Genomic DNA, 50,597 nt, shown 5'->3' on the forward strand with positions numbered 1-50,597 from the left:
ACCCGGCACCGCCTCAACCGGGGCGGTGACCGGCAAGCCAACCGGGCACTGCACGTGATCGTGCTCTCCAGACTCAAGTACGACGACCGCACCCGCGCCTACCGGGACAAACGACTCGCCCAAAGCAAAAGCAAACGCGACATCATCCGCTGCCTCAAACGAGCCGTCGCCCGAGAAATCTTCGCCCTCCTCAACCCCGCAAACCCGGGTTGACACTCATAGGAGCATCACATGCGTCACAGGTGCGGGCCGAGCCGGGTGGTGAGGCTGCCGCCGCGGGCGAGGGGCAGACGCGTCCGCGCCGACCGGATGTCACCCGTGACTTCAGCCGGCCGGTCGTCCGGGTACCGCAGTTCACTGGTGACGGCCGCCGGACCGTCCAGCACGTCGTGCGAGACGGTGCCGACACCGAGTTCCAGCTGGTGCCGGAGCAGTGGCAGGTCGCCGAGATCGGCGTCGGTGACCCCGACCCAGCGTCCCGCGCTCTCCCCCGCCCGCCCGATCTGCACCCGTTCACGCAGCAGCACCGTCGCCGACTCGGCGAGGGTCACCGTCGTCTCGACGCGATGCTCCGCGCCGCCCGCGATCACGGTGGGTTCCAGTGCGCAGTCGAGGACCGCGTCGTCCCCGACCTCCACCGACCACCGCGCCGTGGACAGCACCCGACCGCGGCCGGGCAGCGCCAGGGACGCCGCGACGCTGCGCAGCGTCAGCCGGGCACCCGGCAGCACCCGGACGGTGATGTCCCAGTGGTCGCCGCCTAGCGGGGTCGCGGCGGTGCCGATCACGTGGACCGTGTCGCGGCCGGTGATCCGGGCCGCCAGTCCCCCGGCCGCGGAGATCCGCGGACTGCGGTCGGGGGACGCGACGATCGTCAGTTCGGTGCGCACTACGGGTGCACGGCGGCGAGCGTGCGCACCTGCTCCCGCACCCATGCCAGCGCCGGTCCGGACGACGGGTCCTCCGTCAGCGAGATCAGCACGGTGGGCCTGCCCTCGCGAACCTGCTCGGCATCGCGGCGCATCACCCCGAGATCGGCTCCGACCATCGGAGCGAGGTCGGTCTTGTTGATCACGAGCAGATCCGAGAACGTCACACCGGGGCCACCCTTGCGGGGAACCTTGTCGCCACCGGCGACGTCGACGACGAAGATCTGCACGTCGATCAGGCCCGAGGAGAACGTCGCGGTGAGGTTGTCGCCGCCGGACTCCACCAGGATCAGATCGAGCGGCGGGTTGGCCGCGATCAGGTCGTCGATCGCGTCGAGGTTGGCGGTGATGTCGTCGCGGATGGCCGTGTGGGGGCAGCCACCGGTCTGCACGGCGGCGATCCGCTCGTCCGGCAGCACGGCGTGGCGGCGCAGGAAGTCCGCGTCCTCGGTGGTGTAGATGTCGTTGGTCAGCACGGCCAGCGACAACTCCTCGCGCAGTTGCCTGCAGAGCGCGGCGACGAGCGCCGTCTTGCCCGATCCGACGGGCCCGCCGATCCCGATCCGGACCGGTTCCCCCGCCACCCGGACCCGCCGGGGACGGTCGTGCTGATGGTCGTGCGGTTCACCGTCGATGAAATGTGGTGGCATGGTTGATTTCTCCTTACTGGGTACAGCGGTGTCACGACACGAACAGGGGGCGGTCCCGCAGAACGTGCCGTTCGGCGACGACGTCCAGGAACGGGTCGGACACGCTCGCCAGCCCGGTGCCGCACCGGTCTGCGATGTCGTCGCACAGGTCGGCCAGCGCGAACGTGCACGCGGCGACCTGCGCGGGGTCGAGAGCGAGTAGACGCTGCGCGGCGATCGCGCACCCGGTCATGGTGGTGTACACGAAGACCAGCGCCGCCTCCCGTGGTTCGACCGCGGTGACGGATCCGACCACTCCGGACACCACGGGCAGGTGCGGACGCGTCCCGACCGGCGACCAGTCGTGCTCCGGCCACGTGGTGCGGGCCAGCCGCAGCAGACCTCTCCCCTGCGCCCGCGACGACGACCGCGCCGCCGGGGACGGGGTTCGCGCATCCATCTCGGCGTCGGCGTGTCCGGCGGTGAGCCGGCCGGCGCACACCGCCGCGGTGATCGATCCCCCGACGAGCCCGGCGGTCCGGATCCGGCGACGCAGGAACGCCTCCATCGTGGCGACGTCGCGGACGACACCGCTGGCGACGGCCTCCTCGATGCCACCCGAATGCACGTGACCGCCCGTGGGCAGCCGCGAGTCGGCGAGCGACATCAGGTGAGCGAGGCGCATCAGAACAGAAAGTATCGCTGGGCCATCGGCAGTTCCGCCGCCGGCTGTTCTTCCCACACCTCGCCGTCGATGCGGACGGTGAACGTGTCGGGGTCCACCTCGATCCGCGGCTGTGCGTCGTTGCGCGGCATGTCGGCCTTGCCCCGCGACCGCACGTTCGCGACCGGCACCAGTCGCCGGTTCAGGTCCAGCCGATCCGCCAGTCCGTCCTCGAGGGCGTGCGGTGCGACGAAGTGCACGGATGTGGCGGCCGCCACCTTGGGGGCCGCCCCGAACATCGGACGGGGCAGCACCGGTTGCGGAGTCGGTATGGACGCGTTGGCATCTCCCATCGCGGCCCAGGCGATCATCCCGCCCTTGATCACCGCGTGCGGCCGGACCCCGAAGAACGCCGGATCCCACAGCACCAGATCGGCGAGTTTGCCCACCTCGACCGACCCGATCTCGTCCTCCAGCCCGTGTGCGACGGCGGGGCAGATCGTGTACTTGGCGACGTAGCGCTGGACGCGCTGATTGTCGGCGCCGTTGTCGCCGGACAGGAAACCCCGCCTGCGTTTCATCACGTGCGCGGTCTGCCAGGTGCGCAGCACCACCTCGCCGATCCGTCCCATCGCCTGCGAGTCGCTGCCGATCATGGAGATGGCGCCCAGGTCGTGCAGCAGGTCCTCCGCGGCAATGGTGGACGGCCGGATGCGGCTCTCCGCGAACGCCAGGTCCTCCGGGATCTTCGGGCTCAGGTGATGGCACACCATGAGCATGTCGAGGTGCTCGTCGAGGGTGTTCACGGTGTGCGGCCGGGTCGGATTGGTCGAACTGGGCAGGACGTTCGGGTGCGCGGCCACCGTGATGATGTCTGGTGCGTGGCCGCCGCCGGCGCCCTCCGTGTGATAGGCGTGGATCGCACGTCCGGCGATCGCCGCGATCGTGTCCTCGACGAAACCGGCCTCGTTCAACGTGTCCGAGTGCAGCGCGACCTGCACCCCCGCGGCGTCCGCGACGGTGAGGCACGCGTCGATCGCCGCCGGTGTCGAACCCCAGTCCTCGTGCAGCTTGAACCCGGAGACACCGCCGCGCAACTGCTCCCACATCGACTCGGAGTTGACCGTGTTGCCCTTGCCGAGCAGGGCGATGTTCATCGGCCAGCCGTCGAGTGCCTCCAGCATCCGGGCGGTGTGCCACGAACCGGGGGTCACGGTGGTGGCCTTGCTGCCCTCGGCGGGTCCGGTGCCGCCGCCGATCATCGTCGTGATGCCGCCGCCCAGCGCCTCGTCCATGATCTGCGGGCAGATGAAGTGCACGTGGCAGTCGATACCGCCTGCGGTGAGGATCTTGCCGTTCCCGGCGATGATCTCGGTGGACGGGCCCACCACGAGATCGGGGTGCACGCCCGACATCGTGTCGGGGTTGCCCGCCTTGCCGAGCGCGACGATGCGTCCGTCCCGAATGCCGACGTCCGCCTTGATGATTCCCCAGTGGTCGACGACCACCACGCCGGTGATCACCGTGTCGGGCGCGCCCTCGGCGCGGGTGGCGCGACCCTGGCCCATGGACTCGCGCAACACTTTTCCGCCACCGAACACCGCTTCGTCACCGGCCAGCCCCGGTCCGCCGCTGCGGTCCTCGGTGATCTCGATCAGAAGGTCGGTGTCGGCGAGCCGGATGCGGTCGCCGGTCGTGGGACCGAACAGCTCCGCGTACCGTGCGCGGCTGAGATCGGTCATGACGCGTCCAGCTTTCCGGGAGGAGTGAGGCTCAGCCCGTGCACTTCTCGGGTCCCACGCAGCGGCACGAGTGAAACCGTCTGCGCGATACCAGGTTCGAAACGCACCGCGGTGCCCGCGGGAATGTCCAGCCGCAGCCCGTGGGCGGCGGAACGGTCGAACTGCAGCGCGTGGTTGGCCTGCGGAAAGTGAACGTGGCTACCGACCTGCACCGGCCGGTCACCGGTGTTGACCACCGCGAGTTCCGTGCGGGGAGAACCCTCGTTGAGCTCGATCACGCCCTCGGCGCAGAAGACTTCACCTGGAATCACGGTCACCCCTACGCGATCGGATCATGGACGGTGACGAGCTTCGTGCCGTCCGGAAACGTGGCCTCCACCTGCACGTCGTGCAGCATCTCCGGGACGCCCTCCATCACGTCGGCGCGGGTGAGCACCTCCCGGCCGGACACCATCAGCTCCGCCACCGACCGGCCGTCGCGGGCCCCTTCGAGGATGTGATCCGTGATGAGGGCCACGGCCTCCGGGTGGTTCAGCACGAGTCCGCGTTGCCGGCGCCTACGCGCGAGTTCCGCGGCGTAGCTCAGGAGCAGACGCTCCTGCTCGTGGGGCGACAAGCGCATGTGTCCTCCTGCGGTCGGTGCGTCGCAATACTGCCACGAACTGCACCCCGCCACCGCCCACCCCCGGAACTGCCGCCGTCCTTACCCCGCCGTTCTCACCCCGGAAACACTCGTGACACGAACCCGTCACAGCGCCGCCCTGACCGTCTCCCCATGACCGCCTCACCCGCCGCCCGACAGCGACGCGCAGTCGCGTCAATAGCTGGCGGGGATGCCGAACACCCTGATCGCGTCGCGGTACATGCCCAGTTGCTGGTCCTTGGTCAGGGGCATGAATTCGGCGATCAGCTGACCCGCGCTGGTGATCGCGCTCATCGCCCCGACCACCGGCAGTCCGGCGACGTTGAAATCGACCGTTGCCCTGCGGATGTGGTTGGCCGACGTCACGAGGATCGCGCCGCCCGCACCGAGCGAGCGGGCGAGCGGAACCGAGTTGAGCGCGTTACCGACCGTCGATCCGGCACGATGCTCGGGGTGGATGCGCTGTGCAGGCACACCGTGCGCCTGCAACCAACCCTGCATGGCGGCCGCCTCCGTCACGCCGTTCTGCGGGTTGCCGCCGGTGACGATGATCGGCGACATCGGCGAGACCCACGACTGGACCATCGCGGCCTGCAGGCGGTTGACCAATTCCGGCCGCATCGTGCCGTCTGGGAGCAGACCGAACCCGAGGACGATGATCGCGGTGGACGGACCCTGGATTGCCGGAAGTGGGTTGGGGGGTGTGAACGAGGCGATTCTGATCGCGTTCAGCATCCCGTCGACGCCGGCGCGCATACCGCCGTCCGCCGCGCCCAGCCGGGCGAGCGCGGCCTCACGGGTAATCAGATCGCCCGCGGCGTCGGCGTAGATGGCCTGCAACGCCAGCGCGTTCGTGTCGCCGGGCTCTCCGGCGACGGCGCCGCCGATGTCCGCGAGGGCACCGCGGGTGTCCCCCGCGGCGAATCTGCCCTGCGCGCTGTTGAAGAGGTCCGCCGCCGAGGCGGACGCGGTGGCGGTGGTCGAGACCGCCAGCGCCACGCAGAAGGCGGTGGTCATGACTGCGGCGAGCAGCGCCCTGACCGCCGAAGTGATGGGTCGAGCACGGAAGTGCGTCACGCTAAGACCTTTCCGTCGGATTTTTCACGAAGTACTCATGCGATGGTCCGTGGAGCGTCGGCGCCAGTGTAGTGACACTCGTGGGGCTGGTGGGAAAATCGTTACTTACCGTTATCTCCCGCCGATAGAGGACAGAAGATGTCCTCTATCGATGGCATCCTGAGGTGCATGCGGGAAACTTCGGCACGACTCCTCCGGCTGCTCTCCCTGCTCCAGACCCGAAAGGACTGGTCCGGGGCAGAACTCGCCGACCGGCTCGGCATCACTCCGCGCACCGTCCGGCGAGATGTGGAGAAACTCCGCGACCTCGGCTACCCGGTCGACGCGACGGTCGGGGTCGGCGGCGGGTACCAACTCGGCGCCGGCGCGGAAATGCCGCCCCTGCTGCTCGACGACGAGGAAGTACTGGCCGTCGCGCTCGGCCTCCAATCCGGCGCCACCGGCTCCGTGGTCGGCATCGGCGAGGCGTCGATGCGAGCACTCACCAAACTCCGGCAGGTGATGCCGTCCCGCCTGCGGCACCGCCTCGCGGCGCTGCAGGTCGACGTCGTCCACCGCGAGCCCGCGAAGAGCGCCGTCGACGCGGAGGTCCTGTCGGCCGTCGCGTCGGTCTGCCACAACCACGAGCGACTCCGGTTCGACTACCGCACCCACGACGGCACCGAGAGCCGCCGCGAAGTGGAGCCGTACCGGCTCGTGCGCTCCGGACTGCGCTGGTACCTCGTCGCCTGGGACCTCACCCGCGCCGACTGGCGGTCGTTCCGGGTGGACCGCCTGACACCCAAGATCCCGACGGGACCGCGGTTCACGCCCCGCGAACTGCCGCCCGGCGGCGCTGCCGAGTTCGTCGCACGCGGAATCAACCGCGCCGTCACCCGGATCCGCGCACGAGTGCTGCTGCACGCGTCGATCGACGAGATGGCGGTCCTCGTGCACGAAGACTGGGGAACTCTCGAAGAGATGCCCGACGGCCAGTGCGCGGTCGCGCTCGGCGGCGATTCGGTGCCGTCGATAGCCAACTGGCTCAGCGCATTCGGCGTCGACTTCACCGTCCTCGACCCACCTGAGCTGCGCGAAGAGTGCCGACGGGTGGGTGAGCGTCACCGCCTCTTCGCCGACCGCTACGGTAACGCCTGACCGAGACGCCGTTCAGCCGTCACCGCGGACCGAAAATCCCGTGGAACCGAACGGTCCTGCGCGGCGTCCATCCAGGTGACGACAACGAAAGGCCGGGGTAGTCGGGGATGCAGCACACGATTGTCGAGGAGGGTCGCGCGCGGGCGCCTGCGGGGGCGGGAACAGTCGGGAAGGTGCTGGTCGGGGGCCACCTGGCGCTCGGGGGCGCCACCGTGGTGATCATGACGTTCTCGTTGGCGTTCGTCTGCACACTGGACAACGGAGCGCAGCCGTGGACGTGGCCGGGCAGGTATTCGGCGGCCTGGTTCGTCGCCGCCGCCATCGTCTCCACCACGCTGTGGGCGCTCTTCGTGACGGGAACGGTGATCTTCTCGTCGAGGCCCCGGCGGGCACTCGGAACGGCCACGTTCTTCGTCGCCGCGGCCCTCGGAGCCGCTGCGGTGATCGGACTGTTCGGGCCGTCGGAGAGTTCGGCGCTGCAACTCTGGCTGGTCTGCGCCATGAATCTCGGGTACCAGGCCGCGCACCTCAGATCGGCCTAGCAGCGACGGCGTGTGGAGACGAGACAAGGCCCCACTCCGTGACGAGTGGGGCCTTGCTCGAACGTCATGTCCCGGCGAACCGGGAAGTCATGGCCGTTCTCAGATCAGGGTGACGCCGGTGGCCTGCGGGCCCTTGTTGCCCTGGCCGATCTCGAACGAAACACGCTGATTCTCCTCGAGCGTGCGGAAGCCGCCGCTCTGGATCTCCGAGTAATGGACGAACACGTCAGCGCTGCCGTCCTCGGGGGCGATGAAGCCGAACCCCTTCTCGGAGTTGAACCACTTCACGATGCCCTCTGCCATGTAAATCTCCTCTAACACAGTAACTTCTTCAGGCAACCGGCTCGGTTACCTGGGTCATTGAACACGACCGTCTATGACAATTCCTGTGGAGGACGTCCAAACGCTCGCAACCATCGATTTGCGAGCGTGGGAAACACAAACACAAAACTTACGACCTCCAATAGTGAACCACACATCCGGTCGGTTGTCTCCCCCAGGGTGCGGCTCCCGCCCGTGAGTACTTGTCAACCGCCCGCGGTTGACAAGTACTCACGGGCGGGTGGCGGCAAGACGCACGAAGGCCGCGGCGTCGAGAGTCTCGCCGCGGGCGGACGGTGGGATGCCTGCCTCGAGCAGTCGTCGCTCGGCCTCGACGGGTGATCCCGCCCAACCACCGAGAGCGGCTCGTAAAGTCTTGCGGCGCTGAGCGAAAGCCGCATCGATGACGGCGAACACGCGGCGGCGGTGTTCGTCGTCGACGGGCCACGGCGGTTCGGCGTACCGGTCGATGCGGACGAGACCCGACTCGACCTTCGGGACGGGCCAGAACACCGCCCGGCCGACCGCGCCAGCACGTCGAACGGCGCCGAAGAAATTAGCCTTCACACTGGGCACGCCGTAGATCTTGCTGCCCGGGGACGCCGCCAGGCGGTCGGCCACCTCGGCCTGCACCATCACCAGTGCGGTTCGCAGGCTGGGCAGTTCGGAGAACAGGTGCAGCAGCACGGGCACCGCGACGTTGTACGGCAGATTCGCGACGAGAGCCGTGGGCTGACCGGGGATCTCGGACGGCTTGACCCGCATCGCGTCCGCGCCGACCACGGTCAGCCGGTCCGCGAGTTCCGGGGCACGGTCGGCGACCGTGACCGGGAGTCGTGCGGCGAGGTTGGGGTCGATCTCGACGGCGATCACCTTGTCGACGACGTCGAGCAGCGCCAGCGTCAGCGAACCGAGCCCCGGGCCGACCTCGAGGACGGTGTCGTCACGTCCCACTCCGGCGGTCGCGACGATGCGCCGGACCGTGTTGGCGTCGTGCACGAAGTTCTGCCCCAGCTGCTTGGTGGGGCGCACACCGAACTCCTCGGCTAACGCACGCACCTCGGCGGGGCCGAGCAGTGCGGCCTGACCTCGAGCGACGGGGGGTACTTCGGCTTCGGACACCAGCCGAACTTTAACGCACGCCGAGCCTGCCCGAGCACGACGGCCACGCTCCCCAGCCCTGCGTCTTCTGCGTCTGCGACGCGACGGCGATCTGCTCCTCGCGGGTGGCGAGGTCGGCGCGCGGTGCGTACTTGAGGCCGCCCTGACGTTCCCATGTGTTCTGGTCGAACTGGACGCCGCCGAAGAATCCGTTGCCGGTGTTGATGGCCCAGTTGCCGGTGGCCTCGCATTGCGCGAGGGCGTCCCAGACTGAACCGTTCTCGACGGGCGGCACCTCGGTGCCCGGCTTCGCGCCGACGCGGATCACCTTCGGCTGAGCCGGCGTCGTGACCGTCGCGGACACCTGGTTGCGTCCGACTTCCTCGCCGTTGACGGTGTTGACCGCGAACGTGACGTCCTGGACGCCGGGCAGTCCCGGACTCTCGACGACGGTGCGACTCTTGTTCATCGTCGGGTCCTCGATCCGCTGCTCCGCCGGAGCCAGCGGCACCGTCTCGACCTTCGTCTCGGTGCGGTCGCGAGTGACGGTGACGTCCATCCCCTCGGTCAGCGGAGTGCCCGCGGCCGGGACGACGGTGTCGGCCTGCTCGAGCGGCGCACCGTGCGCGGCAAGGAAGTCCCCGACCGTCGGCGCGGCCATGCGCACGTCGGCGACCGGAAGCGCACCATCGGCGAGCTTGACGACGAGCGGGTTGAGCACGTCGAGTGCGGCGCCGTCGAGCGGAAGTCGCTGCGAACGGGACGCGGACACGTGCACGTCCTCGCCGAGATCGAACTGCTTCAGCGCATCCTCGACGGTGAGCGCGGTCGTCCACACCGTCTTGGGCTGCCCGTCCACCGTCAGCGACACCTCACGCGCGCGGCGCAGAACCACGGTGTCCCCGTCGGACAGGGTCGCGTCGCGTTCCGGCGCCACCGCGTCGCGGTCGGTGACCGAATACCCCGCGTCGGCCAGGGCGGCGTCGACGCTCGTGGTCATGGTGCTCAGCGAGATCGTCTCGCCGTCCACGTCGAGGGTGACGTTCTTGTGCCGGACCACGGCCATCACTCCGCCGGCGATCAGCGTGGCGAGAAGCAGGGCCACCACGGTGTACAGCAGCGGCGAGCGAGCCGAGTTGATCTTCGCGAAGGGTGACATCGGGTTCCTTTACTTCAGATCGTCAGCGGAGTCCGAGCTTGCTGGTGCAGGCGGGCCATGCGCCCCAGCCCTGCGCCGCCTGGACCTTCTCGGCGACGGAGATCTGCTGTTCGCGGGAGGCGAGGTCGGCGCGGGCGGCGTACTGGCTTCCGCCGAACGCCTCCCAGGTGCTCTGGGTGAACTGCAGTCCGCCGAAGAATCCGTTGCCGGTGTTGATGGCCCAGTTGCCGGTGGCCTCGCAGTGCGCGATCGAATCCCAGGTGGAGGCGTTGGAGATGGCGAGTTCCTTCACACCGACCTTGACGAGCGCGGGTGCGGGCTCGCGGAGCACCTGCGAGCTGAGTTCCTGGCGTCCGGCCTCGACACCGTTGACCGTCTTCACGGAGGCAGTGACGGTGCGCTCGCCGGGAACTCCGGGGTTCTCGACGACGGTCTTGCCCTTGTCGAGCGAGGGATCGTCGACGCGGTTCTCGGGCGGCGCGATGGGCAGCGTCTCGGTGCGGGTCTCGGTGCGGTCGCGGGTCACGTGGATCTCGGCACCTTCGACGACGGGGGCGTCGGCCGGGGGGACGACGGTGTCAGCCTGCTCGAGCGGGGCGCCGTTGGCGGCGAGGAGTTCGCCGACGGTGGGGGCGGCGAGGCGGACGTCGGTGAGCGGGGCGCCGCCGTCGGCGACCTTGACGAGCTTGGCGTTGACGACCTCGAGCGAGGTGCCCTCGAGCGGCAGACGCTCGGAGCGGGACGCCGAGACGTGGACGTCGTCGGCGAGTTCGAACTGCTTCAGCGCGTCGTCGACGGTGAGCGCGGTGGTCCACACGGTCTTGGGCTGCCCGTCGACGGTGAGGTCGATCTCGCGCGCCCGCCGCAACACCACCGTGTCGCCGTCGGAGATCGACGCGTCGGCCGCGGGAGCGACCGCGTCACGCTCACTGACGGTGTATCCGGCGTCGTCGAGCGCGCCGCTGACGTCGGACGCCATCGTGCCGAGCGAGATGGTCTCGCCGTCGACGTCGAGCGTGACGGTCTTGTGCCGTGCCACTGCCAACGCACCGCCCAGGACGAGCGTCGCGAGCAGTGCCGCGACAACTACGTAGAGAAGGGGCGATTTGGCGTTGTTGATTCTGGCTAGAGGCGACACATGAATTCCCAAGGCTGGCGGACGTTTGATCACGGTACGGTAACGAATCGGCGATGGTCTGGCAACTTTGCCGCTACGACCTGCGTCCTAGATCACGAAAAGGTTGAGATCGGGGACAGTATTCGCTTTACCGGGATCAATCGCTTCTGGTCCGGACCACCCTCGAAACGCAGTATCTTGCGACTTGCACCAAGAAGCCCGGAAGCGACCGGGCATTACTGACAAGAAAGCTGGGGTTCCGTGCGCAGCAGATCCGATCGACTTCTGAGACTCGTCAGACGTCCGAGAGTGCCCGCGGTGATCGCCGCGCTGACGCTGCTCGTCACACTCGTCGCGCCCGGCATCGCCGTCGCGCAGCAGCCCGCTCCGGGCAACGACTACACCATCGCCACCGACATCACGTTCGCCCCGTTCGAGTTCCAGGACGAGAGCGGCAAACTCGTCGGCATCGACATGGACCTTCTCGCCGCCATCGCCGAGGACCAGGGATTCACCTACCGGGTCAACGCCGTCGGATTCGACGCCGCACTGCAGGCGGTCACGGGCGGTCAGGCCAACGGCATGATCGCCGGCATGTCGATCACCGACGCCCGCAAGGCGACGTTCGACTTCTCCGACCCGTACTTCGAGTCGGGTGTGCAGATGGGCGTGCTCGAGTCCAACGACTCGATCACGTCGTACGAGGACCTGCGCGGCAAGTCCGTCGCCGTCAAGAACGGCACCGAAGGCGCCACGTACGCGGAGTCCATCAAGGACCAGTACGGGTTCACCACCAAGTACTTCGCCGACTCGTCGAGCATGTTCGACGAGGTCCGCACGGGTAACTCGGTCGCCGTGTTCGAGGACTACCCCGTCCTCGCCTACGGCATCAAGCAGGGCAACGGGTTCAAGACCGTCACCGACAAGGTCCCCGGCGCCAGCTACGGGTTCGCCGTCGCGAAGGGCCAGAACGCGCAGCTCCTCCAGGAGTTCAACACCGGTCTCGCCAACGTGAAGGCGAGCGGCAAGTACGACGAGATCCTCGACACCTACCTCAACGCCGACGCCTCCGACGACGACAACTCGATCCTCGGCCTGATCAAGAGCACCTACCCGCTGCTACTCGAGGGTCTGTGGCTGACGATCGTCCTGACCGTGGTCTCGATCGCCATCGCGCTCGTGCTCGGCGCGATCTTCGGCCTGTTCCGGGTATCGACCAACATCGTCCTGCGCGGCATCGGCACCACCTACGTGGACGTGTTCCGCGGCACTCCGCTGCTGGTGCAGGCCTTCTTCATCTACTTCGGCATCCCGGCGGCGCTGGACTTCCAGATGTCGGCGTTCACCGCGGGCATCATCACACTGAGCCTCAACGCAGGCGCCTACATGGCCGAGATCGTGCGCGGCGGCATCCTGTCCGTCGACAAGGGCCAGATGGAAGCGTCCCGGAGCCTCGGCATCAGCTACCTGAAGTCGATGCGGAAAGTCGTGATGCCGCAGGCCGTGCGGACGATGATCCCGTCCTACATCAACCAGTTCGTGATCACGCTGAAGGACACGTCGATCCTGTCCGTGATCGGACTCGCCGAGCTCACTCAGACCGGGCGGATCATCATCGCCCGCAACTTCCAGTCCTTCAACATGTGGCTGATCATCGGCGCGATGTATTTCATCATCATCATGGCGCTGACGAAGCTGTCGAACCGGCTCGAGAAGAGGATCAACAGATGACCGAGACACCGGTGACGGACAACAAGGCCGAGGCCGCCGACCCGAAGATCCGGGTGAAGGGCCTGAAGAAGTCGTTCGGCGACAACGAGGTGCTCAAGGGCATCGACGTCRACATCGCGAGCGGCGAGGTGGTGTGCGTGATCGGGCCGTCGGGATCCGGCAAGAGCACGTTCCTGCGCTGCCTCAACCGGCTCGAGGACATCACCGGCGGCAACGTCGTCGTCGACGGCTTCGACGTGAGCAATCCCAAGATCGACATCGACCGGGTGCGCCAACACATCGGGATGGTGTTCCAGCACTTCAACCTGTTCCCGCACATGACGGCGATCGAGAACGTGATGCTCGCGCCCGTGCAGACCAAGCGGGCCTCCAAGGAGGAGGCGCGGGCGACGGCCGTGCGGTTGCTCGAGCAGGTCGGGCTGGCGGAGAAGGCGGACGCGAAGCCGGCGAACCTGTCCGGCGGGCAGAAGCAGCGCGTCGCGATCGCACGGGCCCTGGCGATGAGCCCGGACATCATGCTGTTCGACGAGGCCACCAGCGCGCTGGACCCCGAGATGGTGGGCGAGGTGCTGCAGGTTCTGCGCGACCTCGCGAAGGGCGGCATGACGATGGTCGTGGTCACCCACGAGATGGGCTTCGCCCGCGAGGTGTCCGACCGGGTGATCTTCATGGCCGACGGGTACGTGATGGAGGAGGGAACTCCGGAGCAGATCTTCGGCGACCCGCAGCAGTCCCGTACCCAGGACTTCCTGAACAAGGTCCTCTGACATGTGAGTGGCGAAGCGTGCCGGGGCACACTTCGCCACTCACATGGGGGTCAGACGGTGGCGGGTTCCTTCGCAGCCCACGGCAGCTTGTCGCCGAGCAGTCCGTCGACACCGAAGCGGCCCGATCCGACGACGGCGAGTAGCAGCGACCCGACGCCGAGCGCCAGGACCAGTTCGTAGCCGCCCTCGCTCGCGAAGATGCCCTTGTCGATGTGCACGAGGAAGAACGCGCCGACCATGTCGAGGAACAGCAGGATCCCGAAGACCGGGACTGCGGCGCCGACGATGAGCGCGATTCCGCCGATCAGCTCGATCCACGTCGCGAGGAACGCCGAGATGCCCGGAAGCGGAACTCCCATGGCCTCGAAGCCGGCGGTCTGGGCGTCGAGGCCGTTGGTGAACGCCTTCTGCCAGCCGTGAGCGAGGAAGATGACGCCGATGCCCAGGCGGGCGACGAGAATTCCCAGGTTCCGAACTGCGGGGTTGTTCATGGATGCGCCTTTCATCGAGGTGTCCCCGCGCGACCGGGACGACCATTGGTTGAACAGGCAACGATCCTAAGTTCTCTAGGTTGAAACTTCAACTTAAGGCCTGCGGCCCTGTGCGCGCCCGACGAGTCCAGGGACTCGCTACCCACTCACGGGCCGGAGGCCGTACACGCGCTCGGCGGTCGCGGTGGACGCCTTCGCGAGGTCGTCCGGGTCCTCGCCGCGGATCTCGGCGAGCGCCCGGACCGTGTACGGCAGGCAGTACGGCTCGTTGGGAGCGCCCCGGAACGGGTGCGGGGTGAGGAACGGCGCATCCGTCTCGACGATCAGCTGATCCGACGGCACCAGCGGTGCCGCCTCCCGCAGGGCCTTCGCGTTCTTGAAGCTGACGGTGCCGGAGAAGCTGAGGACGTAACCGGCGTCGACGCACTCGCGCGCCATCTCGGCGTCCGAGGAGAAGCAGTGGAAGATCACCGTCTCCGGGGCTCCCTCCTCGCGCAGCACCTGCAGCAGCGCCTGGTCGGCCTCCCGGTTGTGGATCATCAGCGTCTTGCCGAGCCGCTTCGCGAGGTCGATGTGCCAGCGGAAGCCGTCGGTCTGCTCGGGGACGGTGGCGCAGCCGTCGAGTTTCCCCGGCCAGTAGAAGTCGAGCCCCGTCTCCCCCACCGCGACCACCCGGGGATCACCGGCGAGCCGCTCGATCTCCGCCCTGGTCGCGTCGTCGAGCACGTTCGCCCGGGTCGGGTGGATGGCGACGGCCGCGTAGACGCGGGGATCCCAGTGGGCCGCGTCGACGGCGAACTGCGCGGCCGCCAGGTCGTCGGCCACCGTGACCACCCGTTCGACCCCCACCGCGGCCGCCCGGTCGACGATCGCCGTGACACTCGCCGCGTCCGACGCTCCGCACGCGTCGAGGTGCGTGTGCGAGTCGACGAGCGGGAACAGCGGCGCAGGGGCTTCCGGGGCGGGACGGTCTTTGCTCATGCGGACATTGTCGACGCCGCCGCCGCACGTGTCACATGCGGTACTTTCACCCCGACGGGGAGGGAGCCGTGTCCATGACTGCGAGTTCGATGAACGGCCGCGTGATCGCGGTGACCGGTGGTGCGAGGGGAATCGGGAGGGAGATCGCCCGACAGCTGGCGGTCGCAGGCGCGCGGGTCGCGATCGGCGACGTCGACGGTGCCGCGGCCCGGCGCACGGCGGACGAACTCGGCCGGGCGGGCGGGACGGTCGAGGGCCTCGAACTGGACGTGACCGACACCGGGTCGTTCACGGCGTTCCTCGCCGCCGTCGAGGATCACTGGGGCCCGCTCGACGTGCTCGTCAACAATGCGGGCGTCATGTGGGTCGGGAGCTTCGACGAGGAACCCGAGTCCGCGACGGAACGGCAGCTCGCGGTGAACCTGCACGGGGTCATCCGGGGAGTGCGTCTGGCAGCCCCGGCGATGCGTGAGCGGGGCCGCGGCAAGATCATCACGGTGGCGTCGGCGGCGTCCAAGGTCGCACCGCCCGGCGAGTCGACGTACGCCGCCACCAAGCACGGGGTTCTCGGCTACCTGACCGGGGTCCGCGAGGAACTGCGCGGTTCGGGTGTGCAGATCTCGGTGATCATGCCCGGGGTCGTGGACACCGAACTCGCGGCCGGGACGGCGACGGGTGCGGCCAAACTGCTGAAGCCGGCCGACGTCGCGAAGGCGGTGGTCGCGGCGATCCGGCGTCCCCGGTTCGAAGTGACCATCCCCTGGTACGTCGGGCCGCTGGCCCGGCTGGTCACCGTGTTTCCCCAGTTCGCCCGCGACTTCGCGGTCCGGCGGATGGTTCCCGACCAGGTGCGGTCCACGGACAAGTCGGCTCGCGCGGCGTACGAGTCGCGCACCGTCACCGGCGAGGACGGCGCCGGCCCGGGCTAGAACCCGAATCTGCGCGTCACGAAACGGCGGCGCGCAGATAGAGTGGTCGCACCATGAATGCTGCTGATTCCACCGCCTCGCGGCCACCTTTCTATCTGACGACGGCGATCGCGTACCCGAACGGCGTCCCGCACATCGGCCACGCCTACGAGTACATCTCCTCCGACGCCCTCGCACGGTTCAAGCGTCTGGACGGGTTCGACGTCTTCTTCATGACGGGAACCGACGAGCACGGTCTGAAGATGCAGCAGACCGCGGCCAAGGAAGGCATCGACGTCCGCGAACTCGCCGCGCGGAACTCCGATGTGTTCGAGGCCATGGACAAGACGCTCAACATCTCCTTCGACCGGTTCATCCGCACGACGGATGCCGACCACGAAGAAGCCAGCAAGGCGATCTGGCAGAAGATGCTCGACAACGGCGACATCTACCTCGACACGTACTCGGGCTGGTACTCGGTCCGCGACGAGGCGTTCTACACCGAGGCCGAGACCACGCTGCAGGAGGACGGTTCGCGCTTGTCCACCGAGACGGGTACCCCGGTCGAGTGGACGGAGGAGTCCACGTATTTCTTCAAGCTGTCCGAGTACCAGGACAAGCTGCTGGCCCTCTACGACGAGAATCCCGACTTCATCGCGCCCGCGACGCGGCGCAACGAGATCGTCAGCTTCGTCAAGGGTGGTCTCAAGGACCTGTCGATCTCGCGGACGACGTTCGACTGGGGCGTTCCGGTGCCCGATCACCCCGAGCACGTGATGTACGTGTGGGTGGACGCCCTCACCAACTACCTCACCGGCGCCGGATACCCGGACACGGATTCCGAGCAGTTCGGCAAGTTCTGGCCGGCGAACCTGCACATCATCGGCAAGGACATCACCCGGTTCCACACCGTGTACTGGCCGGCATTCCTGATGTCGGCGGGAATCGAGTTGCCGAAGCGGGTCTTCGTGCACGGGTTCCTCTACAACAAGGGCGAGAAGATGTCGAAGTCGGTCGGCAACGTCGTCGACCCCGTCGCCATGGTGGAGCAGTACGGCCTCGACGCCGTGCGCTTCTTCCTGCTCCGCGAGATCTCCTACGGCCAGGACGGCAGCTACAGCCACGAGGCCATCGTCACCCGGATCAACGCCGACCTGGCGAACGAACTCGGCAACCTCGCCCAGCGTTCGCTGTCGATGGTCGCGAAGAACTGCGATGCGCAGGTTCCGACGCCCGGCGAGCTGACCGAGGACGACGCGGCGATGCTCGCGCAGGCGGATGCGCTGCTGGAGCGGGTGCGCGCCGAATACGACGTCCAGGCACTGCATCTCGCGCTGGAGGCGATCTGGTCGGTTCTCGGCGAGACCAACCGGTACTTCTCCAAGCAGGAGCCCTGGGTGCTGCGGAAGACGGATCCGGAGCGGATGGCGACGGTGCTGTACGTGACGCTCGAGGTGGTCCGGATCGTGGGCGTCCTCGTGCAGCCGGTGATGCCGGACGCCGCGGAGAAGATCCTGGACCTGCTGGGTCAGAAGAGCGACGCGCGGCAGTTCAGCGACCTTCCGACGCGCGTCGTGGCGGGCACCCCGCTGCCTGCACCGTCGGGCGTGTTCCCCCGCTACGTGGAGGACTGATCAGCGCGGGTCCGTTCTTGTCGGACCCCGCAGGCACACTCTCCCCATGACGCCGAATAGAACATACATTCGATCTCATCACCGTGGATTCGGGAACGGAGCGCGCGTGTTCGACGACGAAGTGAGCCCACAGGCCGCCGCGGCAGTCCACACCCTGATGGGTGAGTTGTCGGGCGCGTACGAGCGTGGGTGGCAGCCCGCCGACGTCGTGCATCTGGCGCGGAGATCGAAGGAGCCGTCCGACGCGGCGCTGGCGGCGGCCCTGGTGCTGCACGAGGCGGAGCGCACCCGCGCCGCGCACCGGGCGCCGCGGGACTGGGTGGAGCAACTCCGCACCATCGGCGAGCAGTACCCGGGCGCGTCCCACCTGGCGGCGCGGGTTCCGGTCGACGGTCCCGACGTTCGGGCCCTGGCCGCCGGGCTGCTGTTCGAGGACCCGTACCACTCCGTCTACCAGCTGACCGACCTGTCGCTGTCGTGGACGAATCTGCCCGGCTGGACGGTGCTCACTCCTCCGCCGTCGACGTGGCCGGTCGTGCGGGTCGCCGACCCGTCCGCGGCGATGCCGGGCGAGGCCGAGGCCGACGCGAAGGTGCTCAACAGGATTCGCGGGCTGCTCGCGAAGGCCGAGGCCACCGATTTCGCGGAGGAGGCGGAGATCTTCACCGCGAAGGCGCAGGAGTTGATGACGCGCTACGCGATCAACGCGGCCCTCCTCCACACCCAGCACGGGGTGGGCAACACCGCGGTGCACAGTCGCCGGATCCACCTGGAGAATCCGTACGTCAAGGAGAAGGTGCACCTTCTCACGGAGATCGGCGACTCCAACCGGGTGCGCACCGTGTGGTTCAGCTCGCTCGCCATCGCGACCGTGGTCGGAACCCCCCTCGACCTCCAGCAGGTCGACATGCTCTTCACCTCCCTGCTGGTGCAGGCCACGCGCGCAATGCAATTCGCGGACGCCGACAGTCGCAGCGGTTCGCGCACGACGTCGTTCCGGAAGGGTTTCCTGGCGGGCTTCGCCAGCCGCATCGGGCAGCGGTTGCGCGACGCCGACAGCCGGGCCACGGCCGACGCCGCCGACGCGGCGTCGATTCCCGTCGCCGATCTGCTGCCGATCCTGGCCACCAAGTCGGAGGCCGTGGACGCCGAGTTCGACCGCCTGTTTCCGCGGACCAAGAAGGCGCGCGGCCGGGCCGTCGACGCCAACGGCTGGTACGCCGGACAGGCGGCCGCCGACGACGCGTCGCTGGCGCCCGGGGAGCGTGCCCTCCGGCGGTAGCGCCCGCCTGCCGCCTAGTCCTTCCGGGACGCCAGCACCGTTTCGTAGAGTTCCCGCTTCGACACGCCGGTGGTGGCGACGAGCGCGCACGCGTCCTTGAGCCGGGTGCCGTCGGCGACCAGTCGCTCCACCTCGTCGACGAGGTCGGCGGGGTCGGACGCGACGAGGGTGGCACCCTCCACCACGACTGTGATCTCGCCGCGGACGCCCTCGGCGGCCCACTCGGCGAGTTCGGCGAGGGTGCCGCGGCGCACCTCCTCGTAGGTCTTGGTCAGCTCCCGGCAGACGGCGGCGCGGCGGGTGCCGCCGAGCACGTCGGCGGCGTCCGCGAGGCAGTCGGCGAGCCGGTGCGGCGCCTCGAAGAACACGCAGGCGCGTTGCTCGGTGACCAGGGCCTGCAACCACGTCTTGCGCTGACCCTGCTTGCGGGGCGGGAAGCCGTCGAAGCAGAACCGTTCGACGGGCAGCCCGGACARCGCGAGTGCCGTCGTCACCGCCGACGGTCCGGGCAGGCACGTCACCGCCAGATCCTCGGCCACGCACGCCGACACCAGCCGGTACCCGGGGTCGCTGACGGAGGGCATGCCGGCGTCGGTGACGAGGAGAACGGTCTTGCCGGACGCGACGTCGGCGACGAGGGCGGGCAGCCGGGCCGTCTCGACCTGGTCGTAGAAGCTGACGACCTTGCCGGTGATTGTCACCTCGAGCGCGGAGGCGAGGGCTTTGGTGCGGCGGGTGTCCTCGGCGGCGACGACATCTGCCGTCCCGAGCGCCGTACGCAGCCTCGGCGAGGCGTCACCCACGTCCCCCATCGGTGTTGCGGCGAGCACTAGGCGACCAGTCATGACCCACAGCCTACGATTGCGGCGTGACGATGCTGACGGACGAGCGACCGACGCCCTCCGCACGACAGCCGTCCATGGTCGGACCGGCGCCGCTCGTGCCGCCCCCCGACTTCGGTCCCGTCGACCGTGCCCGCGGCTGGGTGGTGACGCTGTTCGTCACGGCGATCGCGGCGATCACCCGGTTCACGATGCTCGGGTACCCGACCGACGCGGGCACTCCCGTGTTCGACGAGAAGCACTACGCGCCGCAGGGCTGGCAGGTGCTCACCGGCGGCTGGCTCGAGGACAACCCCGGCTACGGGCTGGTGGTGCATCCGCCGATCGGGAAACAGCTGATCGCGATGGGCGAGGCGATCTTCGGCTACAACGGCTGGGGCTGGCGGTTCGCCTCCGCCGTGGCGGGCACGATCATGGTTCTGCTGGTGATCCGGATCGTCCGCCGGCTCACGCGGTCCACTCTGATCGGCGGTCTCGCCGGGATACTGCTGGTCGCGGACGGGGTGACGTTCGTCTCGTCCCGGCTCGGCATGCTCGACATCTTCCTTGCCCTGTTCGGGGTGGCGGCGCTCGGCTGCCTGATCGTGGACCGCGACCAGGTCCGCGAGCGGATGGCCCGGGTGTACGCCGAGGGCCGGATCGGCGACAGCGAGTGGGGTCCGCGGCTCGGTGTGCGCTGGTGGCGGTTCGGCGCCGGGATCATGCTGGGTCTGGCGTGCGGCACCAAGTGGTCGGGCGTCTACTTCATCGTGTTCTTCGGGCTGCTCAGCATCGCCTTCGATGTGGCGGCCCGGCGCGCCTACGGGGTGCGCCGCCCGTGGTTCGGGGCCGGCGTCCGCGACATCGGCCCCGCGCTGTACGCGCTCGTCGTCGTCCCGCTGTTCGTGTATCTGGCCAGTTACTGGGCGTGGTTCGCCAGCGAGACCGGTGTGGACCGGCATGCCGTGGGCAACGAGATCGGGACGGGCGGCACCTGGTCGTTCGTGCCGGCAGCGCTGCGGTCGCTGTGGTACTACAGCGGCAACGTCCTCCAGTTCCACGCGGGCCTCACCAATTCGGCGGGCAATCATCACCCGTGGGAGTCGAAGCCGTGGACGTGGCCGATGGGTCTGCGCCCGATGCTGTACTACTTCGCCGAGGGCGATCACGTCACCGGTTGCGGGGCGTCGAGTTGCGTCAAGGCGGTCATGCTCATCGGGACGCCCGCCATGTGGTGGCTGGCACTGCCGATGCTCGCGTGGGCCCTGTGGCAGTCCGTGGTGCGGAAGGACTGGCGGTACGCCACCGTCCTCACCGGCTACGGGGCCGCGTTCCTGCCGTGGCTGACCACCCTGGACCGCCAGATGTACTACTTCTACGCGGTGGCGCTGGCGCCGTTCATGGTGATGGGAATCGCGCTGGTGCTGGGCGACGTCCTCGGCAGCGCGCGGGCGTCGTTCGAGCGCCGCACCACCGGCCTGCTCGCCGTCTGCCTCTATGTGGGGCTCGTGGTCGCCAACTTCATCTGGTTGTGGCCGATCCTCACGGCCGTCCCGATCACCCCGGAGACGTGGCAGCACCAACTATGGCTGCCCAGCTGGCGCTGACACCGTGAACGAGTCGAGCCGCCCGGGTCCCGTGGTGTTTCTCTAGCGGGACGAGATCCGGTCGCGACGACGCTTCGCCGCCACTCTCCGCATCTCCCTCCGCATTTCCCGGCCGTCGACGATCATCTGGTCACGGGACAGATCCTTGTACAGCGAGAAGCACAACCCGATCATCACGATGACGAACGGCGCCGCAGCGATGATCGTCATCGTCTGCAGTCCGTCGAGTGCGGTGTCGCCACCGGTCCACAGGATGAGCGCGGCCACACCACCGGTGAGCACACCCCAGAAGACGACCACCCATCGCTGCGGTTCCAGCGACCCGCGCTGCGACAGGGTGCCCATCACCATCGAGGCGGCGTCGGCGCCGGAGACGAAGAAGATCGCCACGAGGATCATCACCAGGATGGTGGTGATGCCGGTGAGCGGCAGGTGGTTGAGCATGCCGAACAGCTGACCCTCCTGGGTGTCCTGCCCGGCGAGGTCGATTCCGTCACGCTGCTCGCTGATTCCCGCACCGCCGAAGATCGCGAACCACACGAGGCTCACAGCGCTCGGCACCACGATCACGCCGACCACGAACTGCCGGATGGTGCGGCCTCGGCTGATGYGGGCCAGGAACATGCCCACGAAGGGGGTCCAGGAGATCCACCATGCCCAGTAGAAGATGGTCCACGACGACAACCATTCGCCGGTCGCCGGATCGGAGGACGCGCCGGTGCGGGCCGACATCTGCGCGAGCTGCGCGGCGTAGGCGCCGATCGTGGTGGGCAGCAGGTTGAGGATCAGGACCGTCGGTCCGACGACGAACACGAACAGCGCCAGGATGATGGCGAGCACCATGTTGGTGTTGGAGAGCCACTGGATTCCCTTGGCGACACCCGACACCGCCGAGGCCACGAACGCGAGGGTCAGCAGGGCGACGATGGCGACCAGCAGGAACGTGCTGACCTGCGACATCCACCCGACGACCTGGAAGCCGGACCCGATCTGCAGTGCGCCGAGACCCAGCGAGGCGGCGGTCCCGAACAGCGTCGCGAAGATCGCGAGGACGTCGATGAACTTGCCGATCGGCCCCTCGGCGCGGCGGCCGAGCAGCGGGATGAATGCGGAGCTGAACAGCTGCTTGCGACCCTTGCGGTACGAGCCGTACGCGATCGACAGTCCGACCACCGCGTACATCGCCCAGGGGTGCAGGCTCCAGTGGAACATGGTGGTGGCCATCGCAGTTCCGATGCCACCGCTGGAACCCGGAGGGGGTGTCACGTAGTGCGCGAGCGGTTCGGCGACACCGAAGAACATCAGTCCGATGCCCATTCCGGCGCTGAACATCATCGCGATCCAGCTGACGGTCCGGAACTCGGGCTTCTCGCCGTCCTTGCCGAGCGGAATCTGCCCGAACTTGCTGAACGCGAGCCACAGTGAGAAGAGGACGAACCCGGACGCCGACAGGACGAACAACCAGCCCATGTCGGTGACCAGCCAGTCGAGCGCCTTACCGGTCGTGGTGTCGAGATTGTCGGGGGCCACGAGCCCCCAGACGACGATTGCCGAGACCGCGGCGGCGGCGGCCGAGAACACGACGTGATCGGTGCGAACACCGACCCGTTTGAGCCCTCCGCCGACGGCCGCGTCAGCGGTGTCGGAACCTTGATCAGGCAGATCAGTATTCATTGCCATGAACAACTACGTTGGTCATTTTCGATGGTAAAAGCAAGCTAGCCCACCGCTTCACACCGAATCGAGACCCGCCGAACGGTATCGTTACGCTGCGGTTTTGCCCCATCCCGAGCCTCTTCCGAGGAGCCCGTCGATGCTGAGGCGTCCGGCACCGATCACAGCGAGTAACAGTGACCCGACGCCGAGTGCGACGACGAGTTCGTACCCGCCGTTCGCGACGAAGACGCCCTTGTCCGCGTGCACCAGAATCAGCGCCCCGAGCATGTCGAGGAACAGCAGGATTCCGGCGATCGGTGTGGCGATGCCCACGATGAGAGCAAATCCACCCGCGAGTTCGACAGTGGCGGCCGCAACAGCCGAGATGTCGGGCCGCGGGACGCCCATGTCGGCGAACGACGCCTGGGTGGCCGTCACTCCGTAGTCGAAGAACTTCTGCCAGCCGTGCGCGACGAAGATCACGCCGAGCCCGATCCGGGCGATCAACAGTGCGAGGTCACGGAAGAGTGCGGAGGCCATACCGAGCGTCTACCTTTCTGTGGTCACACTTCTGGATGTGGCGCCGTCCTCATTCGGCGCCGCGGAGAGCGGACTGCACGAAGCCGAGTATCTCCTCGTCGGACACCCCCAGCTTCCGCAGTTCCTGCACATACCCTGTTGCGGCCTTCTCGGCTCCGGCGCGAATGGGGTCACCGCCGCTCGCGATGAATGTGCCCTGCTTGCCTCGGGTTTCGATGACACCCTGCTCGCCGAGTTCCCGGTACGCCTTGGCGACCGTGTTCGGTGCGAGGCCGACCTCGACGGCGAGCGCACGGACCGTGGGAATCTTCGTTCCCGCAATCAGTTGCCCGCTGCGGACCTGCTCGATGATCTGCAATCGCAACTGGTCGAACGGGGCGGTCGACGAATCGGGGTCGATGTCGATGTCCACGGCCGGCGCCACCTCCGTTGTTCCACGCGTTGTATCAGACCGTAGTTGCGCGGTTGCGGCGCCGCAATGGTTACAGCGCGGCGACGGCGTCCTCGATCGACGTCGGACCGGACGTCAGCATCAGCGTCTTCTTCGCCGTGTTCGGGTGGTCCAGGAGCGCCGCGACCACCGCAGCGACGTCGGCGCGCGTGACGGTGCCCCGTTCGAGGGGAGGCGCGGTGAGCGTGACGTGACCTGTCGGGTCGTCGTCGAGCAGACCGCCCGGACGGAGAATCGTCCAGTCCAGGTGGGTGCGGGCGCGCAGATCTTCCTCGGCTGCCGTCTTCGCGACCAGGTAGGCGGCGAACACGTCGTCGGTGCCTTCGGGGATCGGCTCACCCGCCCCGAACGAACCGACCTGAACGAATCGCCGCGTCCCCGCCTTTTCGGCGGCGTCGGCGAGCAGCACCGCGGCCCCGCGGTCGACGGTGTCCTTGCGGGCGATTCCGCTGCCCGGACCGGCACCGGCCGCGAACACCGCGGCGTCCGCACCGGCGAGGGTCTTCGCGACGTCGTCCGCGGTCGCCGTCTCCAGATCGATCACCACCGGTTCGGCGCCGAGTGCCGCGACCTCGTGCTCGTGGTCGGGGTTGCGGATCAGCGCGACCGCACGGTCACCGCGGGCGGTGAGGATCTTGATGAGGTGACGGGCGATCTTCCCGTGTCCACCCGCGATGACGATGCGCTGCGGAGCCGCGTCCCGGTGCTCGGCCATGATCGATCTCCCTCTTTCGTCGACTGGTTACGAGTTACTACCCATGGTTCAGCGCTCGGTGCGGGCGCATTTGTTCCCCGGGTGCAGAATGTCGGATATGGCGAACACCGCGACCATCTACCACAACCAGCGCTGCAGCACGTCCCGCACGGTCCTCGGACTGATCCGGGACGCGGGCATCGAGCCGACCGTCGTGAAGTACCTCGAGACCCCGCCCTCGCGGGACGGATTGCGCAAACTTCTCGACGACGCCGGCCTGAAACCGAGCGAGGCGATCCGCAAGAAGGAGGCCGTCTTCAAGGAACTCGGGCTCGCCGACGCGTCCGAGGACGAACTGCTGGAAGCGATGGTGGACAACCCCATCCTCATCGAGCGACCGATCGTCGTGACGGACAAGGGCACCGTCCTCGCCCGCCCGGCCGCGAAGGTCAGCAACATCCTCTAGGCCCTCCGGGCCCGTGCGTGGTTGACGAGTCCCTGCACTCCTTAACCACGCACGGGCGGCGGAGCCGCCTACAGCGGGTCGCGGGCGACCGGGCAGGACATGCAGCGGGGGCCGCCGCGGCCCGAACCGAGTTCGGAACCGGCGATCCGCAGTACCTCGATGCCCGACGCCTCGAGCCGGGCGTTGGTCTCGACGTTCCGTTCGTAGGCGACGACGACGCCGGGGGCGAGTGCGAGCGTGTTGTTTCCGTCGTCCCACTGTTCGCGTTCGGCGGTGACGTTGTCGAGTCCGGTGTCGATGACGCGCAGTTTGCCGATGCCCATGGCCTCGGCGGCGGCGCTCAGGAACGGGTCGGCGCCGCGGATCGACACGCCGTTGTCCTCGCGGTGAATGGTGAACGCCGACAGTGTGTCCTGGATGATCGGGTACATCACGACGGCGTCGTGGTCGACCATCGTGCACACGGTGTCGAGGTGCATCGACGCCCGGGCCTGCGCGATGGGCACCACCAGCACGGTGTGCGCCAGTTCGTCCTCGAAGACGCTGCGCGCCAACGCCTCGGCTCCGGCCGGTGTGGTGCGCTCCCCCACTCCGACGGCGACGACGCCGGGTGCCAGGAGCAGGACGTCGCCGCCTTCGACGGGCGCCGTGTGGGATTCGTAGGCGCGCCGCGCGCCCCGGAAACGCGGGTGGTGGGCGTAGATGATGTCGGTGAGGGACGTTTCGCGGACGCGGGCGGGCAGTGCCAGCGAGGTGATCGCGACGCGCGGTCCGATCCAGAACGACGAGTCGCGGGTGAACAGCAGGTTGGGCAGCGGGTCGATGACGAAGTCGCCGCCGTGGTGCATGCGACGGACCAGCGACGCCGTGTTCGCGGCGACGGGCAGTTCGTCGAACGTCATGCCTGCGGTGAGGATGGTCGAGAGTTCGGGCGCCGGGACGCCGCGGAGGTGCGCGGCGAGTTCCTGCGCCAGGGTGTGGCCCAGCTTCCGGGGGTCGACGGCCGCGCCGATGCCGTGGATGCGGGCGGCTCCGCTGGCGCCGAGTGTCTCGCTGAGCAGGTCGGACAGCAGCAGGACCTCGACGCCGCGGCTGCGCAGGAGGTCCGCGAACGCGTCGTGCTCCTCCTGTGCGCGGTCGACCCAGGGCAGTCCGTCGAACAGCAGTTGGTCGTTGTTGCGGGGTGTCAGCCGCTTCAGTTCGTCCCCGGGCCGGTGCAGGAGGACGGCACGCAGGTGCCCGACTTCGGAGTTGGCCCCCAGCGGTGCAGAACCCGACGCGTTCATGCCTAGACGGTAATGCCGGCGGGCCCGGCAGGCACGCTCAAACGCTCCCGCCGCCGACCGTGTCCCTCGGCCCCGCAGGCGAGTACCGTGAAGCGGCGGAGGTATCTCATGGACGAGAACTCGACTCTCTCGCCGGCGCACACGGATGCGACGGCGAGTTCGTCTGCGACCACACCACCGGTTCCGTCCGTGCCGCCCGCCCTGGCGCCGTTCGCCGGTCTGTGGCGCGGCGAGGGCGAGGGTGCGTACCCGACGATCGACGACTTCGCGTACACCGAGGAGATCGAATTCGCTCCCAGCGGTAAACCGTTCCTGGCGTACCGGTCTCGGACGTGGGAGGCGGGCACCGGGCGGCCGTTGCACTCGGAGTCCGGGTATCTGCGGCTCGTCGCCGAGGACGAGGCGGAACTGCTCGTCGCCCAGCCGACCGGATTCACCGAGATCCACCGCGGTCAGATCCGGGAGGGGATCATCGAGTTGTCGATGGTGGCGCTGAGCGCGTCCCCGGACGCCAAACCGGTGCACAGCATCCGGCGGCAGTTGTCGGTGCGCGGCGGCGACCTCACGTACGACCTGTGGATGGCGCACGACCTGACTCCGCTCACGCACCATCTCCACGGTCATCTCCGCCGCGACTGACCTCGAGTATTGTTCAGGTAACCCGGTGAAAGGTTGCCTGTCGTGGAGATGCCCGAGTGGAGAGCGAAGGAACTGACGCCGGGACAGCTGTCGGAGCGCAGTGGCGTCGCGGTGTCGGCGTTGYATTTCTACGAGCGCGAGGGGCTGATCACCAGCAGGCGGACGTCCGGCAATCAGCGTCGCTATCGCCGGGACACGCTGCGGCGGGTCGCGTTCATCCGCATCGCCCAGCGGGTCGGGATTCCGCTGGCCGAGATCCGGGACGCCCTCGCGACCCTCCCCGAGGGCCGCACCCCGAACCGGAAGGACTGGGAGAAGCTGTCGACGCGGTGGCACGCCGATCTGGATCAGCGGATCGAGCAGCTGATCCGTCTCCGCGACAACCTGACCGGCTGCATCGGCTGCGGGTGCCTGTCGCTCGGGAGTTGCGCGATCGTCAACAGCCACGACCGGCTGGGCACTGCGGGGCCGGGTGCCCGCACGCTGGACGTCGAACTGGACGGCCCCGCGCCGGGGGCGTGAGCGTCAGCTGTCGCCGAGCCACTTCTCGATCGCGTCGCGGTCCTGCCCGACCATGTCGCCGACCAGCTTCCTGACGAGGGATTCGATCTGTCCTCCGACGAGCGGGATCTTGACCTGCACCGATCCGGAGACGTCGAGGACGGTGACGTCGCCCGACGCGCGGAGCACCGACGTGCAGTCGATCTTCACGGGGATCCCGGTGGAGCTGCCGCTGATCCGGCCGTCGGCGTGGTCGCCGTCGAGTGCGCCCCATTCGTCGGCCCGCTCGACCTTCAGTTCACCGGAGACGACCTTGCGCACCAGCCCGGGGAGGGAGGACGCGCCGATGGTGTCGCGCATCGTCGCCGTCAGCGTGCCGGGGCCGCGGCTGTCGTCGAGGGTGAGCTTCTCCGGCGCCTCCTCGAACCGGTGCTGCCAGAACGCCCGGTCCGTCACCGTCGCGTGCACGCGGTCGATCGGGTACGCGATCTGTTCGGAGTAGTCGAAGCTTTTCGCCATGACGGCAGCCTACGACAACTCCGTGAGCGGCGAAGGAGTCCAGGGACTCGTCAACCGCGCACGGGCGCGGAGCGCCTCGGGCGGAAAGTCCGCCGCGCAATCCGCCGGAACCAGGGACGCGATCTGCGGGGCGGGTCCACACTGGAAAAGCAGCAGCTGAGGGCAACTCGAGCAACCGAATGAGGGTGAGCATGGCCGACGGCGAACCTCTGATACCACCGAGTGCCGTCGACGTGGATTTCTCCGACGTCGCCTGGGGAGCGGACCGCACGATGTCCGACTTCGAGACCGGGATGTGGCGGATGGAGGAGGTGCAGCCGAAGCTGCGCTCACCGATCGTCGCGGTCGACGTCCTCGACAAACCGCCGGACTGGGAGCGGCTCGTGCGTGCCCACGAATGGGCGTCGCACATGGTGCCGCGCATCCGGATGCGGGTGGTGGAGCCGACGCTGCGGCTGGGCAACCCCATGTGGTCGGTCGACCCCGAATTCGATCTCGACTATCACCTGTCGCGGGTGCGGCTGCCGGAGCCCGCGACGTTCGACCATGCGCTGCGGATGTGCAGGCACATGGCGACGGAGCCGTTCGACCGCGCCCGGCCGCCGTGGAGCGCGATGCTCATCGAGGGGCTCGACGACGGCCGCGCCGTCTACGTCGTGAAGACGCACCACAGCATCACGGACGGTCTCGGCGGCATCCAGTTGATGACGCTGCTGCACAGCAGGCGTCCCGAACCGTCGCCGGACAAACCGGATCGGCCTGCGCCGTTGCCGGAGCAGATGTCGGGCGGCGGCGCCCTGCTCGAGCAGGCACTCGGCAACGTGCGCAGCGCCCCCGGCCGTCTCGGCGGCCTGATCCGCGGCGCGGTGCGGACGGCGATGACGGTCGTCGGCGACCCGGTGGGCAGTGTCACGGAGGTCGCCGGTTACGCGAACTCGATCCGCCGGGTGGTGACTCCTCCCCCGACCACGGGTTCGGACCTGCTGCGCGACCGGGGGCTCGGACGCTGGTTCGGCGTGCTCGAGGTGAGTGTCGACGAACTGCGTTCTGCCGCCCACGTCGCGGGCGGGTCGTTGAACGACGCGTATGTGGCGGCGCTGCTGGGCGGTTTCCGCCGCTATCACGAATCGTTCGGCCACGACCTCGAGACGATTCCGGTGGGGATGCCGGTGAGTATGCGTTCGGCGTCGGACCCGACCGGGGGCAACCGGTTCGCGGCGGCCCGGTTCGCCGGACCGGTCGGTGAACGCGACCCGATCGCACGGATCAAGAAGGTACGCACGATCATTCTCGGGTTGCGCCAGGAACCGGCACTCGGTCTGCTCGATTCCGCCGCCCCGATCCTGGTCCGGATCCCGACGGTGGTCCTGGCCAACTGGTACCTCTCGCAGTCGACGGGCCTCGACCTGCAGGCCAGCAACGTCGCGGGCGTGCCCGTGCCCGTGTATCTGGCAGGCGCCCGGATCGAGCGGATGTTCCCGTTCGGCCCCGCTCCCGGCTGCGCGGTCATGGCAACTCTGGTCTCCCACGTCGGCACGTGTTGCATCGGTGTCAATCTCGACACCGCCGCCGTGACCGAACCGGCGCGGTTCATGTCGTGCCTGCAGGAGAGTCTCGACGAGATCGTCGAACTCGGCCGCGGGTGAAAGGAAAGGCGCGATGGACGAGCAGACGACACGGCCACGGGTCTATCTCATCGAGACGATGAGCGAGATGGAGGACGACGTTCTCCGCACGTGGCTGGAGCGGCAGGCGAACGACTCCGGTCAGCCACCACCGACCGTCCGCGTCACCGATCAGGCCCTCGCCGATCTGGCACGGCGGAAGGACGATCCGCTGCTCACCCCACTCCGGGTGGTGTGGCTGCCGAAGGAGACGCATCCGGACGGCGCGCAGCGATTGCGGGAGACGCTGTCGCTGCGCGATCCGCTGCACCCCGGTCAGAACATGCAGCGCCGGGTGATGCGCGACGACCCGGCGCGGTGCCAGGTTCTGGAAGGCGACCCGGCCCCGCTCAGCGACCTCGAACGCCGGCTCGCCGAGAACGGGGGTGGATCACTTCCGGATTTCATCCGCCGCCAGGCAGCGCTGACCCTGGAGCGGGCCGAGCGCACGGTGCTGGGCACGCAGTACAAGGTGTCGAGGTTCGTCGTCGACGAGATCACCGACGCCAGCCGGTACCACGACGGCACCCACGAACTGTCGGCCCAATTGAATCTCCCCGTCGCCGAGGTGGATCGCCGGGCTCGCGGCGCGCTGGACGAGATGGTCGCCGCCCAGAGCCGGCGGGCCATCGCACTGTGGGATCAGTTGGGCCGCTACTTCTCCCGCGCGTATCGCCTCGACGTCGACACCACCCGGCTCGACGACCTGCGGGAGCTGAACAAGGAACATTCCCTGGTGTTCCTGCCCAGCCACCGCTCGTACCTGGACCCACTGGTGCTGCGGCCGGCGCTGCTCGCGAACGACCTTCCGCTCAACCACGTGATGGGCGGGCTGAACATCAACTTCTGGCCGATCGGACCGATCGGCAAGCGCAGCGGCACCGTGTTCATCCGCCGGAAGATCGAGGGCGACGAGATCTACAAGTGGACGCTCCGCGAGTACATGCGTTACCTGCTCACGAAACGGTTCAACCTCGAGTGGTACATCGAGGGCGGGCGAAGCCGCACGGGGAAGCTGCGGCCGCCGCGGTTCGGCCTGCTCAACTACCTCGCGAAAGCGTTCCGGGACAGCGGGATGTCCGACGTGTATCTGGTCCCGGTGTCGCTGACCTACGACCAGCTGTACGAGGTCGGGGCGATGGCGGCGGAGGCGCACGGCCAGGCGAAGAGCAAGGAGAGTCTGCGCTGGCTCTTCGGATACGTTCGGGCGCAGGGTCAACGGCACGGTGTCGCGCACGTCAACGTCGGCAGGCCGATGTCGCTGGCGGACTACCTCGGCCAGCAGGACGACCTGCGACTGGCGGTGCAGAAGACGGCGTTCGAGGTGTGTCACCGCATCAACGAGGTCACCCCTGTCACGGCGTCGTCGCTCGTCATGCTCGCGTTCCTCGGCATCGAGGACCGGGCGCTCACCGTCGCCGAGGTCGGCGGCATCCTCGGGCCGCTCGTCGACTACATCACGGCGCGCTCGCTGCCGACCGCGGGCGACGTGGATCTGACGGATCCGCAGGTGATCCGCAAGGCCGTGCGCACCCATCTCGACTCCGGGGTCCTGAAAAGTTTCGACCAGGGCAGCGAGCGGGTGTTCTACCTCGGGCGCGATCAGCATCTCGTGGCAGCGTTCTACCGCAACAACACCATTCACTTTTTGGTGATGCGGGCGATCGCGGAGATGGTACTGCGCGCCGCGGTCGATCAGCAGTTCACCGACCCGCTCGAGGACGGATGGAATGCGGCGCTCCGCATCCGCGACCTCCTCAAGTTCGAATTCTTCTTCAGCGAGAAGGACAGCTTCCGGAAGGAACTGCGGGCCGAACTGGACCTGATCGACCCGGCGTGGGAGTCGAATCTGGGCGACCCTCAACATGCGGCGAACCTGTTGTCCGGGATGCGCATTCACCTGGCGCATCGGGTTCTGCAGCCGTTCCTGGAGGCGTACGCGGTGGTCGCGAGTCAGCTGCTGCGCACTCCCGTGGACCGGAAGTTCGACGAGAAGGCGTTCATGACGGCGTGCCTCGCGCTCGCCGAGCAGCGACGGCTCCGGCAGCAGATCGGGAGCAGCGAGTCGATTTCGGCCGAACTCTTCACGACCGCGCTCAAGCTGGCGCGGAACCGGGGACTGGTCGAACCGAACGCCGAGAACATGGCGGCCCGGCGGGTCGAATTCGAGGCCGAACTCCAGACCTTGATCGACCAGGTGCTCCGCATCCGGGCCATCGCGCACGAGAATCTGGACCAGATGGGTGGTAGGTGAGTAGATGAGCGATCTCCGCAGTCTCCACGACGACATCGCGGCCGCCGTTCCTGGTCCGGCCACCCTCGCGGCGTTCGACCTGGACGGCACGTTGATCAGCGGGTACTCCGCGAGTGTCGTCTACCGGGACCGCCTGCGGCGCTTCGACATCAGCGTCGCCGAGCTTCTCCGCACCACGAACGCCGCGGTGGAGACCCGATTCCGGGGCGCCGATGTCGGCAACCTGATGCGCATCGGCGTGCAGAGCCTGGCCGGACGCATGGAGGACGAGATGCAGGAGTGGGGGCAGCGGCTGTTCCGGCAGGAGATCGCGAGGATGATCTTCTCGGAGGTCCGCGGCCTGCTCGCCGCGCACCGGCACGCCGGCCACCGGGTGGTGATGGCCACGTCCGCCACCCCGTATCAGGCGCTGTCGGTGGCCGCCGACCTCGACATCGAACCCGAGGACGTGCTGTGCACCCGGCCCGCGATCCTGGACGGGATGCTCACCGGAAAGCTCGACTCGGCACCACTGTGGGGACCGGCCAAGGCCGAGGCACTGCGCGAGTACGCCGACAAGCACGGCGCCGATCTGGGTGACAGCTTCGCGTACTCCAACGGCGCGGAGGATGTTCCGATGCTGAAGTCGGTGGGACATCCCGTGGCGCTGAACCCCGACCGCAAACTGGCGGCCACCGCGCGGCAGAACGGGTGGCCGTCGGTGAATCTGCGACCTCCCGATAGCGGCGCCGACCCGATGTCCATCGCCCGCACCACCACCGCGATCGGCGCGCTGATGGGCGCCGCGGCGTTCGGCGTCTCCGCGGGCCTGCTCACCCAGAACCGGCAGACCGGCGCCAACCTGGTCGGCAGCTTCGGACCGGATCTCGCCCTCACGATCTGCGGCATCAACGTGCGCATCAAGGGCAAGGAGAACGCGTGGTCGGCCAGGCCCGCGGTCTTCATGTTCAACCACCAGAGTTCGCTCGACCTGCTGGTGATCGGCAGCGTCATCCGGCGCGACGTCACCGGCGTCGCGAAGAAGGAGGCCGCGCGCGACCCCCGGTTCATTCCCGTGGGTGCCCTCCTCGACGTCGCCTACATCGACCGGTCGGACAGCACCAAGGCGCGGGCGGCGCTCCGCCCGGCCGTGGACAAACTGCAGTCCGGCATCTCGATCGCGATCGCCCCCGAGGGCACCCGCTCACCGTCCCCGCGTCTCGGCAAGTTCAAGAAGGGCGGATTCCATCTAGCGATGCAGGCAGGAGTGCCGATCGTGCCGATCGTCATCCACAACGCCGGCGAACGGATGTGGCGGAACTCGCTCGTCGCGCACCCCGGCACCGTCGACGTCGACGTCCTCGCGCCCGTGTCGACCGACGGCTGGGACCTCGCGGATCTCGACCGGCACGTCGACGAGGTGCGCACGCTGTTCGAGGACTGCCTGCACGGCGGGCACCGCTGAAGAAGTTCTACGTTCCGGCCCTCACACTGCCGGTGAAGAAGAACGGCGCCGTGGTGCCGAAGCAGAATACGGTCACGTTGGATCCATTCGCGAAACCACCGACTGCCCCTACACCGGCCTTGAGTCCGAAATTCGAATCCAGCGCGAAGCAGTTCCAGCTTTCCTTGTCCGGCACGTTGACGACGATCCCGCCACTGACGCTTCCTGTACTGAGTGTCGGTGATGCCGTCGCCGGGCCTGCTCCGACGAGCATCACCGGAGCGATGACGGCTGAAGCGATTGCCGTGCGGAGTGCGATCTTGTTCATTGTGCTCACCTTCGTTTGACGAGTCCCGACTCTTCGGCGAACGGTGATGCTCGCGACTGCGGGTGCAGCCACGAGTGCGGTCGTCGATCGCCGCTTACTACGCATATCGCTCCGACACCCTCGAAAAGTTTCACAATCCGCGTAGTCGACTMCGCGCGACGGGTCTCGGGCCGTACGGGAGAGTCGACGTACACCGGTGGAGCGTCGATGGGAGTGAAACCATGAGCGAGACCAAGAGCGCCGAACCTCTCGACCGAATGGCTGTGCGGCGCCACCAATTTCGGCTCAGCATGCTGGTCGCCGCGATGGCCGTCGCCGGGACCCTGATCGGTTCCGTGTCCGGAGGGGCGTTCACACTGCTGAACACGTCGAATCAGGTGGAGGCGACGGTGAACCAGTCCTCGAACGAATTCCTGCGAACACAGCGGCAGCAGATCTACACGGAGTTCCTCACCGCGGCCAACGAGGTGTGCACCACCGCAGGTTCCGTGTCGGTGGCATTCGACCACTTCGAGGGCCCCGACCTCTCGGGCGTGATGCTCGAAATCCTCGGTCCGCTACCGCGGCAAAATATCGTGCTCGGCTCGAAGTTCGCGGCGGTGGAGTTGATCGGATCCGGGGCGGTAGTGGAATCGGCACGGCGAATGGTGGTCGAGTATCTGGCCGGCGCCGAGACGATCGGCTGGCTGAGCAACGACTTCGCGGCAGATGATGTCGTGTCAGCGGACGCCCTGTCCACCCGCCAGCAACAGTTCGCCGACCACTTTCAGTCCGGCAAGAGCGCCCAGGAAGACTTCCTCACCGCGGTGCGAGGCGAACTCGGCATCCCCGAGCGCGGTGACCGGCCGTAACCGGACCGAATCGGCTCGCCAGGACTCCGCTCGGTGGGCACGATGGGGAGATGTCCGCGACCGGTTCCGCATCCACCCAGCAGGCGCCCGAGCCTTCGCTGCTCCCCCGCATCTGGGCGCTCCTGCGCCCCTACCGCGGATGGCTGGTGCTCGTCGCGGCCGCGATCGTCGTCTCCTCGCTGCTCGGCATCGTGAATCCGTTCCTCACGAAGGCCGTATTCGACCGCGCTCTGTTTCCCACCGACGGCAGCGGCGTGCACCTGACGCTGCTGCTGTGGCTGGTGGTGGCCATGATCGTGGTGACGCTGGCGGGTTCGGTGATCGGCGTCGGACAGAGTTACCTCACCACCAAAGTCGGCAACCTGTCGATGGCGGATCTCCGGGAACGCCTGTTCGCCCATCTCGAAAAGATGGAGCTGGCCTTCTTCACCTCCACCAAGACCGGCTCGATCCAATCGCGTCTGGCCAACGACGTCGGAGGCGTGCGGTCGGTCCTCACGTCCACGGCGTCGAGCATCCTCTCGAACGTCGTCACCGTCACGGCGTCGCTCGTCGCGATGCTGCTGCTGTCGTGGCAGCTGACGCTGCTCGCGGTCGCGTTGCTGCCCGGTTTCGTCTATCTGCAGCGGCGGGTCGGCGCCCGGCGGCGGGTTCTGGCGCGCAAGACGCAGGAGTCGTTGTCGGACATGACCGCGATCACCGAGGAAGCACTGAGCGTGTCGGGTGTGCTGCTGACGAAGGTGTTCAACCAGGCCGACACCGAACTGGACCGGTATCGGACCGAGAACGCCCGGCAGACGGAACTTCAGGTGCGCCAAGCCATGACGGGGCAGGGCTTCTTCGCCGTCGTGAGCTCGTTCATGGCGATCACTCCCGCTCTGGTGTACCTGCTGGCCGGGTATCTCGTCAGCGGCGGTTCCGCGGCCCTCTCCGCGGGCACGCTCGTCGCGTTCTCGACGCTGCAGGCCAGATTGCTGCAACCGCTGGTTTCGCTGATGCGGGTCACCCTCGACGTCCAGACGTCGATGGCGTTGTTCCGCCGCATCTTCGAGTACCTCGACCTGCAACCCGCGATCGTGAACCGGCCGGACGCCGTCGAACTGCCCGCGGACTCACCCGGGCGGGTGGAACTGGACGACGTGTACTTCGCGTATCCCGCGCCCGTCCGCCTGGCCACCGCGGATCCCGACCCGGTGGCTCTGCGCAGCCTGGGCCGCGGCGGTGGGGGCGGCATGCGCGGCGTCGCGACCGTCGCGCCGCGACTCCCGGCCTCGGCGGCACCCGAAGCCGCACCGGCGGAACGTCGCAGCAGGCGCTGGGCGGTCGCGGGCACGTCGCTGGAGATCGAACCCGGTCAGCTCGCGGCATTCGTCGGACCGTCCGGCGCAGGCAAGACCACGCTCTGTTACCTCGTGCCGCGCCTCTACGAGGTGGACAGCGGCGCCGTCCGGGTCGACGGCCACGACGTGCGCGACCTGACCATGAGTTCACTCGCCGACGCGGTCGGAATGGTGACCCAGGACCCGTATCTGTTCCACGCCTCGATCGCCGACAACCTTCGGTACGCCAAGCCGGACGCGACGGATTCCGAATTGCAGGCGGCTGCCGCGGCCGCCAACATCCACGACCGCATCCTCGGATTCGACGACGGCTACGACACCCTGGTCGGCGAAAGAGGATTCCGCCTGTCCGGCGGCGAGAAGCAACGCCTGGCCATCGCCAGGGTGCTGCTGAAGAATCCCCGCGTACTGATCCTCGACGAGGCGACGTCCGCGCTCGACACGGTCTCCGAGCGACTCGTCCAGCGTGCCCTCGGCGAGGTGATGCGCGGACGCACCACGCTCGCGATCGCCCACCGGCTGTCCACAATTCAGCACGCCGACGTGATCTTCGTGATCGATGAGGGAACACTCGTCGAACGCGGCACGCACACCGAACTCCTTGCGCGACACGGGTTGTACGCGCGCCTCCACGCCGAGCAGTTCGGGGCCGGGCAGGTCGAGTGCCGGTGCACCGACGGCGTCCGGTTCACCGACGGCACCGTACTCCGGGCCGGCGAGGCCTAGCCGTTACAGGAACTTGCTGAACTGGTCGTTCGCCCGTTGCATCACGAAGTCGTACGGCGGCGAGAACTTGCGGGCCCACCAGTAGCCGAACCGGATGTCCGGCGACGTGTACACCAGGTACCGGTCCTTCTTGATGCCGGCGATGATGCAGGACGCCACCTTTTCGGGCGTGACAGCGCGCTTCTCGAAGCGGTGGATCGCCTTCTGGATGCGCGGATCGTCGCGGTCGACGCCTGCGATCTCGACGGTGCCCACCAGCGGCGTCTTGACCGCGCCGGGAACCACGAGGCTCACGCCGATCCCGTGCCGTTTGAGGTCGAACCGCAGGACCTCGGACACTCCGCGGAGACCGAATTTGCTTGCGCTGTAAGCCGCATGCCACGGGAGCGCCAGGAGTCCGGCGGCGGAAGAGACGTTGACCAGGTGACCGCCGCGTCCCGCCCGCACCATCGGAGGCACGAAACTCTCGATGATGTGGATCGGGCCCATCAGATTGACGTCCACCATGGACTTCCAGTGACGGTGTTCGAGATTCTCGACCGTCCCCCACGCAGAGATGCCGGCGACATTCATCACGACGTCGAGGCTGCCGAACTGTTCGTGGACATCGGCGGCGAATGCGGCAACCACGTCGTAATCGGACACGTCGAGCGCACGCGAGAAACTGACGGTGCCCCCACCGCTGCCGACTTGCTCGACCGTCTGCGCCAGGCCGACCTCGTTGATGTCGGTGAGGAACAGTTCGGCGCCCTCGGCCGCGGCCGCCAGGGCTGTTGCCTGCCCGATTCCGCTACCTGCACCCGTGATCAGGCACTTCTTGCCGTCCAGCGTCTTGATCGCCATAGCCGTGTGCGCCCCCGTCGTCACCGATCCGTGTCGGCTGGAAGTCTACGCACGCAATCTGATTGCGCGCACGCAACTGCGGCGGCACATTTGCCCGGAAATGACGCGAACCGGCCCTCGCCGGGCCGGTTCGTGACGGTTCACAACCGCTGGGTCATTTCTTCCTGATAAGTACGAATCGTCCTCTCGATCCCGTTGGCATCGTCGTCGTTTCCTCGGTGCCGGGCGTCGTCGGCGCGCTCGCGCAGAACTCGAATCGCCTTCCGAAGCTCGGCGTCACTCATTCTGTGTTCCATATCACAATCATCCCTGACGGCTTCGGTTTTGACCAGACTCGGAGGTCCGCCGCCGCTACAGAACCCCACCTGAGCTGGACAATCGTCCAGCTCGCCGAGGCGGACGCGCACCCGACCCGCAGCGGCCGTGGAACGAAACGGCGGCGCGCGGCCCGCCGCCCGTGCAGAAGGCTCTGCTTCACAGTAGTGTTCACCAAGCCCCACGGGCCGCGAGCGACCTCTTGACGTTGCGATGCGCAACGCAACACATTGGCCCTGAACAGGGACGATAGCCACGTCGACCTCGCGGTGCACACCCCTGCGACGTTGCCAGCAAACTCTCAGTGATTGAAACGGCAACCATGCGGCCACACCCTCGGCCGCGGATTCCGATGCGAGCACATCGCCGACCGCACCGGCGCCCCCCTTGAACTTTCAACGGTAGACCGTGCGTGACGAGCACAGAGGGCTCCCGAAAGGCCGAGGATTCCCGAGCGGGCGGCGCCCGGTGATTGAAACATATATGAGATAAGCCATGCTCGAGCGAACGGCGTTTTGCCTCTATGTCCGTGAGTTATCAATCGGTTATCATCGTGGTACGGTGTCGTTCACACGACTGACGCGCGCACGAGAGAGGACCCGGCGGCTCACAATGGCAGATTTTGCTGCGCGGTTGAACAAGCTTTTCGACACGGTCCACCCTCCGGGACGTAAACCGCATACCAACGCTGAGGTCGCTGCGGCGCTGATCGCAGACGGACATCAGATCTCGAAGCCCTACATCTCCCAACTCCGATCGGGACAGCGCACCAATCCCTCCGACGAGACGGTCGCGGCATTCGCCCGCTTTTTCAAGGTGAAGCCCGACTACTTCTTCAACGACATCTACGCCGCGAAGATCGACCACGATCTCGAGCTTCTCTCGCAACTCCAGGGATACGGACTCCGCAAGCTCTCCAGCCGCGCGTTCGACCTTTCCGAAGAGTCGCAGAATCTGCTCACCACGATGGCCGAGAAACTCCGCGCCAGCGAGGGATTGCCGGAGGTTCCGCCGGACGCGTCCCGCTGATCACGAGAGTCATTGGACGGCAACGAGTTCGACGGAGATTGTTCCGGAGATCCGCGTAGGACTCGCAACGCCGGCCTTACGACACCACCGGATTGTCCTGCCCGGCGTGTCTTCGTGGCGCATGATGGAGCAATGGTTGACAGACCGCAGCTCGGTCCCACGATCTTCGTCCTCTTCGGTGCCACCGGAGACCTGTCCAAACGCATGGTCCTCCCCGCGTTCTTCCAACTCGCCCTGTCCGGACTCCTGAACTCCGAGTGGATGCTGATCGGCACCGGGCGGGGCAACGTCTCCGACGATCAGTTCCGCGACCACGTGCGCGACGTCGTGAACCAGTTCGGAGTGCCGCACGACGACGCCGACTGGGAACCGTTCTCCCGGCGGCTGAGATTCGCCGGCGGCGGCTTCACCCCCGACAACCCGGGAACGCTCCCCGCGGCCGTGCAGCAGGCGCGGCAGGACCTCGGCGCGGCAGATGCGCAGTTGGTCCACTACCTGGCGCTGCCACCGAGCACATTCGCCGAGACCACCCGTGCGCTCGGCGCCCACGATCTGGCCCACGGCGCACGCGTCGTGTACGAGAAGCCGTTCGGGACTTCCCAGGAGGCGTTCACCGAACTCGACGAAGCCGTGCACCACGTCCTCGACGAGAAGCAGATCTATCGGATCGACCACTTCCTCGGCAAGGAGAGCACCCAGAACCTGCACATCCTGCGCTTCGCCAACGGGATGATCGAGGGCGTCTGGAACCGGGAACACGTCGAGCAGATTCAGATCGACGTGCCCGAGACACTCGACATCGACGACCGCGCCCGGTTCTACGACGCCACCGGCGCCGTCCTGGACATGCTCGTGACGCACCTGTTCCAGGTCGCCGCCGAGATCGCGATGGAACCGCCGGAGACGTTGGGCGCCGACGATCTCCAATCCGCACGGGAATCCGTGATCGGGGCGTTCCGTCCCCTCGATACCGCCGACGTGGTGCTCGGCCAGTACGAGGGGTACCGCGACGTCGACGGTGTCGCGGACGATTCGACGACGGAGACGTTCGTCGCCGCCCGGTTGTGGGTCGATACGGACCGCTGGCACGGGGTGCCGTTCCTCCTCCGCACCGGAAAGATGCTGGGCGTCAGCAAGCAACGGGTGAGCCTGGTCTTCCGCAGTCCCCAGGGCCCGCTCACCGACATTCCGCCGGACGGCGCAGTCCTCACCTTCGATCTGAAGGGCGACGGCGAGATCGACATCTCGATGGTCGTCAAGGAACCCGGGCCCGACGACAGCCTGTCGGTGGGCCACCTGGGGCTGCCCCTCGACACGGTGCCGCTCGGCCACGCCCTGGCACCCTATTCGCGGCTCATCCTCGACGTCCTGCACGGCGACCGGTCGCTGTTCACGCGCCCCGACGGCCTGGCCCACGTCTGGACCGTCGCCGACGCGCTTCTGCGGGACCCTCCCCCGGCCAAGCCGTATCCCGCCGGATCCATGGGCCCGCCCGAGGCCGAGGACCTCGCCGCACCCTGCGGATGGCTCGTCACCGGATCGCCGGACTGACCGGTATCACCGGTCGCTCCGGCTAGTCCGCAGCCGAGTCGGCGGTATCCGCCTGCGCGGGAGCCGGGGCCGACGTGCCGAACTCGGTGTACGCGTCCGCGAGTTCGAGCACCCATCGGCGCGGCGACATACCCTGGGGCAGCGCGATCCATTCGGTGTCGAGGACGTCCGAGGCGACCGGGTCGTCGATCCAGCGCGCGAGAATCCTGGCGCGCTCGGCCGTCGATTCCGGAAGGTCCTGTTCGTCCGTGTCGAGCATGCCCGCACCCGCCTGCAGGTACAGCGCGTCCATGACGTGGGCGACCGCGTCGGAGGCGCGGAGAACGGCCGTGCTGCCCTTGCCGTCGCCCTCCACCACTTCGGGGAACCTGGTGACGAGCACCGAATGCAGAGTGTCCATGCGGCGCAGGTCCTGCCGTGCGCGCAGCCAGGTTTCGACGAGCACCCACACGGTGCCGACCGACACGATCACGGCCGCGACGGTGTACGCCGGCGAGGAGCCGACGGTCCACGTCTGCCCGGACACCTCGCGCACCAGTCCCACGCCGGCCGCCGCCAGGACCGTCGCGGATCCGACGACGATCAGCGAGATTCCCCGGCCGAGCGGGGTCCACGCGACGTGCCGGACCCCGGTCACGACCACCGCGGTCAGCGCGATCACGATGAACACCAGCGCGGGGACGGGATATCCACCGGCAAGCCCGATTCCGACCACGACGGCGACCGTGTAGACGACGACGGCCACGGCGCGCAACGCCGCACGCGGGAGTATCGGCCACACGGAGACCGCGCCGACCGCGCTCGCGGCGGCGAACAGCGTCCATGCCAGTTCGAGGACGATCTGCGACAGCCCGGGCGCCGGGGCCACGGTGTCGAGGCGACCTGCGACGTCCGGGACGGCCAGCGTCGACGCGATTGCCGCACTGGACACGGCCACCACCATCGCCACCCGCAATGGCGTCGGCTGACGCGCGGCGACTCGGCCGATCCGGGCACCCGCCGCCGTCCAGACGACCAGCGCAACCAGCCAGCCCATCAGCCGATCGCCTCGTCGTACCGGAGCACGGACACGGGAGTACCGCGCCCCTGCATCGTCTTCAAACGGATGAGCAGCATCGACGCGAACGTCTCGGCCTCCCACTCGGCCACCTCGTCGGACGGCTGTTCGTCTCCCCGCCGCCGCGACCGCTGGCTGAGCATGTAGGCGATCAGATCGTCGCCGGCTTCGAGGGTCGCGGCCACGATCTCCGCTCCTTCGTGTCGAAACACGATGTGACCCAACTCGTGCGCGAGCGTGCGGTCGAGGTCCGGCAGACCCGGCGCCAGCACGATCACGTCCCGGTCCGGGTACGCGCGCCGCTGGCCGCAGACCCCGGGTGCCATCGGCTTCGTGAAATCGAGTTCGATGGCACGCTGCCGTTCGCGGGCCACCGCGTCCACCACGTGCCGAAGCGTCACTGCCTCGGCTCGGGCCGCGGCGTCACACACCGCGTCCACGGCCGCCGCCACCCGACGATGAGATCTGTTCGCCCCCACGACTACACCCCTCCATTCGAAGCGGGCGGGAAGAATTCCGCCCGCGCGGCCGCGATGCGCGCCTGTTGTGCGCGAGCGCCCTTGAAGGTCAGCGCACCCGCTCCGCCTGCGCAGCACAGCAGCACGCCGACCCCACCGAGAACGGTGATCGCAGGCAACGGCTCACTGTGGACCACCGGCACCATTCCCGGCGGCGCGGCATCCGGATCGCCGTCGTCGGGCGCCTGTGCGCCGGGCGACTGTGCGTCGCTGCCCGGGGTTTCCCCGGCGGGCCGGTCCTGGGGCGCGGAATCCGTAAAACCGCTCACACCCGGGCCTGCCGCGGCGGCGCCGGGACCGGACCCGGAACCTCCTGCCGGTGCTCCCCCGGACGCCGGTGGCGCACCGGCAGGATTCCCGGGGGCCGGGGCGGCCGCAGCGTCGGAACCCGCGTCGCCGGATCCCACGTCTCCGGAATCGTCGCCTCCGGACGCGTCCGGGCGCACGACCTTCGGTTCCGCGACGGGTGGCAACACGATGGGGTTGGGCGGAACGACGACGACACGTGACGTCGAGGGAGTCGACGTCCCGGTGGGCTCAGCGGACACGGTGGGTTCCGTGGTCCCGGACGGCTCCGTGGTCCCGGACGGTTCCTGGGTCCCGGACGGCTCCGCCGTCTTGGTCGGCTCGGCCGTGTGACTGGGTTCCCGTGTCTCGCTGGGCTCTCCGCCACCGCATCCGCGCCGGCTCTCGCACGGTGGGTCGGGATCTCTGGGCTTGCCACCGCCGGGAGACCCGGCGGAACCGCCTTCGCAGCGGCCGCCGTCGCATTCGTGGTACTGAGGGCCGGCGACGGCGTCGGACGGGAACGCCGAAACAGTGATCCAGGCGAGCCCGGACAAGAAGGCCACAGCCAGCCCGACCACGGTCAGCCTTCGAAAGACACGACGCGCGCTCACCATGCACCCCCCCCTCGTATTCACGACACCACGTTCACGGCGACGTCGCCGCTGTCATGGTAACGAGCGAATCGAGCGGAGGTGCTGGTGGTGCCGGTGTCGGGGAACCGGCACCACCAGCGATGCCCGAGCCAGGTGGGACTCGAGCAGCTTCGGAGAACCCCTACGGGCTCGGCGTTACCGCCTGGCGGTGCGGATCGGTCGGGGCCGTCGCGATGTCGATTGGCCGGCCGGAGTTCACAGAACGTTCACCAGCAACATCGTCGCGGTGATGGTCGCGACCACCGTCGCCGGCTCCAGGAACTTCGAGATCTTGCGCATTGCCTGCATGTATTTCCACCCCGTGCGATCGACCCCTTGATGACCTACGGACAGTACACAGCATTCAGTTACCTTTTGGCAAATTGTGGTTCGGAGAGTCGCGGTCCCGCACACCGGACGACGGCACTCACCTGGGCCGGAACGCAGAAGAGGCACTCTCTCCGGACGGAGTGAGTGCCTCTTCTGTGGTGGAGCTGAGGGGAATCGAACCCCTGACCTCTTCGATGCGAACGAAGCGCGCTACCAACTGCGCCACAGCCCCGCGCGGATCCTGCGATCCGCTCGGCAAACTCTAGCAGGCAACCCGCGGAAGGAGCGAATCGCCTGCACCGACGTGGCTTTCGGCCCGGATCGGAGGGCTACTCACCGGCGGCCCGGCGCATGGTCGCCTGCTGCATCGGCTCGTCGTCGAAGTGCTCGAGATGATCGAATTCGGGGTCCTCGTCGTCCACCTCGAGGACGACGGCCCCCGGACGCCGCAACCGGGCGGGGATGAGCCGGAGTTCGTCGTCGCTCCGGGATTCGACGCCCAGCCGCGAGCGATTGAGACGCGCGGTTCGGCGACGGCGGATCTCCTGCTCGATCTGGACCTGCCGGCGCAGGTACGCCATGTAGGCGACGAGACCGGCCACGCCCGCCGCGAACGCCCACCACATCAGCGGCGAGATGATCAGCCCGAGCGCCGCCGACATGATCGTCGCGAACACCAGCCCGAGAAGCGATCGCTGCCTGAACCCGTAGCGGGCCTCGCGCGCGATCGCGTCGGCCTCGGGATCGAAGCCGCCACGCCCGCGGCGCACCGGCACGTACTCACCGACCGGTGCCCGCTCACCGTCGAAATCGTCTTCCTCTGCGTGAGTGTCCACAAGGTCCTCCGCGTCGTAGCCGTAGTGGTCCGGTTCCGGTTGCCAGTACGGGTCGCTGCGGTGCCCTGCCGCGGGTCCACGCTGCACGGGACGTTCGTCGCCGCGGTGCAGCACGCGCGTCGCGAGTGCTGCGTCACTGGTTTGCCGAATCCGGGGGCGGTTGTTCACCAGCATCGGGACCAGGACGAAGAGCCACACGACGACGAGCCCGATCCAGAGAAACGAGTTCGGCATTCGGCGACCTCCTCCCAATCGTCTACCAGCATGGATACCGCTGTTGACCCATCCAGGCTAACCGCATGAACACGCACATCTTCGCAGACGCGCCGATCCCACCATACTCAGGTGTCACACGCGTAACGCGAAAATGTGGTGCTCGACATGCGCCGAGCGGGCGAAGGAAACGATCGGGCAAAGACTCGCCGAAAGCGGAGTCCCGGCCGGGGAGCTTTGATACCGTGAAGTAACTGTCACATAGCTGGACGTTTGTCCATGTCCGATTCGGCGGGCAGACAAGTGCGGATTTGCCGGTCACGCGCTGACGGCGTCGGCGGTCACGCCCAGGTGGCTTTGCCACTCCGCACGAGCGAGTCCGCGACAGTGCCGGGCACGTCCTCGACGGTCATGCCGACCAGAATGTGGTCACGCCACTGCCCGTCGACGTCCAGATAGCGCGCGAGCAGACCTTCCTCGCGGAAGCCGACGTTGCGGAGCACCGCCTGGCTCGCCAGGTTCTCCGGGCGCACGGTGGCCTCCACGCGGTGCAGACCCACGGGGCCGAAGGCATGATCGAGCCCCAGTGCGAGCGCGCCCGTGGCCACGCCGAGCCCGTTGACGTCGCTGGCCACCCAATAACCGATCCACGCGGAGCGCAGAGCACCCCGCACCACGTTGCCGATCGTGATCTGGCCGCAGAAATTGCCGTCGAGTTCGATGGCCATCGGCAGCATCCGACCCTTCCGCGCCTCCGAACGCAGACTGCTGCACAGCCCCGGCCATCCCGAAATATGATGGCGCGCTTCCCAGGGCGCCTCCCCCGTCGGCTCCCATGGTTCGAGGTGCGCGCGGTCGCGGGTGCGCAGACGGCTCCACGCGGCCGCATCACGCAACCTGATGGCGCGCACTGTGACGACGCCACCCTTCACCCGCAGAGGCCCGAGATGCGGCGGCCAACCCGGATGCTGCGTCATCCCGTCTCACACCGATGCTGTGTCATGCCGTCTCACACCGTGTCATCAGCCACGCTGCGCCAGGAACGCCACGTCCACCTGGTCACCCGTCCGCACCTCGGTGATCTCGGGTTCGATGAGGACGAGGCAGTTGGCCTCGGCCAGGGTGGCGAGCAAGTGTGAGGACGCGCCCGGCGCCCCGCCGAGAGCTTGGACGAGGTACTCCCCCGTGGCCTCGTCGCGCATGAGCTGACCGCGGAGAAAGCCCTTGCGGTTCTCGATGGACGTGATGGGCGCGACGGTGCGGGCGGTGACGATGCGGCGCATCGGCTGCCTGCGACCCAGTGCAATGCGGATCAGCGGGCGCACCATCACCTCGAACACCACCAGGGCGCTCACCGGATTGGACGGGAGCAGGAACGTCGGAACCTCGTCCCGGCCGAGCTGGCCGAAACCCTGGACCGATCCCGGGTGCATCGCGACCCGGTCGACCTCGAGGTTGCCGAGATCGGCGAGTGCGTCCCGCACGTCCTCGGACGCGCCACCGCCGACCGCACCCGCGATGACGACGATCTCGGACCGGATCAGCTGACCCTCGACCACCTCGCGCAGACGACGCGCGTCGGCGTTCGCGATACCGACCCGGTTGACGTCGGCGCCTGCGTCGCGGGCGGCGGCGGCCAGCGCGTAGGAGTTGACGTCGTAGACCTGACCGGGCCCCGGGGTCCGGTCGACGTCGACGAGTTCGCCACCGACCGAGATGACGGACAGCCGGGGCCGGGGATGCACGAGCACCTTGTCGCGTCCCACCGCGGCCAGCAGCCCCACCTGGGCGGCGCCGATGATGGTGCCTGCCCGGACGGCGACGTCGCCGGGCTGCACGTCGTCGCCGGCGCGGCGCACGTAGTCGCCGGAGCGGACCGGTTTGTAGATCTTGACGCGGGCGCGGCCGCCGTCGGTGCGGTCGAGCGGGAGGACGGCGTCGGCGAGCGTCGGGAGCGGGGCGCCCGTGTCGACCTTGACCGCCTGACGGGGCTGCAGCCGGATCGGCTGCCGCGAACCCGCCGTGACCTCCCCGACCACGGGAAGGGACAGTTCCACGGGAGCACCGTCGTCGTCCCGGATGTCGGTTCCGGCAGCCTGGACGTCGACGCTACGGACGGCGTAACCGTCGATCGCGGCCTGGTCGAACCCGGGAAGCGGCCGCTCGGTGACCACTTCTTCGGCACACAGCAGCCCCTGGGCTTCGGAGATCGCCACACGGACCGGCCGCGGCGCCACCGCGGCCGCGGTCACGATCGTCTGTTGCTCCTCGACCGACCGCAAGTTCTTGCCTCCCGAGCTTCTAGGATTCCGTCCGCTTCAATCGGTCGATCAGCCATTCGCGCAACGACGGGCCGTACTCTTCCATGTCCAACGCAAAGTCAACCGCAGCGCGGAGGTAGCCGCCGGGATTTCCGAGATCGTGTCTCGTGCCCCGGTGCACGACGACGTGAACGGGGTGGCCTTCCTTGATGAGGAGGGCGATGGCGTCGGTGAGCTGGAGCTCGCCACCGGCGCCGGGTTCGATTCGCCGCAGCGCGTCGAAGATCGCGCGGTCGAGGAGGTAGCGACCTGCGGCCGCGAACGTGGACGGGGCGTCCTCGATGGCCGGCTTCTCGACCATGCCGGTGACCTTGAGGACGTCGGGGTTGACGGCGTCGGGCACCGTCTCGACCTCGAAGACGCCGTACGCGCTCACCTGGTCCTTGGGGACGTCGATGGCGCAGAGCACGGTGCCGCCGCGCTTGCGGCGGACCCGGGACATCGTCTCGAGCACGCCGCGCGGCATCACGAGGTCGTCCGGGAGGAGCACGGCGATGGCGTCCTCGTCGTCGTCGAGGACCGACTCCGCGCAGCCGACCGCGTGGCCGAGGCCGAGGGGCTGGTCCTGGACGACGGACTCCACCTCGAGCAAGCCGGGAGCCTTGCGCACCTTTTCGAGCAGGTGGTACTTGCCGCTGGCCTTTAGCTTGCTCTCGAGGACGAGGTCCTCGACGAAGTGGGCGACCACCCCGTCCTTACCGGGCGACGTGACGATCACGAGCCGGCCGGCACCCGAATCGGCGGCTTCTCCGGCCACGAGTTCGATACCCGGGGTATCCACGACCGGGAGCAGCTCTTTCGGCACGGTCTTGGTCGCGGGAAGGAATCGCGTCCCCATTCCCGCTGCGGGCACGACAGCCGTGCGAAAGGCGCTGGCGGTGTGCGGGGCGGCGTCTGTCATGCCCACACCTTAACTGTGCGGACCTACCAGTCAGTCACCAAGATCCTGTCAGCTACCTCCCGGAACCCGCCGGAGACGCTGCCGGGCCGGCTCTAAGGTTGGGGCATGCACGCACGAACGAAGGACGAGTGGCGGCGCCTGGTGCTCACCGGGCGGCGTGCGCTGACCCCGGAACGCCGCACCGCCGAGGACCAGGCAATTGTCGCGCTCGTCACACGTGAAGTCACCGGCGGATCGACCGTCTGCGCCTACGTCCCCACCGCGCTCGAGCCCGGGTCACTGGACTTTCTCGAAGCCCTCAGGCGGGTCGCCGGGCGCGTCCTCGTGCCGGTCACCCGCGGTCCCGGCCCGCTCCACTGGTCCGAGTTCACGGGCGCGGACGGTCTCGCCGCCGCGAGTTACGGCCTGCGCGAACCCACCGGACCGGTGCAGGAACCCAGCGAGATCCGTTCGGCCGATACCATTTTCGTTCCCGCCCTGGCCGTCGATCGACGGGGCGTGCGACTCGGCCGCGGCGCGGGCTTCTACGACCGGACCCTCGGGCTCGCCGCCCCCGGCGCGCGGCTGATCACGGTGGTCCGCGACGAGGAACTGGTGTCCGAACTGCCGGAGGATCCTCACGACGTACGTATGGGATGGGCTCTCACCCCCGGCTCGGGCCTCGTCGCGCTCGGTGGACAAGGGGGAACGTGCGCTCCGGAATAGTTCCCTGATTAGCGTTGTTGGCACTGTCGACTGTAGAGTGCTAAAACCTGCGGTTTGACTACACAGTGCGGAGGAACCCAGTGCCCACTTATTCATATGCGTGCACGGAATGCGACAACCGTTTCGACATCGTCCAGTCGTTCAGCGATAACTCCCTGACCGTCTGCCCCGCATGCTCGGGCAAGCTTCGCAAGCTGTTCAACTCCGTCGGCATCGTCTTCAAGGGCAGCGGTTTCTACCGCACCGACAGCCGTGGCACGTCCGGAGCGGCCAGCGAGCCGGCCAAGACCGATTCCGCTCCCGCTGCCAAGTCGGACAGTTCGTCGAAGGCCTCGTCCAGCTCGTCGAGCACCGCGACCGCCGCACCGGCCAAGGCTGCTGCCAGCTAGTTCTCGCGCGTCCGCGGGTTATCCACAACTTCTCGTCCATCCACAGGCGGGCCCGTTCGGCGTACCTACGGGCCTGCCGGTCTCCTAGCGTCGAACCATGTCGTTCGACCCTGCCCAGACCGGCCACAACCGGTCGAACCGCGCACACCGAAGCCTGAGCCCGTCGTGGGCCGACCGGCTGTCGGATCTCGCTCATCCAGGTTGGGCCCGCACCCTCGCCGCCAGGCGCGTCCTTGCCGCCGCACTCGTCTGCCTCGCGCTGGCCCTTCTCGCCCGCGGGGACCCCGGCTCCGCCCGCTCCGCGGTCGTGGTGGCGGCACGGGATCTGCCACCCGGTGTCGTCCTCACGGACGCCGACGTGGAACTGGTCGAGTTCGAGGCCGGGAGCCTGCCCGACGGAGCCGTCACCGCCGTTGCCGATGTCGACGGACGCACCCTCGCCGGACCGACCCGCGCCGGTGAAGCCCTCACCGACGTCCGGGTACTGGGACCGCGTCTGGCCGCTGCCGCAGCCGGGATCGACGACGCGCGGATCGTTCCCGTCCGGCTCGCCGACCCGGCCGTCACGGAACTCCTGCGTGAGGGTGATCGCGTCGACGTGCTCACGGTCGATCCCGGCACACCATCGGATCCGGACCGGCGGTCCGGCGCCACCGTCCTGGCGTCCCGCGCCGTCGTCGTGCTGGTGACACCGTCCGAGAACGGGCGTGACCAGCGCGAACGAGTGGTGATGCTGGCGCTTCCGGCCTCCGACGCCACCACGGTGGCCGCGGCATCCCTCACGAACGCGATCACCGTGACCTTTCAGTGACCCGCCACGCGGCGCCGCGCTGATCTAGGCTTTTCCGGGAGACAGTGCTGGATGACTTGCCACCCACTCGAGGAGACGTCGACATGCTCAAGGGATTCAAGGACTTCCTGCTCCGGGGAAACGTCCTCGACCTCGCCGTCGCGGTCGTAGTCGGAGCCGCGTTCACCGCCATCGTCACATCGTTCACCAACAACGTGATCAATCCGTTGATCGCCGTTGCGGGCGGCGCCAACGACCTGGGCTGGGGCTATCAGATCCTCGCCGACAACCCGGCCACCTTCATCAACATCGGTGCCGTCATCACGGCCGTGATCAACTTCGTGATCATCGCCGCGGTCGTGTACTTCATTCTCATTGTCCCGGCCAACGCCGCGAAGAAGCGTTTCATCACCGAACCCGCAGACAAGAAGGCAAGCGAGGCCGACCTGCTGATCCAGATCCGCGACATCCTCGAAGCGAGCCTCCAAACCGACGGGGCGGCAACGAGTTCCGACGGAGCGCACGCCATGCCCGCGGAGAAGGCTGCGAAGCTAGAGCAGACCCGCGAATAGCGTTTCGACGACTCCGGGCCCGTGCAGCAGGTGCTTGCACGGGCCCGGAGTCATGGGTGGAACGAATATCAGCCGATGCTGAAGGGCTGTCCCCACAGCGTGACGGTGCTGCTCACGTTGTCCGTCTCCACGGACACGTTCACGTACGACCGCGCCTGCGCGTAGCCGGCGCAGCCGCTCACGCCGAGGGTCGAGTCGGCCCAGGTGACCGAGCCGTCGGTACCCTCGAAGCTGTTGTATGCCGAGTGCGACTCTCCGCCGTAGGCGTCGGCCGCCTCGAGGTCGAGGATGTCGACGCTGACCGCCTCACCGGGGCCGAGGGTTACGGCACCACTGCCGCTGGGCGTAACGGGAATGGACGTGGCGGCCCCGGTCACGAGGTCCGCGAGGTTCCCCGAGTCGACGCCCGCGCCGGCTTCTGCACCGAAGTCGACCTGGCACGCAAGCACGTAGCCGGGCTGGATGTCCGCACCGGTCGCTCCGGCGCCTTCCAGGTGAACTGCGGCCTTGCCGTTGACCCAGACGTTGCGGTGCAACGGCGTCGAACCCATCGACGGCGAAATGTTCGCACTCTCGTCCGTCAGGTTCACCGTCACCACGGTGCCGTCAGCCAACGTCTGCGTGATCGAACCACCGGGCAGCGGAATGAACGTATCGGCATTCGCCGCACCGACGGAGAAGAAGCC

General features: G+C 68.0%; 54 protein-coding genes, 1 tRNA gene and 1 pseudogene. 24 read left to right on the plus strand and 32 right to left on the minus strand.

Annotated elements, in window-relative coordinates; translation table 11 throughout:
* A pseudogene (locus tag AC1DWT_RS34695) lies at positions 1-213 on the plus strand (IS110 family transposase); the annotation flags it as partial.
* A 23-nt stretch (positions 214-236) separates the two neighbouring features.
* On the opposite strand, the gene AC1DWT_RS34700 reads toward AC1DWT_RS34695, so the two are convergent.
* From AC1DWT_RS34700 to AC1DWT_RS34730, 7 genes are all read right to left on the minus strand, one after another.
* Positions 237-890, minus strand: coding sequence for an urease accessory protein UreD (locus AC1DWT_RS34700; protein WP_072941092.1), 654 nt, complete (start codon positions 888-890; stop codon positions 237-239).
* Complete coding sequence (gene ureG, locus AC1DWT_RS34705; RefSeq protein WP_072941093.1) at positions 890-1,579, minus strand: urease accessory protein UreG; 690 nt, start codon at positions 1,577-1,579, stop codon at positions 890-892. Before ureG ends, AC1DWT_RS34700 begins: the two co-directional genes overlap by 1 nt.
* Before the next feature lie 31 nt (positions 1,580-1,610).
* Positions 1,611-2,243 (minus strand): urease accessory protein UreF, encoded by a 633-nt coding sequence (locus AC1DWT_RS34710; protein ID WP_095861209.1) that lies wholly within the window; start codon positions 2,241-2,243, stop codon positions 1,611-1,613.
* Positions 2,243-3,964: an urease subunit alpha gene (locus AC1DWT_RS34715; RefSeq protein WP_072941096.1), complete on the minus strand. Its 1,722-nt coding sequence runs from the start codon at positions 3,962-3,964 to the stop codon at positions 2,243-2,245. Before AC1DWT_RS34715 ends, AC1DWT_RS34710 begins: the two co-directional genes overlap by 1 nt.
* Positions 3,961-4,275: an urease subunit beta gene (locus AC1DWT_RS34720; RefSeq protein WP_072941223.1), complete on the minus strand. Its 315-nt coding sequence runs from the start codon at positions 4,273-4,275 to the stop codon at positions 3,961-3,963. Before AC1DWT_RS34720 ends, AC1DWT_RS34715 begins: the two co-directional genes overlap by 4 nt.
* 8 nt (positions 4,276-4,283) lie before the next feature.
* Positions 4,284-4,586: an urease subunit gamma gene (locus tag AC1DWT_RS34725; protein WP_005255454.1), complete on the minus strand. Its 303-nt coding sequence runs from the start codon at positions 4,584-4,586 to the stop codon at positions 4,284-4,286.
* A gap of 195 nt (positions 4,587-4,781) precedes the next feature.
* Positions 4,782-5,624, minus strand: coding sequence for a YdcF family protein (locus AC1DWT_RS34730; RefSeq protein WP_072941226.1), 843 nt, complete (start codon positions 5,622-5,624; stop codon positions 4,782-4,784).
* A gap of 228 nt (positions 5,625-5,852) precedes the next feature.
* Here AC1DWT_RS34730 and AC1DWT_RS34735 point away from each other — a divergent pair, with 228 nt between their 5' ends.
* Positions 5,853-6,821 (plus strand): helix-turn-helix transcriptional regulator, encoded by a 969-nt coding sequence (locus AC1DWT_RS34735; RefSeq protein ID WP_477924149.1) that lies wholly within the window; start codon positions 5,853-5,855, stop codon positions 6,819-6,821.
* Between the two features lie 107 nt (positions 6,822-6,928).
* On the plus strand, positions 6,929-7,363 hold the full coding sequence (locus tag AC1DWT_RS34740) for a hypothetical protein (protein ID WP_477924120.1): 435 nt from the start codon (positions 6,929-6,931) through the stop codon (positions 7,361-7,363).
* 99 nt (positions 7,364-7,462) lie between these two features.
* On the opposite strand, the gene AC1DWT_RS34745 is transcribed toward AC1DWT_RS34740, so the two are convergent.
* The 4 genes from AC1DWT_RS34745 to AC1DWT_RS34760 all read right to left on the minus strand — a co-directional run bounded on the left by AC1DWT_RS34745 (position 7,463) and on the right by AC1DWT_RS34760 (position 11,082).
* Positions 7,463-7,666 carry a cold-shock protein gene (locus AC1DWT_RS34745; RefSeq protein WP_005255446.1) on the minus strand — a complete coding sequence of 68 codons (204 nt, stop codon included), beginning with the start codon at positions 7,664-7,666 and terminating at the stop codon, positions 7,463-7,465.
* Between the two features lie 249 nt (positions 7,667-7,915).
* On the minus strand, positions 7,916-8,806 hold the full coding sequence (rsmA, locus tag AC1DWT_RS34750) for a 16S rRNA (adenine(1518)-N(6)/adenine(1519)-N(6))-dimethyltransferase RsmA (protein WP_072941101.1): 891 nt from the start codon (positions 8,804-8,806) through the stop codon (positions 7,916-7,918).
* Positions 8,807-8,816: 10 nt separating this feature from the next.
* A complete protein-coding gene (locus AC1DWT_RS34755) occupies positions 8,817-9,944 on the minus strand; it encodes a resuscitation-promoting factor (protein ID WP_072941103.1) in 1,128 nt (375 codons plus the stop codon).
* Positions 9,945-9,966: 22 nt separating this feature from the next.
* Positions 9,967-11,082 (minus strand): resuscitation-promoting factor, encoded by a 1,116-nt coding sequence (locus AC1DWT_RS34760; RefSeq protein WP_095861212.1) that lies wholly within the window; start codon positions 11,080-11,082, stop codon positions 9,967-9,969.
* A 240-nt stretch (positions 11,083-11,322) separates the two neighbouring features.
* Between AC1DWT_RS34760 and AC1DWT_RS34765 the strand changes: the two genes are divergently transcribed.
* Positions 11,323-12,792: an amino acid ABC transporter substrate-binding protein/permease gene (locus AC1DWT_RS34765; protein ID WP_371851550.1), complete on the plus strand. Its 1,470-nt coding sequence runs from the start codon at positions 11,323-11,325 to the stop codon at positions 12,790-12,792.
* The gene (locus AC1DWT_RS34770) at positions 12,789-13,559 is read left to right on the plus strand and encodes an amino acid ABC transporter ATP-binding protein (RefSeq protein ID WP_477924123.1); all 771 of its coding nucleotides are present in this window, start codon (positions 12,789-12,791) and stop codon (positions 13,557-13,559) included. The genes AC1DWT_RS34765 and AC1DWT_RS34770 overlap by 4 nt, the downstream gene beginning before the upstream one ends.
* A 50-nt stretch (positions 13,560-13,609) precedes the next feature.
* Here AC1DWT_RS34770 and AC1DWT_RS34775 read toward each other — a convergent pair whose 3' ends face one another.
* Together AC1DWT_RS34775 and AC1DWT_RS34780 are read right to left on the minus strand one after the other, a co-directional pair.
* Entirely contained in the window at positions 13,610-14,050 is a 441-nt protein-coding gene (locus tag AC1DWT_RS34775) for a DoxX family protein (protein ID WP_072941112.1), read from the minus strand.
* 138 nt (positions 14,051-14,188) lie between these two features.
* A complete protein-coding gene (locus tag AC1DWT_RS34780; RefSeq protein ID WP_452578569.1) occupies positions 14,189-15,031 on the minus strand; it encodes a TatD family hydrolase in 843 nt (280 codons plus the stop codon).
* 74 nt (positions 15,032-15,105) lie between these two features.
* Here AC1DWT_RS34780 and AC1DWT_RS34785 point away from each other — a divergent pair, with 74 nt between their 5' ends.
* From AC1DWT_RS34785 to AC1DWT_RS34795, 3 genes are read left to right on the plus strand one after another with little or no spacing between them, the layout of a single operon-like run.
* Complete coding sequence (locus tag AC1DWT_RS34785; protein WP_477924126.1) at positions 15,106-15,960, plus strand: SDR family oxidoreductase; 855 nt, start codon at positions 15,106-15,108, stop codon at positions 15,958-15,960.
* A gap of 53 nt (positions 15,961-16,013) precedes the next feature.
* Positions 16,014-17,573, plus strand: a complete 1,560-nt coding sequence (gene metG, locus AC1DWT_RS34790; protein ID WP_072941121.1) for a methionine--tRNA ligase — start codon at positions 16,014-16,016, stop codon at positions 17,571-17,573.
* Positions 17,574-17,619: 46 nt separating this feature from the next.
* Positions 17,620-18,855 (plus strand): DUF2786 domain-containing protein, encoded by a 1,236-nt coding sequence (locus AC1DWT_RS34795; protein ID WP_072941123.1) that lies wholly within the window; start codon positions 17,620-17,622, stop codon positions 18,853-18,855.
* Positions 18,856-18,869: 14 nt separating this feature from the next.
* On the opposite strand, the gene rsmI is transcribed toward AC1DWT_RS34795, so the two are convergent.
* Positions 18,870-19,700: a 16S rRNA (cytidine(1402)-2'-O)-methyltransferase gene (gene rsmI / locus AC1DWT_RS34800; RefSeq protein WP_072941126.1), complete on the minus strand. Its 831-nt coding sequence runs from the start codon at positions 19,698-19,700 to the stop codon at positions 18,870-18,872.
* Positions 19,701-19,774: 74 nt separating this feature from the next.
* On the opposite strand from rsmI, the gene AC1DWT_RS34805 reads away from it, so the two are divergent.
* Positions 19,775-21,283 (plus strand): dolichyl-phosphate-mannose--protein mannosyltransferase, encoded by a 1,509-nt coding sequence (locus tag AC1DWT_RS34805; RefSeq protein ID WP_095861432.1) that lies wholly within the window; start codon positions 19,775-19,777, stop codon positions 21,281-21,283.
* 42 nt (positions 21,284-21,325) lie between these two features.
* Here AC1DWT_RS34805 and AC1DWT_RS34810 read toward each other — a convergent pair whose 3' ends face one another.
* The 4 genes from AC1DWT_RS34810 to AC1DWT_RS34825 all read right to left on the minus strand — a co-directional run bounded on the left by AC1DWT_RS34810 (position 21,326) and on the right by AC1DWT_RS34825 (position 24,645).
* Positions 21,326-22,957 (minus strand): BCCT family transporter, encoded by a 1,632-nt coding sequence (locus AC1DWT_RS34810; protein ID WP_477924151.1) that lies wholly within the window; start codon positions 22,955-22,957, stop codon positions 21,326-21,328.
* 90 nt (positions 22,958-23,047) lie between these two features.
* A complete protein-coding gene (locus tag AC1DWT_RS34815; RefSeq protein WP_095861216.1) occupies positions 23,048-23,479 on the minus strand; it encodes a DoxX family protein in 432 nt (143 codons plus the stop codon).
* A gap of 49 nt (positions 23,480-23,528) precedes the next feature.
* Entirely contained in the window at positions 23,529-23,903 is a 375-nt protein-coding gene (locus tag AC1DWT_RS34820) for a GntR family transcriptional regulator (protein WP_005238723.1), read from the minus strand.
* A gap of 58 nt (positions 23,904-23,961) precedes the next feature.
* A complete protein-coding gene (locus tag AC1DWT_RS34825; RefSeq protein ID WP_072941133.1) occupies positions 23,962-24,645 on the minus strand; it encodes an NAD(P)H-binding protein in 684 nt (227 codons plus the stop codon).
* 97 nt (positions 24,646-24,742) lie between these two features.
* Here AC1DWT_RS34825 and arsC point away from each other — a divergent pair, with 97 nt between their 5' ends.
* Positions 24,743-25,090 (plus strand): arsenate reductase (glutaredoxin), encoded by a 348-nt coding sequence (gene arsC, locus AC1DWT_RS34830; RefSeq protein WP_477924130.1) that lies wholly within the window; start codon positions 24,743-24,745, stop codon positions 25,088-25,090.
* 68 nt (positions 25,091-25,158) lie between these two features.
* On the opposite strand, the gene AC1DWT_RS34835 is transcribed toward arsC, so the two are convergent.
* On the minus strand, positions 25,159-26,376 hold the full coding sequence (locus tag AC1DWT_RS34835; RefSeq protein ID WP_378687705.1) for an arginine deiminase: 1,218 nt from the start codon (positions 26,374-26,376) through the stop codon (positions 25,159-25,161).
* Between the two features lie 108 nt (positions 26,377-26,484).
* Between AC1DWT_RS34835 and AC1DWT_RS34840 the strand changes: the two genes are divergently transcribed.
* Both AC1DWT_RS34840 and soxR read left to right on the plus strand, forming a co-directional pair.
* Positions 26,485-27,015, plus strand: coding sequence for a nitrobindin family protein (locus AC1DWT_RS34840; RefSeq protein ID WP_072941137.1), 531 nt, complete (start codon positions 26,485-26,487; stop codon positions 27,013-27,015).
* 42 nt (positions 27,016-27,057) lie between these two features.
* Positions 27,058-27,537: a redox-sensitive transcriptional activator SoxR gene (gene soxR, locus AC1DWT_RS34845; protein ID WP_477924134.1), complete on the plus strand. Its 480-nt coding sequence runs from the start codon at positions 27,058-27,060 to the stop codon at positions 27,535-27,537.
* A 3-nt stretch (positions 27,538-27,540) separates the two neighbouring features.
* On the opposite strand, the gene AC1DWT_RS34850 is transcribed toward soxR, so the two are convergent.
* Positions 27,541-28,035 carry a DUF2505 domain-containing protein gene (locus tag AC1DWT_RS34850; RefSeq protein WP_072941141.1) on the minus strand — a complete coding sequence of 165 codons (495 nt, stop codon included), beginning with the start codon at positions 28,033-28,035 and terminating at the stop codon, positions 27,541-27,543.
* Here AC1DWT_RS34850 and AC1DWT_RS34855 point away from each other — a divergent pair.
* Genes AC1DWT_RS34855 through AC1DWT_RS34870 form a run of 4 tightly spaced genes read left to right on the plus strand, consistent with a single transcriptional unit; the run spans position 28,034 to position 33,397 of the window.
* Positions 28,034-28,195 (plus strand): hypothetical protein, encoded by a 162-nt coding sequence (locus AC1DWT_RS34855; RefSeq protein WP_206015044.1) that lies wholly within the window; start codon positions 28,034-28,036, stop codon positions 28,193-28,195. The genes AC1DWT_RS34850 and AC1DWT_RS34855 overlap by 2 nt on opposite strands.
* Positions 28,196-28,226: 31 nt before the next feature.
* Positions 28,227-29,681 carry a wax ester/triacylglycerol synthase domain-containing protein gene (locus tag AC1DWT_RS34860; protein WP_387486322.1) on the plus strand — a complete coding sequence of 485 codons (1,455 nt, stop codon included), beginning with the start codon at positions 28,227-28,229 and terminating at the stop codon, positions 29,679-29,681.
* A gap of 13 nt (positions 29,682-29,694) precedes the next feature.
* Positions 29,695-31,953, plus strand: coding sequence for a glycerol-3-phosphate 1-O-acyltransferase (locus AC1DWT_RS34865; RefSeq protein WP_387486325.1), 2,259 nt, complete (start codon positions 29,695-29,697; stop codon positions 31,951-31,953).
* Between the two features lie 4 nt (positions 31,954-31,957).
* A complete protein-coding gene (locus AC1DWT_RS34870) occupies positions 31,958-33,397 on the plus strand; it encodes an HAD-IB family hydrolase (RefSeq protein WP_477924138.1) in 1,440 nt (479 codons plus the stop codon).
* 7 nt (positions 33,398-33,404) lie between these two features.
* Here the strand turns inward: AC1DWT_RS34870 and AC1DWT_RS34875 are convergent, their stop codons facing one another.
* Positions 33,405-33,704, minus strand: a complete 300-nt coding sequence (locus AC1DWT_RS34875; RefSeq protein WP_477924139.1) for a hypothetical protein — start codon at positions 33,702-33,704, stop codon at positions 33,405-33,407.
* Positions 33,705-33,925: 221 nt separating this feature from the next.
* On the opposite strand from AC1DWT_RS34875, the gene AC1DWT_RS34880 reads away from it, so the two are divergent.
* On the plus strand, positions 33,926-34,555 hold the full coding sequence (locus tag AC1DWT_RS34880; protein ID WP_072941153.1) for a hypothetical protein: 630 nt from the start codon (positions 33,926-33,928) through the stop codon (positions 34,553-34,555).
* Positions 34,556-34,605: 50 nt separating this feature from the next.
* A complete protein-coding gene (locus AC1DWT_RS34885) occupies positions 34,606-36,621 on the plus strand; it encodes an ABC transporter ATP-binding protein (protein WP_095861222.1) in 2,016 nt (671 codons plus the stop codon).
* A gap of 3 nt (positions 36,622-36,624) precedes the next feature.
* Here the strand turns inward: AC1DWT_RS34885 and AC1DWT_RS34890 are convergent, their stop codons facing one another.
* A complete protein-coding gene (locus AC1DWT_RS34890; RefSeq protein ID WP_072941158.1) occupies positions 36,625-37,464 on the minus strand; it encodes an SDR family oxidoreductase in 840 nt (279 codons plus the stop codon).
* Between the two features lie 140 nt (positions 37,465-37,604).
* Entirely contained in the window at positions 37,605-37,748 is a 144-nt protein-coding gene (locus AC1DWT_RS34895) for a hypothetical protein (protein WP_005561362.1), read from the minus strand.
* Positions 37,749-38,391: 643 nt separating this feature from the next.
* Between AC1DWT_RS34895 and AC1DWT_RS34900 the strand changes: the two genes are divergently transcribed.
* Complete coding sequence (locus tag AC1DWT_RS34900) at positions 38,392-38,808, plus strand: helix-turn-helix domain-containing protein (RefSeq protein WP_005238699.1); 417 nt, start codon at positions 38,392-38,394, stop codon at positions 38,806-38,808.
* Positions 38,809-38,940: 132 nt separating this feature from the next.
* Positions 38,941-40,359: a glucose-6-phosphate dehydrogenase gene (locus AC1DWT_RS34905; RefSeq protein WP_477924141.1), complete on the plus strand. Its 1,419-nt coding sequence runs from the start codon at positions 38,941-38,943 to the stop codon at positions 40,357-40,359.
* 22 nt (positions 40,360-40,381) lie between these two features.
* Here AC1DWT_RS34905 and AC1DWT_RS34910 read toward each other — a convergent pair whose 3' ends face one another.
* The 8 genes from AC1DWT_RS34910 to AC1DWT_RS34945 form a co-directional block, all read right to left on the minus strand.
* Positions 40,382-41,395 (minus strand): hypothetical protein, encoded by a 1,014-nt coding sequence (locus AC1DWT_RS34910; RefSeq protein WP_095861223.1) that lies wholly within the window; start codon positions 41,393-41,395, stop codon positions 40,382-40,384.
* Complete coding sequence (locus AC1DWT_RS34915; RefSeq protein WP_095861224.1) at positions 41,395-41,895, minus strand: ImmA/IrrE family metallo-endopeptidase; 501 nt, start codon at positions 41,893-41,895, stop codon at positions 41,395-41,397. The genes AC1DWT_RS34910 and AC1DWT_RS34915 overlap by 1 nt, the downstream gene beginning before the upstream one ends.
* A 2-nt stretch (positions 41,896-41,897) precedes the next feature.
* Positions 41,898-42,482: a hypothetical protein gene (locus tag AC1DWT_RS34920; RefSeq protein ID WP_477924144.1), complete on the minus strand. Its 585-nt coding sequence runs from the start codon at positions 42,480-42,482 to the stop codon at positions 41,898-41,900.
* An 858-nt stretch (positions 42,483-43,340) separates the two neighbouring features.
* Positions 43,341-43,416: transfer RNA gene (locus AC1DWT_RS34925), tRNA-Ala, on the minus strand.
* Between the two features lie 97 nt (positions 43,417-43,513).
* A complete protein-coding gene (gene sepX, locus AC1DWT_RS34930; RefSeq protein WP_095861226.1) occupies positions 43,514-44,254 on the minus strand; it encodes a divisome protein SepX/GlpR in 741 nt (246 codons plus the stop codon).
* A gap of 320 nt (positions 44,255-44,574) precedes the next feature.
* Complete coding sequence (locus AC1DWT_RS34935) at positions 44,575-45,210, minus strand: GNAT family N-acetyltransferase (protein WP_015889441.1); 636 nt, start codon at positions 45,208-45,210, stop codon at positions 44,575-44,577.
* Between the two features lie 45 nt (positions 45,211-45,255).
* Complete coding sequence (gene glp, locus AC1DWT_RS34940; RefSeq protein WP_095861227.1) at positions 45,256-46,515, minus strand: molybdotransferase-like divisome protein Glp; 1,260 nt, start codon at positions 46,513-46,515, stop codon at positions 45,256-45,258.
* Between the two features lie 19 nt (positions 46,516-46,534).
* Positions 46,535-47,455 carry a UTP--glucose-1-phosphate uridylyltransferase gene (locus AC1DWT_RS34945; protein WP_072941172.1) on the minus strand — a complete coding sequence of 307 codons (921 nt, stop codon included), beginning with the start codon at positions 47,453-47,455 and terminating at the stop codon, positions 46,535-46,537.
* Positions 47,456-47,560: 105 nt separating this feature from the next.
* On the opposite strand from AC1DWT_RS34945, the gene AC1DWT_RS34950 reads away from it, so the two are divergent.
* The 4 genes from AC1DWT_RS34950 to mscL all read left to right on the plus strand — a co-directional run bounded on the left by AC1DWT_RS34950 (position 47,561) and on the right by mscL (position 49,911).
* Positions 47,561-48,160 carry a 5-formyltetrahydrofolate cyclo-ligase gene (locus tag AC1DWT_RS34950; RefSeq protein WP_072941174.1) on the plus strand — a complete coding sequence of 200 codons (600 nt, stop codon included), beginning with the start codon at positions 47,561-47,563 and terminating at the stop codon, positions 48,158-48,160.
* 80 nt (positions 48,161-48,240) lie between these two features.
* Positions 48,241-48,549: an FmdB family zinc ribbon protein gene (locus AC1DWT_RS34955; protein WP_072941177.1), complete on the plus strand. Its 309-nt coding sequence runs from the start codon at positions 48,241-48,243 to the stop codon at positions 48,547-48,549.
* 97 nt (positions 48,550-48,646) lie between these two features.
* Complete coding sequence (locus AC1DWT_RS34960) at positions 48,647-49,360, plus strand: SAF domain-containing protein (protein WP_095861228.1); 714 nt, start codon at positions 48,647-48,649, stop codon at positions 49,358-49,360.
* 83 nt (positions 49,361-49,443) lie between these two features.
* On the plus strand, positions 49,444-49,911 hold the full coding sequence (gene mscL / locus AC1DWT_RS34965; RefSeq protein WP_072941183.1) for a large conductance mechanosensitive channel protein MscL: 468 nt from the start codon (positions 49,444-49,446) through the stop codon (positions 49,909-49,911).
* A gap of 68 nt (positions 49,912-49,979) precedes the next feature.
* Here mscL and AC1DWT_RS34970 read toward each other — a convergent pair.
* Positions 49,980-50,597: MspA family porin (locus AC1DWT_RS34970; RefSeq protein ID WP_477924147.1), on the minus strand; the 618-nt coding region annotated here is incomplete at its 5' end.

The organism is Rhodococcus sp. P4_B6, from assembly GCF_056402215.1.

Excerpts from the sequence above, each read along its gene's own strand:
- AC1DWT_RS34780 (WP_452578569.1), bottom strand. The coding sequence starts at position 15,031 with ATGAGCAAAGACCGTCCCGCCCCGGAAGCCCCTGCGCCGCTGTTCCCG.
- ureG (WP_072941093.1), bottom strand. The coding sequence starts at position 1,579 with ATGCCACCACATTTCATCGACGGTGAACCGCACGACCATCAGCACGAC.
- AC1DWT_RS34755 (WP_072941103.1), bottom strand. The coding sequence starts at position 9,944 with ATGTCACCCTTCGCGAAGATCAACTCGGCTCGCTCGCCGCTGCTGTAC.
- AC1DWT_RS34900 (WP_005238699.1), top strand. The coding sequence starts at position 38,392 with ATGGCAGATTTTGCTGCGCGGTTGAACAAGCTTTTCGACACGGTCCAC.
- AC1DWT_RS34795 (WP_072941123.1), top strand. The coding sequence starts at position 17,620 with ATGACGCCGAATAGAACATACATTCGATCTCATCACCGTGGATTCGGG.
- AC1DWT_RS34865 (WP_387486325.1), top strand. The coding sequence starts at position 29,695 with ATGGACGAGCAGACGACACGGCCACGGGTCTATCTCATCGAGACGATG.
- AC1DWT_RS34855 (WP_206015044.1), top strand. The coding sequence starts at position 28,034 with ATGACGGCAGCCTACGACAACTCCGTGAGCGGCGAAGGAGTCCAGGGA.
- AC1DWT_RS34905 (WP_477924141.1), top strand. The coding sequence starts at position 38,941 with ATGGTTGACAGACCGCAGCTCGGTCCCACGATCTTCGTCCTCTTCGGT.
- AC1DWT_RS34740 (WP_477924120.1), top strand. The coding sequence starts at position 6,929 with ATGCAGCACACGATTGTCGAGGAGGGTCGCGCGCGGGCGCCTGCGGGG.
- metG (WP_072941121.1), top strand. The coding sequence starts at position 16,014 with ATGAATGCTGCTGATTCCACCGCCTCGCGGCCACCTTTCTATCTGACG.
- AC1DWT_RS34710 (WP_095861209.1), bottom strand. The coding sequence starts at position 2,243 with ATGCGCCTCGCTCACCTGATGTCGCTCGCCGACTCGCGGCTGCCCACG.
- AC1DWT_RS34815 (WP_095861216.1), bottom strand. The coding sequence starts at position 23,479 with ATGGCCTCCGCACTCTTCCGTGACCTCGCACTGTTGATCGCCCGGATC.
- AC1DWT_RS34890 (WP_072941158.1), bottom strand. The coding sequence starts at position 37,464 with ATGGCGATCAAGACGCTGGACGGCAAGAAGTGCCTGATCACGGGTGCA.
- AC1DWT_RS34885 (WP_095861222.1), top strand. The coding sequence starts at position 34,606 with ATGTCCGCGACCGGTTCCGCATCCACCCAGCAGGCGCCCGAGCCTTCG.
- AC1DWT_RS34840 (WP_072941137.1), top strand. The coding sequence starts at position 26,485 with ATGGACGAGAACTCGACTCTCTCGCCGGCGCACACGGATGCGACGGCG.
- AC1DWT_RS34910 (WP_095861223.1), bottom strand. The coding sequence starts at position 41,395 with ATGGGCTGGCTGGTTGCGCTGGTCGTCTGGACGGCGGCGGGTGCCCGG.
- AC1DWT_RS34835 (WP_378687705.1), bottom strand. The coding sequence starts at position 26,376 with ATGAACGCGTCGGGTTCTGCACCGCTGGGGGCCAACTCCGAAGTCGGG.
- AC1DWT_RS34805 (WP_095861432.1), top strand. The coding sequence starts at position 19,775 with ATGGTCGGACCGGCGCCGCTCGTGCCGCCCCCCGACTTCGGTCCCGTC.
- AC1DWT_RS34735 (WP_477924149.1), top strand. The coding sequence starts at position 5,853 with ATGCGGGAAACTTCGGCACGACTCCTCCGGCTGCTCTCCCTGCTCCAG.
- AC1DWT_RS34730 (WP_072941226.1), bottom strand. The coding sequence starts at position 5,624 with ATGACCACCGCCTTCTGCGTGGCGCTGGCGGTCTCGACCACCGCCACC.
- AC1DWT_RS34875 (WP_477924139.1), bottom strand. The coding sequence starts at position 33,704 with ATGAACAAGATCGCACTCCGCACGGCAATCGCTTCAGCCGTCATCGCT.
- AC1DWT_RS34785 (WP_477924126.1), top strand. The coding sequence starts at position 15,106 with ATGACTGCGAGTTCGATGAACGGCCGCGTGATCGCGGTGACCGGTGGT.
- AC1DWT_RS34825 (WP_072941133.1), bottom strand. The coding sequence starts at position 24,645 with ATGGCCGAGCACCGGGACGCGGCTCCGCAGCGCATCGTCATCGCGGGT.
- AC1DWT_RS34850 (WP_072941141.1), bottom strand. The coding sequence starts at position 28,035 with ATGGCGAAAAGCTTCGACTACTCCGAACAGATCGCGTACCCGATCGAC.
- arsC (WP_477924130.1), top strand. The coding sequence starts at position 24,743 with ATGGCGAACACCGCGACCATCTACCACAACCAGCGCTGCAGCACGTCC.
- sepX (WP_095861226.1), bottom strand. The coding sequence starts at position 44,254 with ATGCCGAACTCGTTTCTCTGGATCGGGCTCGTCGTCGTGTGGCTCTTC.
- AC1DWT_RS34935 (WP_015889441.1), bottom strand. The coding sequence starts at position 45,210 with ATGACGCAGCATCCGGGTTGGCCGCCGCATCTCGGGCCTCTGCGGGTG.
- AC1DWT_RS34960 (WP_095861228.1), top strand. The coding sequence starts at position 48,647 with ATGTCGTTCGACCCTGCCCAGACCGGCCACAACCGGTCGAACCGCGCA.
- AC1DWT_RS34950 (WP_072941174.1), top strand. The coding sequence starts at position 47,561 with ATGCACGCACGAACGAAGGACGAGTGGCGGCGCCTGGTGCTCACCGGG.
- AC1DWT_RS34880 (WP_072941153.1), top strand. The coding sequence starts at position 33,926 with ATGAGCGAGACCAAGAGCGCCGAACCTCTCGACCGAATGGCTGTGCGG.
- AC1DWT_RS34725 (WP_005255454.1), bottom strand. The coding sequence starts at position 4,586 with ATGCGCTTGTCGCCCCACGAGCAGGAGCGTCTGCTCCTGAGCTACGCC.
- AC1DWT_RS34860 (WP_387486322.1), top strand. The coding sequence starts at position 28,227 with ATGGCCGACGGCGAACCTCTGATACCACCGAGTGCCGTCGACGTGGAT.
- AC1DWT_RS34895 (WP_005561362.1), bottom strand. The coding sequence starts at position 37,748 with ATGAGTGACGCCGAGCTTCGGAAGGCGATTCGAGTTCTGCGCGAGCGC.
- AC1DWT_RS34745 (WP_005255446.1), bottom strand. The coding sequence starts at position 7,666 with ATGGCAGAGGGCATCGTGAAGTGGTTCAACTCCGAGAAGGGGTTCGGC.
- AC1DWT_RS34775 (WP_072941112.1), bottom strand. The coding sequence starts at position 14,050 with ATGAACAACCCCGCAGTTCGGAACCTGGGAATTCTCGTCGCCCGCCTG.
- AC1DWT_RS34945 (WP_072941172.1), bottom strand. The coding sequence starts at position 47,455 with ATGACAGACGCCGCCCCGCACACCGCCAGCGCCTTTCGCACGGCTGTC.
- AC1DWT_RS34715 (WP_072941096.1), bottom strand. The coding sequence starts at position 3,964 with ATGACCGATCTCAGCCGCGCACGGTACGCGGAGCTGTTCGGTCCCACG.
- mscL (WP_072941183.1), top strand. The coding sequence starts at position 49,444 with ATGCTCAAGGGATTCAAGGACTTCCTGCTCCGGGGAAACGTCCTCGAC.
- AC1DWT_RS34870 (WP_477924138.1), top strand. The coding sequence starts at position 31,958 with ATGAGCGATCTCCGCAGTCTCCACGACGACATCGCGGCCGCCGTTCCT.